Genomic DNA, 57,671 nt, shown 5'->3' with positions numbered 1-57,671 from the left:
TAATTCTACAGCAAAGAATAAGAGTCTACCCCCATCCAGTGCAGGTATCGGCAAAAGATTCATAATTCCTAGATTGATGCTTAAGAGGGCCGTCCATTTCATTAAATTGTAAATGCCAGCATTTGCTACTTCCTCTGTACTCTTATAAATTCCTACAGGTCCTGACAGCATTTCTATTGAAAAGTTTCCGGTCACCATTTTTCCTAAAATATAAATGATTTGCTTTGTCCAAAAATACGTTTCAGTGACACCATATTCGGCAACTGCCAAAGGATTTTTTTCAAATGGGCGATAAACGCCAATCTGACCATATTCCTGATTATTTTCTTCAAAAACATGAGGAACCACAGGCAGTTCAATTAGTTCTCCGTCACGGACAATCGAAAAGGTCACTTCCTCACCAGGGTGATCCCTGACAATTTCAATAATATCGGTCCAATTGGTTACTTCAGCACCGTTAATCGATTGGACAACGTCCCCTTCTCTCAAACCTGCCTCTTTGGCTGCTCCATCATTGGTGATTTCGCCCAAAACCGGATCCTCAATCGGAACCCCCTGAAGGAAACCGATTATAATAAAGATAAGGAAGGCCAAAATAAAGTTCATTAAAGGGCCTGCAAAAATCGTCATCGCCCGCTGGCCGAGTGATTTAGAAGCAAACTGGCGGTTATATGGAGCGATAATGGTTTCCTGATCATCCTCCACAATAGTTGCACTTGGATGAATCGGATATCTTACTCTGACATCTTCTTCCCCATCCTCCACATACCCTGCAATAAAGAGGTCATGTTCAAGATCTACATTTTCTACTTCCATTAACCGGATATTTTCGTATTGATCTTTTTTATTCAGAATAATTTTGATAACTTCTTCTTTTTCATTCAATTGCAATCCAACGCGATAGCCAGCTTTTATTTCGACAACCTCCGGGTCTTCTCCAGCCATTCTTACATAACCGCCAATCGGTAATAAACGGATTGTATAGAGGGTTTCTCCTTTTCTGAAGGATAAAATTTTCGGACCAAATCCGATTGCGAATTCTCTACATAAGATTCCGGCTCGTTTGGCAAATACAAAATGCCCTAATTCATGGAAAAATACGAGTGAACCAAATATAAGAATAAAGGCTATCACAGTATCCAATAAAAAAACCACCTTTTTTTAAGTGTCGAATCTATTAGCGGGGTAATAAAGACCTGACCCATTCTCTTGTTTCTTTGTCAATCTGCAGAATTGTATCTAAATCCGGATGAGAGACAGGAGTATGATTCAATAACGCTCTTTCAACTAGCTCATCAATTTCTAAGAATGTAATTTGCTTATCTAAAAAGGCCTGCACCGCAATTTCATTGGCTGCATTTAAAACTGTCGTCATCGATCCTCCCATCTTCCCAGCCTCAAAAGCAAATTTTAAAGCTTTAAATCTCTCTAGATCCATAGGCTGAAAATGGAGTTTGCCTATTTCTGAGAGATTTAATCTCTTTGCTTTTGTTAACGGAAGGCGATCCGGATACGATAAAGCATACTGAATCGGAACTCTCATGTCTGGTGTCCCTAACTGAGCCATAACACTGGAGTCATGGAACTCAATCATCGAGTGAATAATACTTTCCTTATGTAACAGTACTTCAATTTTCTCGTAAGGAATCCCAAAGAGCCAATGTGCCTCAATAACCTCTAAGCCTTTATTCATCATGGTTGCCGAATCAATGGTTACTTTTGCCCCCATCGACCAGTTCGGATGGTTTAGGGCTTGTTCCACCGAAACCCCTTTTAATTCATTTCGCGAACGGTCGCGGAAGCTTCCTCCCGAGGCAGTGATAATAAGTTTGTCTATATTTTTCTTATGTTCTCCCTGGAGACACTGGAAAATAGCAGAATGTTCACTGTCCACCGGAAGAAGCATAACCCCATATTTTTTTGCCTCTTCTATCACGATATGTCCAGCTGTAACAAGAGTTTCCTTATTGGCGATTGCAATTGTCTTTCCTAATTTAATCGCTTCTAGAGTCGGCTTTAGCCCTAAGCTTCCTGTTACAGCATTTAAAACAAGATCTCCGCCTGGGTAAGTCGCTATCTCAATTAACCCTTCGTCCCCATATGTACATTTTATGCTTGGATATTCCCATTTTAACTGCTCTGCATCATTTTTTTTCGAAACAGACACCGCTTTTGGGTGAAATTCCTGAATAATCTGATGGGCTGCCTCAATATTTTGCCCGACAGCAAAAGCATTTAAAGTAAATTCGGATGGATGCTCCCGAATGACATCTAATGTTTGTGTTCCTATGGAACCGCTGGCACCTAACAAGTTAATGGATTTCAAAACAAACGGTCAACTCCCTGCTTGAAAATTACATTCCCTAGATCAGGAAAAAATAAAGTAAAGGCCATACAAATAATAAGCTGTCAAACCGATCTAATATTCCGCCATGGCCTGGAAGAATATCACCTGAATCTTTTACATTGTAATAGCGTTTAAAGGCAGACTCTACTAAATCGCCAATTTGGCCAAATACTGACAATACAATCGTTCCAATTATAAAAACTAAAAGATTATCTGTAATTTCCGGGTATACAAAATAAAAGACGACAGCGGTGACGACGGCACAGATCACCCCGCCGATAGATCCTTCGACCGTTTTATTTGGACTGATTTCTGGCCATAATTTTCTTTTTCCAAATGCTTTTCCAATAAAATAAGCCCCTGAATCCGTGGTCCAAATAATAAACAGTGAATACAAAATAAAGTCAAGTCCTGCTTCTCTGGTCTGAATTAAATAAAAAAACCCGATTCCTACGTATAATGTAGACAATATGCAAAAGGAAACATCATCAAATGTCACTTTATTTTTGGTTAAAACCGTATAAGTTAAAAATAGAAGAACAATGAGAAACATTAGTTCTATTTTTGAAAATAACGTATCCTCAAGCCACCTTGTTTGTTCGTCCGGCAATAAAAAAACCCATAACATCAAGACTGAGAGCAGCCCCTGAACAGATAGCAGAGACTGCTTTCTCATTTTTAATAATTCATGCAAACCAATCGTTGCGAGTATGTATGTAGCAATGGTTAATAGTTCATTCCCATAAAAAACAATGGCTAAAAAGATAGCTCCTGCAATGACTGCTGTTATAATTCTTTGCTTCATGAAATCTTCCTCACATTATACTCCCCCGAAACGGCGGGAGCGTTTCTGATAAGCTTCAACAGCCTCCATGAAATGATCTTCGGAAAAATCTGGCCACAATACATCCGTAAACCAAAATTCTGTATAGGCCAGCTGCCAAAGCATGAAATTACTTAATCGAATTTCTCCACTTGTCCGGATTAATAGGTCAGGGTCATCCAGTGTTCCTGTCATTAAATATTTTGAAAACGTTTCTTCAGTTAAATCATCTTCCCTCAGTATACCACTTTTCGTATCATTTAAGACTTGCTTTACTGCATCGAGGATTTCGGCTCTTCCTCCATAGTTTAAAGCAAAGTTTAAAATCATTCCTGTGTTTCCTTTTGTATCTTCGATTGCTTTTTGGACAGCACGTTTTGTATGCTCAGGAATTGAATCTATATATCCTATCATCCGCACTTGGACATTTTCTTCAACCAGCTCAGGCAGATAAGTATCTAAAAATTCCTCTGGAAGCTTCATCAAATAATCAACTTCACTTTTGGGACGTTTCCAGTTTTCTGTGGAGAAGGCATATACTGTAAGGGCTTGAACACCTAGTCGATTGGCCAGTCTCGTTATTTTTTTAACTACTTTCATTCCTTCGTGATGTCCGGCCACTCTAGGCAATGCTCGTTTTTTCGCCCATCTCCCGTTTCCGTCCATGATAATCGCTACATGTTTGGGAATAGGATGTTTCATTGCCTCTTGTTCTCTTTCTTCTTTCGCATCCATTTTTTTGGATTGCTTCTTAAAGCCTAGCTTGTGAAGCATAAAAAGTCCTCCTTTGTCCCCCTGTAAGAGTCCCCCCATATCCAACTGGATCAAGGAATCAAATTGATTTCTTGCATGATTATATCAAAAATTGACATATTTTTCTTCACATTTATGATTTGTATAAAAATAAACTTTCGTTCCCATCATATCATTGGTCTTATATAAAGAAAACTCGCCGAGTGGCAAGCCGTTAGGCGAAGACAGAGGCGTAGTTGCACTTATACTTTATTCCCAAAAATTGTAACTACGTCGAATATACTTCTTCGCTAAAATTTTATACATTCTTAAATGTATAAAGAAAACTCGCCCGAAATGGCGAGCTTTGCAACGGAATAACACTGAAACTGATTGAAAGAAAAAAGAGAGGACAAACCTCCCTTTTTACACTTCCATAATTTGTTTTTCTTTATCCTTCGCGAGGGAGTCAATTTTGGCAATTTGCTCATCAGTGAGTTTTTGCACATCATCACTGTAGCCGCGAAGTTCATCTTCCGTTAATTCCCCATTTTTTTGAAGCTTTTTCAACTCATCATTGGCATCACGACGGATATTTCGTACTGCTACTTTGGCTTCTTCCGCCTCTTTCTTTACCACTTTGACCAATTCTTTTCTGCGTTCCTCTGTTAGAGGAGGTACAGTGAGGCGAATAATGCTTCCGTCATTGGAAGGTGTTAATCCGATATCGGACTTAAGGATTGCTTTTTCAATATCGCCTAATATGGATTTGTCATAAGGCTGAATCACTAATAAACGGGCTTCTGGTACACTGACCGATGCCAATTGGTTGACAGGCGTTGGAGCTCCATAATAGTCAACTGTCACTCTGTCAAGCAGAGATGCACTCGCACGGCCAGCCCTGATACTGGCTAATTCCTTTGAAAAAGCCTGGATTGCTTTACTCATCCGATCTTTCGTTGAATCGATTACTTGTTTTGCCATGTTATTTCCCCCTTACAATTGTTCCAATAGATTCACCCATAACGGCACGTTTAATATTTCCACTTTCCATGATGGAGAAGACAATGAGTGGGATATCATTATCCATACAGAGCGATGATGCTGTGGAATCCATAACTGCTAATCCTTCTTTAAGCACATCTAAATAGGATAATTCATCATACTTTTTCGCATCTTTGTTCACTTTTGGGTCTGCGGAATAAACACCATCGACGTTGTTCTTTGCCATTAAAATAACATCAGCTTCAATTTCAGCCGCTCGCAAGGCTGCTGTAGTATCTGTTGAAAAATAAGGGTTACCAGTACCTGCTGCAAAAATCACTACCCTTTTCTTTTCTAAATGGCGGATTGCACGTCTTCTAATATATGGTTCTGCTACTTGTCTCATATCAATAGAGGTTTGAACTCTTGTTTCGACTCCAATTTGTTCAAGGCTATCTTGGAGAGCAAGCGAATTCATAACAGTGGCAAGCATCCCCATGTAGTCAGCGGTTGCACGGTCCATTCCCATTTCACTGCCGACTTTGCCTCGCCAGATATTGCCGCCGCCCACCACTACTGCTACCTCTACACCAAGAATAGCTATTTCTTTGACTTGATCTGCAATAGATTTAATGACAGTCGGGTTAATACCGAATCCTTGTTCACCTGCAAGAGCTTCCCCGCTTAACTTTAAGACGATGCGCTTATATTTTGGATTGCTCATAAGAACCTCCGATTATGTAGTTAATAGAAATGCACACTGGGTTCACGCATTTCGTAACCTGGTAAAGAATACTTGGCTAGCGACAAGCCGGTCGGCTTATCTTCATTGCTGCCAATTAATCTTTCTTAAAGTGTAAAAAATAGGGGCAATCCCATAATGGCCTTTTCCCCTCTCTTAAAAATAGAATCATATTCATTCTATTCTTAAGAGAGAGGGGCAGACACTTTTGCAGGTTTGCCCCTTTAGGATTATAGGATTGTTTATTTTTTAACTTGGCTCATTACTTCTTCAGCAAAGTTATCTTGGCGTTTTTCAATGCCTTCCCCAACTTCATAACGAACGAAGCTTTCAAGTGTAGCCCCTTTAGACTCTAAGAATTGACGTACTTTTTGGTCTGGGTTTTTAACGAAAGCTTGATCTAGTGCACAAATGTCTTCGAAGAATTTGCTAAGACGTCCTTCAACCATTTTCTCAACAATGTTTTCTGGTTTGCCTTCGTTAAGGGCTTGTTGCTTTAATACTTCACGCTCACGTTCCACTTCTTCCGCCGAAACTTGATCACGTGATACATATTTTGGATTTAGGGCAGCAATGTGCATAGCTACATCTTTAGCAGCCTCTTCATCTGTAGATCCTGTTACTACAGTTAACACACCAATACGTCCACCCATGTGTAGGTATGCTCCAAACGCATCGTTATCGCTCTTAGTTTTGATTTCAAAGCGGCGTAGAGTTAATTTCTCCCCAATTTTTGCAATCGCAGAATTGATATACTCTTCTACTTTTGTTTCATTTGCCATTTCTTGTGCGAGGGCCTCTTCAACAGTAGCAGGCTTCTTTTGCAGAAGAAATTCAGCTAAATCTTTAACTAGGGCTTGGAATGCTTCATTTTTAGCAACGAAGTCTGTTTCAGAGTTTACTTCTAAAATAACAGCTTCGTTTCCTTGTGCTAAAATGTAAGTTGTACCTTCAGCAGCAATACGGTCTGCTTTTTTAGCAGCTTTTGCAATTCCTTTTTCACGAAGATAATCAATTGCTTTGTCCATGTCCCCATCAGTTTCTTGAAGTGCCTTTTTGCAATCCATCATGCCGGCACCAGTTTTTTCACGTAATTCCTTAACCATTTGCGCAGTAATTGCCATTACGAGTTGTCCTCCTTATACAAAATATGTACTTTGCAGTTTTTCTTAAAGTATTTGTACTTTTTAGGAAATGATTCTTAAAAAAAGGTGATAAGGAATGTTATCTTATCACCTTTCATATTTATTGGTCTCAAGCGCTATTACTCAGTAGCAGCGACTGTTGCGGCTGTTGTTTCTTCGCCTTGCTTTGCTTCTAAAATAGCATCTGCAATTTTAGCAGTAAGAAGCTTTACAGCACGAATTGCGTCATCATTTGCTGGAATAACAACATCAATTTCATCCGGATCACAGTTTGTGTCAACAATACCGATAATCGGAATATTTAATTTATGTGCTTCAGCCACAGCGATTCTTTCTTTACGAGGATCAATTACGAAAAGAGCATCTGGCAATGTTTTCATTTCTTTAATACCGCCTAAGAACTTTTCAAGACGTTCTTGTTCTTTTCTTAATTGAACCACTTCTTTTTTAGGAAGAACATCAAAAGTTCCATCCTCAGCCATTTTTTCAATAGCTTTTAGACGCGCAATACGCTTTTGAATGGTTTCAAAGTTTGTTAGAGTACCACCTAACCAGCGTTGGTTCACATAGTACATGCCAGAACGTTCTGCTTCTTCCTTAACAGATTCCTGGGCTTGTTTTTTAGTCCCTACGAAAAGAATGTTACCGCCGTTAGCAGCTAATTCCTTAACATAGTTATATGCATCTTCAACCTTTTTGACAGTTTTTTGAAGGTCGATGATGTAAATGCCGTTGCGCTCAGTGAAGATGTATTTCTTCATTTTTGGATTCCAACGGCGAGTTTGGTGTCCGAAATGTACACCAGCTTCTAGAAGTTGCTTCATAGAAATAACAGACATGTGTTTTTCCTCCTAATTTGGTTTTTTTCCTCCGCTCCTATCATTTTTAAGAAAAACTATTTTACAAAAGTGAAAATAGCACCATTTCTTAAATCAAAGAGCGTGTGTAATCACACCAAAAGATACTATAGCACAATAAAAGATTACATTCAAGCTTGATTCAGAGAATCCCATAAAATTTTAACGTAAGTTCAACCTCTGTCTTACCTTTATTTATTTTCTTGGCAATTGCTTCAATTGTATGCCCCTCGTTCCAAAGGGAAATGATCTGATCTTTAGGAGCAGCAGTTTCACTTTGATCCAGCTCATCCTCGAGCTTTAGCCACGGAGGAAGCTCTTCATACTTTTCCCAGGAGACTTCCTGTTCATTATAGGCTTTCCGGACTTGTCCAAGCTGAATACTATTCTTAGATAAAGTTGGTCCAGGAACGTCAACTCCTGCTTGTTCCTTCACAATAACTGGTGCAGTTGGCTTCGGGCTTGAAACCTCCTCATTTCGCTTCAAGGGCTGCTGATTATTTTCAAGCAATACTTGCAGCTGTTCATTTTCTTCCTTTATTTCATAGAGAAAAGAGGTCAGTATATCCTCCATTTCCTGTAAGGCGTGCTGCTGTTTCATTTCAAGGTCTTGCAATCTGTGTTGCTTTTGAAACAAAATGACGATAGCAAGCAGGCATAATATATTTAAGAAGATGCTAATTGTTAAAAAGAAAGCAATCATTTTTTACATTCCTTTTTACGAGCTATAATCGATGATCTTTCCCTTAAAGGGATGCTTCATCTCAGCTTTTTGGGATGGATTCTTCTGTTTTTGTTGGTTTGACTGATGCTGTTGATGATGTGTAGATGATTCCTTTTGGTTATTTTGAACGCTTCCCTTTTGTTCTTGCTTTACGACAGACTGTTGTTTTTGTCTCTCTTCCTTAAGAATAAGTTCATTATTCACATCATGCTGTACCAGATTGCGCTGCATCGTTTCACTTTGCAGCTTCCCTAAATCTTGTGTTCTTGGAATCGCAATTTGTAAATCAATGGACTTCATATCCACAAAGAATCACATCCACATCTTTAAGTATTCTTTCAATTTATACAGTGCTTTTGCATGTATTTGTGAAATTCTCGATGTAGAAAGCTTCATGACTTGACCTATTTCGGTTAACGTTAATTCCTCTTGGTAAAAGAGAGATAAAACCAGTTGTTCTTTTTCTGACAATTCCTTAATTCCTTTTGCCAGCTCACTGATTTTTTCTTCAAATGTGACAGATTCTTCTGGAGTCGGCGTGTGTTCATCTTTTACAAACAATGGGTGATCAGATTGTTCGCTATCATAGGAATGATCATCAATTGAAAGTACAGATGCATAAAAATATTCAGTCATTGTTTTATATACGTCTTCTTCTGTTGTTTCCAATTCTTGCGCAATTTCAGCCGCTGTTGCCTGTCTAAAGTATTTTTGCATCAGCTTTTCTGATGCCGCTTCTACTTTCTTGGCCCGGTCTCTTGTACTTCTCGGGAGCCAATCTTCTTTTCTCAGTCCATCTATAATAGCACCTCTTATACGAAAGGATGCATATGTATCAAATTTTAAATCACGGTTAGGATCAAACCGTTCTACCGCGTCAAACAACCCCATCATACCCAAACTTATGAGATCGTCCTTTCCGACATTTTTAGGCAGACCAGCTGAAATTCGCTGAACATGGAAATGGACAAGTGGCATATATCTATGAATTAAAGTATTGCCCGCTTCCTGGTCACGGGCCTCCGACCATTTTTGCCATAACAACTTTTCATCATCTGTTAATGCGTGTACCATGTTGAACCTCCTTGTCCTTTAAATCTTAAAAGCTTGTTTATCCATTGCGATCCTTTTGAATTTGATTTCGTATATATGAAACTACTTTTGCGATATCTTCTTTTTCTAATTGCTTCGTTAATGTCAATAATTCATTTTCACTGTCTATTTGTTTTTCTTCATTTAGTTCTTCTTGTGTTTGGATGCCGATTGATACCAAATATCTGATCAAATACATAACAAAAAATAAAAGTATAAAGACCAAAAACGAATGAATGATTAGTTCAGCCGGTTCTTTTTTTTCAATTGATAGCAAGAAGTATAGAAGAAAACCTAACAAACCAAATGAAAAATTCCAAAACCAATGACCACTCACTATATTTCATGAACTCCTTTATTGACGGTTTTCACAAGTAAAACCCCTGTCTCAATTACAAAATCGATTGTTCTCCCATTTGTACCGCCAGTATCCTCAGCCACAATCGGCAATTTGAGTGAATTTAGCTGATTTTTAACTGCTTCAATATTCCTTGCACCAATTCTCATAAGCTCATTTGCCCCTGCATACTCGAACATCTGCGCTCCGCCAGCAAGCTTTGCTTTGATAGAAAGCTGTCTTGCTCCCTTTTCCAATAGTCCCGCTAAAAGGCTCGGAACTGCTGTATCGGCGTATTTGGCAATATGGCTTGTTCCAGCTTTGGCTAATGAAGAATCTGGAAGCATGACATGTGCCATACCTGCTATTTTTAATCTTTCGTCATATAAAACAAGCCCGACACAGGATCCTAAGCCTGTTGTCCTTAATATTTGCGGAGCCTGTCCGAGTTTCATATCCGCGATCCCTACTTTAACAAGCAATTCTGCATTATTCATCGTCCTGTTCAACTCCGAGAGAGCGAAATAGGACCGGGATCGATTCAGGATCCGGAAGTAAAAGGAAATAGCCGTTGACTTTTTCTTCTTTCCAATTTTCTGAATGTAAATAGGTTTCAATTACAATCACAGAATCAGTGTATGTACACATTTCTAGCATTCCATGGGTTATGATTGCACCAAACATATCAATACTCACTGCGGGAACTGATGGCTGCAGCTTTAAGCCTGAAAAATCTGAGAGCGCTGAAAGATATGAACCCGAAACAATGTTCCCAATTTCCTCTAACACTGATATAGATAGACTTGAAAATGGCGGTTTAAGGAAGGAAACCGGTTCATTCAATAAAACTTCTACAAAACGTTCTCCATGTTTTACTGGTAAAACAAAAAACATTTGCCCATTTATATCTCCATGAATCGTTAAATAAGCAGCGGTTACGGTTGTCTCGCTTCCCCCAGAGAGCTCCACCATTTCATCATAGGAAGCTAGGCGGACAGAAGGCACTTCCATGTCAACCTTTTCCCCCAGCAAAGCGGATAAAGCAGTCGCAGCATGGCCAGCGCCAATATTTCCGACTTCTTTCAAAATATCTAAATGAAAATGAGTTATGGAATACAGATCCATCCTTACCAAGACCCCTTACTAAACATCAGCTGTTTGAGCTCCTAATACTTTTCTGAGATTTAATAGAATCATAATCCGTTTGTTATAGTGGAGTACACCATCAATACATTCTGTATCGCTATCGGCAGTAACCGTTTTGGGTGACTCGATCATTCGAGTGTCAATATCAATTACATCATGTGCGCCGTCTACAATTAAGCCCACTTCGGATTCGTCATTTGAAATAATGATAATTCTGGTTTTTTCGGTATAAGCTTCTTCCTTCAAACCCAGCCTTAATTTAAGATCAACAACTGGAATCACGACTCCCCTTAAATTTATTACTCCTTTAATGAAATGTTCTGTTAATGGAACCCGAGTAATCGGAAGCAGTTTTTCAATCGATATAACTTGTTCCACTGGGATTACATACTCTTTTTCCTTTAATTGAAATACGATCAGTTTTTGTTCCAGTATTTCTGACATATAACATCCCTCTCTTCACTTTTATAGAAAGAAAGCATTTGAATCGATAATTAGAGCAACTTGTCCATCCCCTAAAATCGTAGCTCCAGAGATTGCCTGTATATCTCCTAAATAACGGCTTAATGGTTTTAATACGACCTCTTGCTGTCCGATAAAAGAATCAACCACTAATCCTATTTGCTTCTCGCCTTTTTTAACAACGACTACCGGATATAAGGCCTCTTCCTCCGATTTTTCTTGGAGAGGTACTTTAAACAATTCCTTTAAGAATACGAGAGGAACAACCTTCCCTCGGTATTCCATTACCTTTTGATGATGGGCTTCTAAAATATCCGTTTCATTGATAATCAGTGTTTCAATAATAGAAGAGAGTGGAATTGCATATTTTTCATTTTCAAGCTCTACCAATAATACAGTCATAATCGATAAGGTCATTGGCAATTGGATTGAAAATAAAGATCCTTTGTCAGGCTCGGATTCAATTGTAATCACTCCTCCCAGTGATTCAATTGTGTGTTTAACAACATCTAACCCAACACCGCGCCCTGATATATCTGAAATTTGATCGGCTGTAGAAAAACCGCTCGAAAAGATAAGCTGATAAACCTGAGAATCTGTTAAACTATTTCCGTCCTCTTCTGACAAAATTCCTTTGGAGATTGCCTTTTGTAAAACCTTTTCCCGATTAATTCCCGCTCCATCATCCTTAATTTCAATAAATACATGGTTTCCACTTGTGTAGGCTTTCAATTCTAATGTTCCTGCCGGATTTTTTCCTTTCGCAATCCGTACTTCTGGCGATTCGATGCCATGATCAAGCCCATTGCGTATTAGATGAACAAGAGGATCTCCTATTTCATCGATAACCGTTCTGTCCAGTTCTGTCTCGGCCCCTTCAATCTTAAAATCTATCTCTTTCCGTAAATCTTTTGCGAGTTGTCTGACCATCCGCGGAAAGCGATTAAAGACTGTGTCGATTGGGACCATCCGCATTTTTAAAATTATGTCTTGCAGATCTCCGGATAAGCGGGACATATGCTCAACGGTTTGTGTTAGAGGAGCATGTTTTAATTCCTTCGCTATTTGTTCCAAACGTCCCTTATCAATGATTAGCTCCTCAAATAGATTCATGAGCCGGTCAAGCCGGTCAATATTCACGCGGATTGATTTGGATACTTTCTTTTCTTTTAGGCTGACTTGCTCAGATTCTGCAGTTCCTTTTGCTTCTTCTGCTACAGCTGCAGCTGTTTCAGCCTGAGCACTTCGTAAATTGCCTAAGTCAATCAGTTTGGTTTCAACCTTTTCAATCTCAGATACCTTCATAATTTTTGCAGCCACTGCTTCAGCTGATTCAGTCGTAATAACCGTTACGGTGAAAGTCTGATCAAACGCTTCCTGTTCCAGAATCTCAGTAGTTGGATTACTTTTTATAACCTCACCTGATTTTTCCAGAACATCAAAAACCATAAACACTCTCGCGGCCTTTAATAAACAATCGGAACGAAGTGATATCTTACATTCGATACATGAATATCCTTGCTCCAATGATTGCGCAATAATGTTTTGCTCATAATCATTAAATGATTGCGTCCGTTCATTTTGGCCAGTATGTGCGGACGGATCAGACGTAGTCGTCTTTTCTTGGGAAACAGGCTGTCCCGTTTCAATTTGCTTTAATAGCCGCACCACTTCTGAAACGTTTTTTTTCCCGTCTCCTCCATCTGCGATTGAATACACCATTGCTTCCAGATCATCTACAGCCATAAAAACAACATCTAACACATTACTTGTCACTGTAACCTTTTGATTTCGGATTGCATCTAACACATTTTCCATTTGGTGGGTAAGATTTGCCAAATCTTCAAATCCCATTGTAGCTGACATCCCTTTAAGCGTATGGGCTGAGCGGAAAATTTCATTGATAAATTCCAGGTTTCCAGGATTCTTTTCCAGTTCCAGCAAATAATCGTTACAAGCTTGAAGATGCTCTTTACTCTCTTCAATAAACATTTCTAAATATTGATTCATTTCCATCTGTTCCACTCCTTTTATAGTAGAGAAAGAATGGTGCCAGGAATGTCTTCCACATTTGCAATGATGTCAACTACACCTGCTGTCACAGCTGATTTTGGCATTCCATATACCATACATGTTTGTTCAGACTCTGCGATTGCAATTGTTTGTCCGTTTTGTTTGAGACGCTCAAGACCTTTGGTACCGTCTGATCCCATCCCTGTCATAATCACAGCAATTTTTTCATACTCTGTAAGCTCAGCAGCCGACTCAAATAATAAATCAACCGAAGGACGTACTCCGTGGACCGGATCCTTATCATTCATTTCAAAAATGAGAGTCGAACCGCTCTTTTTAATTTCCAGATGAACGCCTCCCGGTGCAATATAAACAACTCCATTTTCCAATACTTCAAAACACTCTGCTTCTTTTACACGGAGAGAACAAAGTGCATCCAACCGTAAACTTAAGCTTTCTGTAAATTTAGGAGGCATATGCTGAACCACCACTATTGGTGCATCAATCGTATCGGGCAGCTGTGTCAGCACCGTTTGCAATGCTTTGGGCCCTCCGGTTGAAGTACCGATTAAAACAAGCTTTGGTGTTCCGTTTAATGACTGATTCGCAGTCTTTAGCGAATGAATCTTGGTGCTGGCCTTTTTTGTATTTTTGGAGGAAGTCTTTTTGCTTCCAATAAACCGACGGATATTGACTGTACTGGCATGCAGTACTTTTTCAACCAATTCATCCTTAATCTTGTGCAGGTCTAGTGAAATGGGTCCAGACGGCTTGGCAACAAAATCTACAGCCCCTAGCTGGAGAGCCTGCAATGTGCTGGATGCTCCTGTTTTTGTACTGCTGGATAACATCACAACAGGAATGGGATGCTGCTCCATGATCATTTGTAATGCATCAAGTCCGTTTAAAACAGGCATTTCTATATCTAAAGTCAGGCAATCGGGCATTACCTCCTGAATTTTCTTAATGGCATCTTCTCCATTTCTGGCTGTACCGACAACCTCGATTTGAGGATGATTACTAAGAAAATCTGTAATAAGCTTTCTCATAAATGCTGAATCGTCTACAATTAGTACCCGAACTTTCTTCATGTATGACCTTTCCTTTCGGAGAAAAAGCTCCTCAGTTTATGTAAAAATCCCGGCTGTTTTTGGAGATATTCTGCACCGATGTTAGAATACTGTGCGCTTACGTACCTTTCCGAAATTTGACCAATGGCAATCGAGCTTTTGGCAGCCGGACGGTAAAGAATGAAAGGAGTTTGGGAAATGACAGCATTTTGAACACTTTCATCTTCTGGAATAATCCCAAGCAATTGAACTTGTTTATGCAGAAACTTCTCTATTGTTCTTTGCAGTTTTAGAAGTGTACCCTGTCCAACTTGACTGCTCTTAGCCCGATTGCATAATAAATAAAGTGAAGCAGGTGCCTGATTTATAATTAAATGTTTAGTCATACTGTAGGCATCGGTGATGGCCGTGGGTTCTGGCGTTGTGATGACAAAACAGTCATCAACCGAGAATAAAAAGGAAATGCTTTCTTCCGTTGCGCCAGCTCCCATATCAAAGATCAGATAGTCATAATAAGCGGAAAGCTGCTCCATTGTACGGATAAACTGCCCTAATTTTTCCCCTTCTAATTTTTTGATAGATTGAAAGGCACTTCCTGCTGCCAAATAGGATATATTGGCCGGTCCTTTGAAGATGAGCTCATGAATCTCTGCTTTAGAATTAAGAAAATCATAAAGGGTGATGTTGGGGGAATCCCCCATCAGAATGTCAATATTCCCCATCCCTAAGTCCATATCTACGAGTAAAACCCGATAGCCTTTTTGCGAGAGTGATATTGAGAAATTTAGAGAAAAATTCGATTTTCCCACTCCTCCCTTTCCGCTCACCACCGCTACAGCCTTTGCCTCTTTTCGTTTTTCTTGGTCTTTGTAACTAGAGGAACGTGACTGAAACCTTTGTCTAAGACTCGCTGCTTGGTCCATGAGGTACCACATCTCCTAATAAATAGGATAAAATCTGATCTTTTCCCGCTGTTTTCAAGTCATCGGGTACATTTTGTCCATCCGTTAAATAGCCCACTCCGATCCCCGTATCCCAGAGAAGATTCAAAATCATTCCTGTCTGTCCTGTTTCATCTAGCTTTGTAAAAATGAAACGGTCAATATGGAGACCGGAAAATTGTTCAATAATCTGCTTGATATCTGTTTCTTTTGCGGTGAGAGCGATAGTCAGGAATGTTTGAACATCCTCTTTAAAATCAATCACATCTTTTAAATCATCAACATATTGGCCATTTCTGAAATTTCTCCCGGCTGTATCGATAAAAATCGTATCATAATTAGAGAAGCGAATTTTGGCCCGTTTAAAATCTTCGAGATTGTAACAGACTTCGACCGGCGCCCCCACAATATTGGCGTACGTTTTTAATTGTTCAATTGCCGCAATTCTATATGTATCGGTCGTGATAAAAGCCACTTTTTTCTTATCTTTCAATATCGTTTTTGCTGCAAGTTTTGCTAAGGTTGTTGTTTTCCCTACTCCAGTAGGTCCGACCAAAGCAATAAATTTTTTTTGAAGCAGCCCTTCCTGATCCAGCAAAGAATCTTTCCCGGCAAAAATCGTTTGCTTTAGCAAACTCTTTAAAAGGTCACTGTTATCCGGTCTGTTCTCCTTATAATAGAGTTCTGTTAGAACCTGTGCCCACTCGCGCAGCAGAAAAGGAGCAACCCCCTGATCCGCTAATTTCATCATCATCGGTTTGAATGGTTCAGGGACGACATAATCAACTGGGGTGAGGTTCATACTTTCTTTTAAATTCTGAATTTCTTTTAAAAGCATGCTTATGTCCTGATTATTCTCTTTTCCCTTTGAATAAGGTACTGCTGAAGTTATTTCAGATGCGGGTTTCTCACTCTGCTGGCTGAGCCGTTTAATAGGTTCAACAGCTGCCGGATCAATCGCTGCCACGACTTCAATCAGCTTTTTTCTAAACAGCCCCATAACACCGCCTTTGTAAACGGTCTTTGAATTAATAATGACGGCATTTTGCCCCAGTTCTGCCCTAACCTTTTTCATAACCTCCGGTAAACTCGGACCGATATATTTTTTAAATTTCATCTAATTTCACGACCCCTACACTCTGAATTTCAATATTCGTTTCCAGCTCATTGTAAGAAAGAATCGGAACAGCCGGAAAATACCTTTCCGCAAGCTGTCGGACATACATCCTGACCGCAGGAGAACAAAGCACGATAGGCGTCTGTTCTGTTAAGGATAGCTTCTCTACTTCCTTTGCCAGCATTTCTACTATTTTCTGCGCAATCCCCGGATCAATCGATAAATAATTTCCATGTTCTGTTTGTTGAATACTGTCTGCAATTATTTTTTCTACCTGTCCGGAAATCGTTATAACCTTTAATAAATCACCATTGACATATTGGGCAGAAATTTGTCTGGCTAAAGCTTGTCGGACGTATTCAGTTAATAAATCCGTATTGGAAGTCATTTTTCCATAATCCGCTAATGTCTCAAAGATTACAGGCAGGTTGCGGATGGACACACCTTCTTTGAGAAGCTTGGCCAGTACCTTTTGAACTTCTCCAATCGAAAGCGGGTTTGGGGTTACTTCTTCTACTAAAATCGGATAGCTTTCCTTCAAATGATCAATCAATTGCTTGGTTTCCTGTCTGCCTAATAGTTCATGAGCATGCTTCTTTAGAACTTCAGTTATATGAGTCGAAACAACTGAAGGGGGATCGACAACGGTATAGCCCATCAATTCTGCTTGATCTTTTACTTCTTCACTGATCCACTTCGCAGGCAAACCAAATGAAGGTTCGACCGTTTTTATACCATCAATGAGATCCTCCTCATCGGAAGGACTCATTGCTAAGTAGTGATCCATATAGATTTCGCCTCTTGCCAGTTCATTGCCTTTAATCTTCAAGGAATACTCATTAGGCTTTAATTGAATATTATCGCGAATCCTAACAACAGGGATTACCATGCCCATTTCGATTGCCAGCTGTCTGCGAATCATTACGATCCGATCTAATAAATCTCCCCCTTGCTGTGTATCAGCTAGCGGTATGAGTCCATAGCCGAATTCAAATTCAATCGGATCGACACTCAATAAGCTCACAACCGCTTCTGGCCGTTTCATTTCATCGGTTTCTATCACTTCTTCCAGTTCCATTAAATCCTCTTTGCCGATATTCTGCGGGCGATTTATCATATAGCCGCCAGCCAGGAGCATGCCGGCGATTGGAATCGTATATATATCCGAAATGGGCGTCAGTAAGCCAAGTACCAAAATAGCTCCGCCTGCAATGTATAACATCAAAGGATACCTGAACAGCTGAGAGGTAATGTCACTTCCGAGATTTCCTTCTGATGTCGCTCTTGTAACGACGATTCCAGTTGCTGTAGAAATGAGGAGTGCCGGAATTTGGCTGACAATCCCATCCCCTACAGTTAATAGAGAAAAGGTTCTGGCAGCTTCACCGAATGGCAGCCCCATTTGAACAATCCCAATAATGATCCCGAAAATTAAATTGATTAAAACGATAATAATTCCAGCAATCGCGTCTCCTTTTACAAATTTACTGGCCCCATCCATTGCTCCGTAAAAGTCCGCTTCCCGCGAAATTTTATCTCTTCGCTCTCTAGCTTCTTTCTCCGAGATAATTCCTGCATTAAGGTCGGCGTCAATACTCATTTGCTTGCCCGGCATTGCATCTAATGTAAATCTGGCGGCAACTTCTGATACACGTTCAGAACCTTTGGTGATGACTACAAACTGGATAATAATCAATATTAAAAATACGACAAGACCAACTAACACATTGCTGCCAACAACGAAAGTTCCGAATGTTTCAACAACCTGCCCCGCATCGCCATGGGCTAAAATCGAACGAGTAGTTGAAACGTTTAACGCTAATCTATAAAGAGTCAGAATTAATAAAAGCGATGGAAAAATGGCTAATTCCAATGGCTCTTTGTTATTCATCGCCGTTAAAAGTACAACCAAAGCAAGCGTTATATTGAGGATGATGAGGATGCTTAACAGCCACCCTGGCAGGGGAATGATCAGCATAGCAACTATGAGTATGACACCGATGAATACAGAAATATCTTTAGCTCGCATGACAAATCTCCTTACATTTACAAATCAATCAAGTTCCAAGGGAATCAGAATTACTTGTAGGAAACAGGTATGCTTCCTTTCGTTTGATAAACAACGGCCAAAATTTCAGCTACTGCCTGAAAAAACTCTTCTGGTATCGCCTGGCCAATATCAGTCTGATCATAGAGGGCACGGGCCAATGGCCGATTTTCAACCAGGCTTACGTCATTTTCTTTCGCGATAAACTTAATTTTTTGTGCGACAAAATCTACACCTTTGGCAATTACATAGGGGGCGTCTGCCTTTGTTTCATCATATTTTAGAGCGATCGCATAATGCGTTGGGTTCGTAATCACAACATCTGCATGCGGTACCTCCTGCATCATTCTACGCATTGCCATTTCACGTTGTCTTTGTTTAATTTTTGATTTAATAAGCGGATCTCCCTCGATATTTTTATACTCATCTTTGATATCTTGTTTGGACATCCGAATATTTTTCTCGTAATCATATTTTTGGTATAAATAGTCAAGACCGGAAAGGGCAAGCAGAGCAAAAGATGCATAAAGCCCCATTTGAACCGTCAAATCTCCTACTACGGCCATGGATTGGCCGACACTATATTGTGCCAGCATCATAATATCCTCAAGATGAATCCATAACACGGCGAAAGTAATGATGCCTATTAACGTAATCTTTAAAATCGATTTCAAGAGCTCTACAATCGCTCTCATCGAAAATATCCGTTTAAATCCTTTGATCGGGTCGATTTTTTCTAGCTTAAAAGCAATCGTTTCCGTCGTAAATAAAAATCCGATTTGAATATAGTTCGAAAAAAACGCCGCGACGATAGCCGCTATCATAACAGGAGCGAGAAATTGGACCATAATCATAAACACATCGACCATTATTCTTTCTATATTAGAAGGGGTCACTTCTACCAGCATAAAGTCAGTAAATGATTGTTTATATAAATCCAGACATAAATCCAGAAAATATGAACCTAGCATTAACATTCCGAAAAACACAGCCAGCATGATTAGGGATGTTCCTACATCCTGACTTTTCGCTACCTGTCCCTTTTTTCTCGTATCCTGCCGTTTTTTCGGAGTTGCTTTTTCTGTTTTTTCCCCTGCGAAATATTGCAGGTCCAACTTTACATAAGCCACTGACTCACACCCTTTATCTCGTTAACAGCTCCATTAATCCCCTCATTGTATAAAACATGTGATCAAACAAAGAGCTGACTACTGTCATGAGACCGCCAAAGGTAATGACGATAAATATAAAGCTGACTGCAATTTTTAATGGAAGCCCCACCACAAAAACATTCAATTGCGGGACTGTTCTGGCTGTCACTCCGAGAGCTACATCGATTAAAAACAGACAGGCAACGACCGGCAGGGACATTTGAAATGCAATCAGAAACATCGCAGCGAAGGCTTTTGTCACAAATAGCGCCAAATCCTGACTTCCTAAAGGGAGCCAAAGCTGATCGATGGGTACAAACTCATAACTGTAAAAAATGGCATCTAATAATAAATGGTGACCATCCACTGCTAATAAAAATAAAAGAGCAATGATATAAAAATATTGACCCATAAGCGGACTTTGCGCACCTGTCTGCGGATCGATGACATTAGCTATCGCAAAACCCATCTGAAAATCAATAAAGCCCCCTGCCACCTGAACAGCGGATAGCATAATAAAGGCAATCAAACCCAGCAGCAAACCAAAAAGCACTTCTTTGATGAGCAGCAGAAAAAAATGCTCAGTAATGACGTCTGCAGGCTTATCGATGGTATAATACATAATCCAAGCTAAAAAAAGTGAAAACCCCACTTTATGTGGACTTGGTATGGTCCGATAAGAATAAAGAGGAACAACTAGAAAAAACGTTGTGACTCTGACAAATATAAGTAAAAAAGCCGGAAAACCAGGAATAAATTCTATCATCCTCTTATCCTACAAATCTCAATAAATTGGACCAAACACTTTGTGCATACGTCAGCATTTGCCCGAGCATCCAGGGACCAAAAAAAACGATTCCTAAAAGCACGGCAACAATCTTTGGGATAAAGGCTAAGGTTTGCTCTTGAATTTGTGTGGTTGCCTGAAAGATACTGACAACTAACCCCACCACGAGGGCCAACACAAGTAAAGGTCCTGAAACTAAAAGAACGGCCCAGATCCCTTGTTCGGCGATGTATATGACTTGTTCTTGGGACATATCTGTTCACCTTCTTTAAAAACTTTGAAGTAAAGACTCAACCACCAAATACCAGCCATCTACCAATACAAACAGCAATATTTTAAATGGCAAGGAAATCATAACGGGCGGAAGCATCATCATCCCCATCGACATCAGTACACTTGCCACAATCATATCGATGACTAAAAACGGAATAAATATCATAAATCCAATCTGAAAAGCTGTTTTTATTTCACTAATGGCAAAGGCTGGGACTAAAGCTGTTAATGGTATATCCGCAATTGATTCAGGAGTTGGATACCCGCCATAGTCCATAAACAGCGCTAAATCTTTTTGTCTTGTATGAGCACTCATAAATTCCTTCAGCGGAAGCGAGGCACGTTCATAAGCCTCCTCCAAATTTATTTCTTCATTAAATAAAGGTATTAAGGCCTCCTTGTTTACCTCTTGAAAGGTAGGCGCCATAATGAAAAAAGTTAAGAATAATGCGAGCCCAATAATGACTTGAGTTGGCGGCATCTGCTGTGTAGCAAGTCCAGTCCGAACAAACCCCAGAACAATCACAATTCTAGTAAAGCAAGTCATTAAAATTAATATACTGGGAGCCAAAGATAAAACAGTCAGCAGCAGCAAGAGCTTTACTGATGTAGAAACGTTTGCGGGATCACTTGCATTAAAAAATTCGATAAATTCATTCATGTTGGTCCTGACCCCTTTTTCCTTTCCACTCATCGATTATTTTTTTTCGATCCTGTTTTACTTTTAAAAGCTCATTTTTTAAAGAATCCATAAAGCCGCTTTCTTGTTTTTCTTCCTTTTTCCATAAAAACAGCCCGTTAAATCCCTTAACAGATTCGTTCAACTTGTTATGTCGGAATTCCAACAGATGCTTTATTTCTTCTTCATTATCAATTTCTTTTAATAGAGTAACTGACTCTCCAACCCCAACTATGTACACTCTGTTTCCGATTTTTACGAGCTGAATGCTCTTTTGATTCCCTATGGTTGTTCCCCCAATATTCTCGATGACCCCATCGTTTGCAAAGTTTCTTCCTTTTTTTTGCACCCATTTGAGGACAAACAAGAGAAGGCCAATAACGAAAATAGTAGAAACAATCATCTTTACAACATCCCAAATCGAAATGCCTACCTGACTGGAGGGAGGAGTCTTCTCTTCTGCTGACGTTTGGGAAGTTGAATCGCCTTGGTCCGGATTCTCAAGCCACTCTTTTACACTTGTTGTTTCAGCGTGAACGGATGAAACTGTTTGGAAAGGAAGGCCACCCAAAAAGAATAATATAAAAAATAAGAAAATGACCTGTCTCCGTTTTTTCATTGCTGCGCACCTTCCTTTCATTACCTTTAAACCTTAAAGACATTTATTATCCCAGGGTTTTTTTGATCGCTTCAATGACACGGTCAGCTTGGAACGGTTTAACAATAAAGTCTTTAGCCCCTGCCTGAATTGCGTCAATGACCATGGCTTGCTGACCCATCGCTGAACACATAATGACTTTTGCATCACTATTCAGCTTTTTAATTTCTTTTAAAGCAGATATTCCATCCATTTCAGGCATTGTAATATCCATTGTCACTAAATCCGGATGAAGTTCTTTATATTTTTCAACTGCTTGTGCGCCATTTTCAGCCTCTGCTATTACCTCGAAGCCGTTTTTCGTTAAAATATCTTTAATCATCATTCGCATAAACGCTGCATCATCCACAACTAAAATTTTTTGTCCCATATTCGTAACCTCCTAGGCTTTAGTGGAATAGTATTATCGTAATTTCTTTAATCGGTCGCTTTGACTAAGGATATCTGTTACGCGAACTCCAAAATTTTCATCAATGACAACAACTTCTCCCTGTGCAATTAAGCGGTTATTAATTAGAATATCGATTGGTTCTCCTGCAAGCTTGTCCAATTCTAAAATTGAACCTGAAGACAGCTCCAATATTTCCTTAACAGATCTTTTCGTCCGGCCCAATTCAACCGTAACTTGTAAAGGGATATCGAGCAGCATATTTAAATTTTTCGTTTCAGCTTGTGCGGGCTTAAACTCTTCAAAACTAGAAAATAGAGCTGGCTGAACATTTTTCTCAAGCGCGCCTTGATGACTATTCTGATTTCCTTGATTTCTAGATAAGGAGTCCTGATTAGGTAGAGATTGCGGTTCCACCGGCTGGACCACCTCCTGCAATAATTCGTCACTTTGCTCTTGTGCCGGTTCAGGCTGCGCCCCCATACCCGCAGCTGGACTCAAAAGCTCCTCCACCATTGATTGAGCAAACTCAATAGGAAGTAACTGCATAATATTGGAATCAATTAAAGTACCGACAGTTAAACGGAAGGAGACCTTTATAATATAGTTATCAATTGGAATTTTCTCTGTTCCTTCTCCTTGCGGAACATCTAACAATTCAACAACAGGAGGAGAAATATCAATTCGTTTGCTAAAAACAGTTGACATCGATGTTGCAGCGGATCCCATCATTTGATTCATCGCTTCCTGGACGGCACTAATCTGAATTTCACCTAAATCAGTATTTTCCGGTTTGCCCTCTCCCCCAAGCATAAGGTCAGCAATTACAGCCGCATCTTGTTGCTTAATCACAAGCAGGTTCGATCCTGTAAAACCATCTGTGTATTGCACTTCAATCGCCACATAGGGATGAGGAAACTCTTCAGATAACCTCCTTTTCTCTACTAAACTGACAGACGGAGTTGTAATTTCTACCTTCTGATTTAAGAGAGTCGATAGCGCAGTAGCAGAGCTTCCAAAGGATATATTTCCTATTTCTCCTAAGGCATCTAGTTCCATCTCGCTAAAATAATCCTTTACATCAAGAACTGGATCTGTTGTGTCATCATTTGTGTCATTTATGCTCGATCCCCTGAGCAGAGCATCGATTTCGTCTTGAGAGAGCATGCCATCACTCATCATCTTCATCTCCCCCTTTGTAGGTGTCTAAAATTTGAACTGCAATTTTTTGATGATAATTACCAGGCTGTGCGATAAATTTCGGAATTCCTTCTACTTTTACAAGCAAAGGTTCATCGATCTTCTGATTTAGTTGAATGACATCGCCTTTATCAAGAGAAAGAAAATCCTCAATCGATATTTCAGCAGAACCTAATATCGCTGAAATCGGGACTTCTGTTTTTTTAATGTTCTTTTCCAGCGATTCCATATCCTCAGGCAATATTGCTTTTTTGGCCGTTTGCATCCAGTAGTGCACGGAAAGCTTTGGGATAATTGGCTCCAGCACTACATGCGGTATACAAATATTGATCATGCCGCTTGATTCTCCAATCACCGTGTTAAGCGAAATCACAACAACAGTCTCATTCGGAGAAACCATCTGTAAAAACTGTGGGTTTACCTCAAAGTCTGTCAGAATCGGATCAATCTCAGTAATCGTTGACCAAGCTTCTGCCAGGTTTTCAATCGCTCTTTCAAACAAATTTTTCATAATTCTTGTTTCAATTTCAGTTAAGGTGTCAACCTTGTTTAAACTTACTCCTTTTCCGCCAAGCACACGATCTACCATGGCATACGCTACATTTGGATTGATTTCCATAATGATTCGCCCTTCAAGAGGCGGAACTTCGTACACATTCAGAATCGTCATTTTGGGGATGGATCGTATAAATTCCTCATAGGGAATTTGGTCCGCAGAAGCCACCGAAATTTGGACGTAGGTTCTAAGTTGTGCCGAAAAAAAGGTTGTTAGCAGGCGTGCAAAGTTTTCATGGACTCGCGTGAGACTTCTGATTTGGTCTTTTGAAAATCGTAACGCTCTTTTAAAGTCATAAACCCTTACCTTTTTCTCGGCTTGCTCCTTTTTCAGCTCATCTGCATCCATTTCACCTGTAGATAATGCTGAGAGGAGGGCGTCTATTTCACTTTGGGAAAGTATTTCACTTGACATCTTTTCACCCCCATACGGCCTTGCCACTTCTATTGGAGAACACTAGAGGTTATATACACCTGCACAATTTCACCATTTGTTAGAAGGTCATTGATTTCTGATTTAAGAGAATTTTCTAAGTCTGTTTTTCCTTGGCTTCCTTGAAAGTCGGAAGCCTCCATATTGGATAGCTTTTTAATGATTAAGTTATTAACCTGGAAAGATCGTTTTTCCAATTCTTCTCTAGTGTCGGTACTGTCTGTTTGAATTTTAAAAGCAATTCGGATGAAATCCCCGCTTAACAAATTCGTAGTAATTTCAGGGATATCAACAGATGCCTCCAAAACCTCATCAATCGTGGCAGGGGTAGAGGCCTCTCCTTCCCGATCAAACTTCAAAAGGACTAATAAAGCGCCAGCCCCTACCAAAACAATTGCTAATAAGAGCGCAAACAATGTGGTTAATAATTTATTATTCATGAACTTCCCCTCCCTGTCCCATGCCACGGAATAAACCGATCCGTCTATAAAAGGCCTCCACCCGCTTCACCACTTCCTCGACAGACTCTTTCACTACAAATTTATTTCCATTCGTAAGAGTAATGGTGCAATCCGGAAAGGCTTCAATCGTCTCAATATACACAGCATGCAGAGAAAATTCTTTTCCATTTAATTTTGTCAGTGTAATCACGAAATAGCGGAGGCCGGTTTAAAAAGGTGCCGACCTCCTCCCCCTTTCACTACCGTTTTAAGTTTACGAGTTCTTGGAGGATCTCATCAGATGTGGTAATAATTCTTGTATTGGCTTGGAATCCGCGTTGCGCCACAATCATTTCCGTAAACTCTTCTGAAAGATCAACGTTGGACATTTCTAAATTGCTTGAAGCAATCGTTCCGAAACCTTCACCAGGCACCCCATTATTAGGACGGCCTGAGTTTACACTTTCACGGAAGAGATTGTTTCCAGCCTTCTCAAGACCTGATGGATTACTAAATTTTGCTAAAGCTAATTGACCAAGGTTTACAACAAGTCCATTGGAGTAAACTCCATTGATTTCACCGTAACCGCCGATGTTAAAGCTCTCCAGAGACCCAGCTGAGTTACCATCTGCCGTTGCCATTGCAGTGATCGCGCCTGGGTCGTTGGTAAGATTACCTAAATCAAGGGTGGAACCACTAATTGTAATTCCAATCGCATTAAATGCTTGATCTAAACTAGCAACACCACCTTCGAGATAGGAAGCAGATGCTGTTCCATTTGCAGCAAAATTTATTTGGATAGCTGTGGAATCAGCCGGAGTGGCATTATTATTAACAAGTGTGACCTTCCAGCTATCTGAATCAATTGGTGAGATTTCTACATCTAGTGTATGTGCAACACCATTTTGATCGACGACTTTAATTTGTTGAGTAATACTTTGCGTTCCTACAGCATCATTTGGCAAGTTACCAGTTAATACCACCTCAGTTGTTTCTCTAGCCGGAACCGCTGCATTGACGTTGATCATAATGTCATTAAGCACACCGTTTTGATACGATTGCACTTTATATCCATCAGCCGTCACAAGGGTTCCTTCATCATCCAGATAGAAATTACCGGCACGGGTGTAGAATAACGATTCTCCTTGAGCGACGACAAAGTACCCGTCTCCGTTTATTGCTAAATCGAGTGATCTGCCTGTTGTTTGTAAGCTTCCTTGTGTATCAATCGTATCGATTGAGCTTAAGGTTGCACCTAAACCAACCTGCATTGGGTTTTTTCCGCCCATATTTCCTTGGGCAGCTGTGGCACCTGCCATCGTTTGGTTCATTGTGTCTTTAAAGGTAACTCTTCCTTTTTTGAAGCCGTATGTGTTTACGTTAGCAATGTTATTTCCGATTACATCTAGCTTGGTTTGAAAATTCTTTAATCCGCTAATTCCTGAATACATCGAACGAAGCATGCTTCATTCTCCTCTCTTTTATTAATAGCTGCGTCTGTCAGTCAGCAGCATCAAGCCCTCCGCTAATCGGTCCAGGCTTATTCCAAGACAATAGTTCCTGTGATATTGGTAAAGATTTGTTCATTGGCTTCTTTTCGTGACATCGCTGTTATAATCGTTTGGTTATTGGCACTCACTATAAAAGCTGAATCTTTCATCAAAACGAGAGACTCTCTTAACCCAAGTTGTTTTGCCTCTAGCACTTTGCTTTGTAGTTTAGACCAGCTTGATTCATCGAGCCTGATTCCTCTTTCATTCATTCGATCCATCGCATGTTTACTCATCTTTAAGCATGATTTCTGTTGGATTGCATCCTGTAAATGACTTGAAAAGGAGCTTCCTTGGGCTTGGCTTGGCTGTATTTTTGTTTGATTTGGTTGAACGATTGGCAGCTTATGCAAATTGGAGATATAGAATGGTTTCATTGATCCTTATTCTCCTTGCTGTACTTTGACAATTTGTTCTTGTTTGATACTATTCTCGTCAGCCGTCAAAAACAAAACTTCACCATTTTTATAGGAAACTGCTTCAATCAATGATGTCTTTTCAGTACCCGCTTCATCTTGCCAAGTTACAGTTAAACCAATCATATGACTTGCATCAACAATGGATTGTGTACTTGTAAATTGGTTAATCTCGATTAAATCACCTGGTGTAATAGTCGTTCCATCTTCCAAGTTCAAAAAAATTTGTCCTTCAAGAAATTCGATGCCTTTTACCTTTCCCGTTCCCTCTACAACTTGGGGGCCTTCATCACCTTCTACGATTTGCACATAAGAAACATCCTTTCCAATCAACTGCTGATAGTTTAATAGAGATGAAGACAGTTCTTGCTGCACAAATTTGTCAAATGAATTGGAAAGGTTCATCATTTGTTCAAGACTTGAAAAGGTTGCCATTTGAGCGATGAAGTCCTTGTCTTCCATCGGGTTCGTAGGATCTTGGTTTTGCAGTTGTGTGATTAGTATCTGTAAAAATTCGTCTTTGCCAAGACTGCCTCCATCTTTTACTTCTCTTTCTGACTGCACCGAAGATAAAAGCAATGAGGGATGGATTGTGTTTGTCATCTTGTCACCTGCCTATACTATTAATTCAAATAACACATCGTGAAACTGTATCTGTTCAGTTTCTGACTGACTGTTATTTTTTTGTTGGTTCTGTTGGTGTTGGGATTGCTGGTGTTGTTGTTCCTTGTTATAGAAAGAACGTTCCTGTTGTTGTGTATAGTTTTCTATTACCTCGATCTTATCGATTTGTACGGATGTTCCGAGAGCATTTCTAAATCCATGAAGCTGAGATTCTATCAGTTCCTTCGCAGCTTGAGTTGAGGTTAAAAGCTTAGCGGTTAAAACTCCATCCTGTCTGATCAGTTCAATTCTGAGAGAGCCGAGATGTTCCGGATGTAATTTCACTAATAGCTTTTGCGTTCCGTTTAGATCAGAGAAACTGCCTTTTTGCATCAGCTTTGAGAGTATTTCTGTAAATTGCTCAAAAGTAACTGGCTTTGCATTAATTTGACTATTAGTAACAATTGGTTGTTTAATTTGCGTCATAAAAGACAAGTTGCCTTCGAATGTTTTAGTAGAAGTTTCATTCATTCCCGAAATTACAGCTTGTTTTTCAGTCAGGGATAGTGAAAGTTTTTCACTCATTTGCTCATTGCCCGTTTTATTTATGGTCCGGAAAGTTTCTAGAATTCGATCATAAAATGGTTGCTTTTGGGACTGATTCAAAAAATGATTTAGATTTACCCTGATTTTGCCTAATGATTGCTGCAATTGTTCTAGCGCAGCAGCTTCATTTGCTGGGAGAGATAAACGGCTTCCGGCTAGTTCAACAGCTTTCAGTATTTCTAGTAATTTTAAAGTAGCCTGATTTGGTACTTCACTCTTTGATAGACTTGTTTCTATTAAACCTGCAATATTTGCCCAATTTTCAAAGGATGTTACTTGTTCCATGTCCATTTGTCTGGTTTGTGCGGATAAAAAGCTTAATAAATCATCACGGCTCATGGATGTCACATTCTGCAAAAAAGCAAACAACTCAAATGGAATATCTTCTTCCTTTGCAAACAGGAAGGATTCTAGCTGTAATGCTGCATCCTGACTGCCATTCAACCAGTCTAAGATGCTTTTATTGTCTGTACCGGGCTCAAGTGATAACAAGACAAGTAAATCCTTTATGTCTTGTTGTGAGATTGGCTCGTCATTTGCAGTTTCGCTATGTAGGTTCGTGCTTTCTTTTGTCGCTGCTTGCAGGAACGCCGCGAATTCCTTTGTTTTTCCCGGCTTACTTGGATGAGATGCAGGTTGGGACAGCTGAACCGATGTTTGGATACTCGCTACATTCAACTATTTTTCACCTCCTTTCAAAGAGTATTACTTTTATTCATTTGGAATAAATACCGTTAAGCTTTGCGCAAAACGTGCTGCATCTGCTGGCGGCATATTTTCCAGGATAGAAGCGAGTGTTTCTTCATCGACCCGCGCTAAAATTTGCAGGGCTACAAACTCATCCATTTCGATTAAAATAGGAGCCGCATTTTTCGATGACATCGATTCAAAGGTTGCTACTACTTCATTAAATTCGCGTTTATTGTCTGCTTGAACTTCCCTAAGTTCCTCGATTATAAGGGACTGCTGGTCAATTTCTTGCTGTAGCTCGGCGATTGATTGATCTTTTTCAATAATGGTGTTTTCGAGTTGTTCAATTTGCGATTCCCGATCCTTTATTTGACCCTGCAAGGCGACAAGCTCGCTTGAATCAATCCTATTTTCGGTTTCTTCCGTTTGTCCTGATATAAATGGAATCTTAAGACCAAATTCTTCTGCCTTTTCAAAAACATTAATACCTGAAAAACTTAAGACTGCCAGTACAATAATCAGAACGAGCAACAGTGGCAGGGCAACCCATAATACGAATCGTTTTCCTATGGAGCTAGTTTTTTCATTATGATTTTTTTCAATTGCTTTTTCCATTAGCCTCACCTAAATTTTAGATTCGTATATTGTCTGATGGCTGCCTCATCCATTCCCTTTGCTTCTTCTTGCTTTGCAAGAAGCTGAAACTGTAAAAAATCCCGTTCTCTTAATTTAGAGAATTTTTTTACTTCAATATCACTTTTTTGTAATTCGAATTGCTTAATTTGCATCGTTTGCCTTGCTTGAGACACCTTTTTCTGCACCATTGAAATGGTTTCTTCAAGGTTCTTTCGATACTGCTGCAGCTGCTTGATCTCGAGTACACTTAACCCGGTTGTGGATAAGGCAAGCTCTTGATTTGCTTCAAGTTCTTCTTTTTTCTTTAATAATTCATAAAGCTGGTTTGCAACTTGTTCAAACTGGGTAATAGAAGCTTGATAGTCGTTTATTGCCTGATCTTTTTCTTTTTCCTTAATCGAGAGCAGGGACTCATAACGAAATGTGTAATTCATTTTACATGCCCTCCTCCATTACTAGTTTGAGAAGCTGAATACTTTCTTCAAAGCTGCTTCTTTCGTTTGTTTTTTGTTTCAAAAAATCTTTTATTTTAGGATAAAGCCGAATCGCTTCATCAATTTCTCGGGAAGCTCCTTTTTTATAGGCACCGATTTGAATTAAATCTTCCGATTGAAGATATTTGCTATACATTTCGCGAAGTCTCTCAGCTGCTTTGAGATGCTCCTGACTTACGAGCTGATTCATTAAGCGGCTCACACTGTTTAAAATGTTGATCGCTGGAAAATGACCTTGGTTGGCAAGTGAGCGATCTAACACAAAATGTCCGTCTAGTATTCCCCGGACCGTATCGGCAATTGGTTCATTCATATCATCGCCGTCAACAAGGACTGTATAGAATGCAGTAATCGAACCTTTTTCACTGGTTCCAGTCCGCTCAAGCAGTCGAGGCAATAAAGCGAAAACAGAGGGAGTGTACCCCTTTGTGGTGGGAGGCTCACCAATGGCTAAGCCAATTTCCCTTTGGGCCATTGCAACCCTTGTAACAGAATCCATCATGAGAAGGACACTTAGTCCTTGGTCGCGAAAATGCTCGGCTATAGCGGTTGCGGTTAAGGCACCCTTAATCCTCATTAATGCCGGCTGATCTGATGTGGCTGCAACGACAACTGATTTTTTCAGGCCATCTTCACCGAGGTCTCTTTCAATAAATTCTTTGACTTCCCGGCCACGTTCACCAATCAGACCAATCACATTAACATCTGCCTGTGTTTCTTTGGCCATCATTCCAAGCAGAGTGCTTTTTCCAACACCGCTTCCGGCAAAAATGCCTATTCTTTGCCCTTTGCCAACTGTCAGCAAAGAATCAATGGCTCTAACACCGACAGGCATTACTTCATTAATCGTTGGCCGTTTCAACGGATTCGGAGGCAGCTTTTCTGTTTGGACAGGAACTAAACCTTTTGGTAAAGGAGAACCATCCAAAGGGAACCCCAGTGCATCAACTGCTTGTCCAATCAGTCCATCGCCCGCTTTTATTTCAAGTGGCTTCCCCAATGCTTCAACTAAGCTTCCAGGGGAGACTTCTTGAATCGGACTATAGGGCATTAATACACAATATTCTTCGCGAAATCCAATTACCTCGGCGAGAATTTTCTTTTTTCCACTGCCTGTGTAAATGTAACAAACATCGCCGATTGAAGTTGCCGGTCCCTGTGATTCAAGCAAGAGGCCGATTACCCTTTTGATTTTCCCGTACCGCTTGTATGGATCTATTTGATCAATCAGCGGGATGAGATCATGCGCCTTCAATGCTCATCCCCCTCGAGCCACTCAAGCAAATGAGACTTGATTTGTGTCAGCTGTACTTCAACACTGGCATCAAGCTTGCCGCCCTCTGTTTCAATGTAGCAGCCTGAACTTGTCAGTTCTGGATTTGCATATATGTAAATATCGGCTTCGGCGGGAAGAATCAGCTTTAATTCTTGTTTGATTTGCATGAGAGTTTCATAATGATCCGGATGAACATATACATACACTGTTTTTTGGTTTTTCACTTGCTCAATCGCCTGTTTTATATAGCTAATATAGGCTTCATCGTCATTTAGTTGTTCACCGATTATTTTTTCAGCAATTTGCACCGCCAGCTCTACAATCGTTCTTTCTGAAGCGACCAAATGTGTGTGATAGTCTTGCTTTGCTTGATTTACAATCGAATTAGCCTGTTGAATAAGAGTTTGAACTTGCTCATATCCCTTATTTAACCCTTCCTGATATCCGGCTTCATAGCCTGCGGTTTTCGCCAGGGATTTAAGCTGTTCTCTTTCAACGGCCCAATCAGCTTTAGCCTGCTCCAGTTCTTTTTGAGCTGTTTCTCGCTGTAGAATAGCATTTTGGATGATTTGGTCAGCCTCTAATTTTGCATCGGCTATCATTTTCTGTGCGATTTTTCTTGGATCTTCTTCGATTTTCTGTTCAATTTGCTGGGTATAGAAGGATTGGACTCCAATGATTTTTTGCTGCTGCAGATTGGACAGCGGAGTTGCCCTTTTTAAAATTTTAGACAATGATATCATCTCCTCCGCCTCTGGCTATAATAATCTCTCCTGCATCTTCAAGTCTTCTGATGATGGCAACAATTCTCGATTGAGCCTCCTCAACATCCCTTAAGCGGACTGGTCCCATCAGCTCCATTTCCTCCCTAAAGGTGTCTGCCATACGCTGAGACATATTTTTAAAGAGAATTTCTTTTACTTCCTCACTTGCGACTTTAAGAGCAAATAGAAGGTCATCATTTTCACAATCACGAATAACCCGTTGAATCGAACGGTTGTCTAGAGTAACGATATCCTCAAAGACAAACATCCGTTTCTTGATTTCTTCAGCAAGCTCAGGGTCCTGGATTTCTAACGCATCTAAAATAGTTTTTTCAGTTGCACGATCAACCCCGTTTAACACTTCCACTACGGCTTCAATTCCGCCCGTCTGCGTATAATCCTGGGTCACAGTCGCGGAAAGCTTCCTCTCTAAAATTTCCTCCACTTCATTTATTACTTCAGGGGATGTCCGATCCATTAATGCAATCCGCTTGGCTATATCTGCCTGCATTTCCTGCGGCAGTTCCGACAAAATTTGTCCAGCCTGGGCCGGATCTAAATAAGATAAAATAAGTGCAATGGTTTGCGGATGTTCATTTTGAATAAAATTTAAAATTTGACTTGGATCGGCTTTCCTCGCAAAATCAAACGGTTTTACCTGTAAGGAAGATGTTAAACGATTAATGATTAAATTAGCCTGTTCTTGTCCCAGTGCTTTTTCCAGAACCATTTTGGCATACCCGATTCCGCCTTGAGAAATATAGTCTTGCGCAAGGGCAAGGCTATGAAATTCATCTAGTACTTCTTCTTTTGCAATCGCATCAACTTTTCTGACCCCAGAGATTTCTAGAGTAAGCTGTTCGATTTCTTCTTCTGATAAATGCTTGTAAACGGACGCTGAAACTTCAGGGCCAAGGGAGATCAGCAATATGGCTGCTTTTTGTCTGCCACTTAATTCTTTCGTATCTTTTTTCATCGTATCCCCCCTAATCTTGTGTTAACCAAGAACGAAGAAGTTTTACAAATTCTTCTGGATGATTTTTAGCCAGTTGTTCTAATTGTTTCCTCTTCACCGTTCCTTCCGTTTCTTTCTCTTCATTTAAGTCAGGGACTTGAATCGGTGCTGCTTCTTCCTCATCGAATCCATAATCTTGCTGAGCTTGGCTTGATCTCGATCTGATAAATAGGATGAGCAAAATAATGATTAATAGAACGAGTACACCGCCCACCGCATAAATCCACCATGGCAAAGGACCATCAGAACTAGACGGCATTTCTGTCTTTCCATTAAAGCGCTGGACAGAAACAACTATTTTATCTTCAAGCACTTGATCTGAGATTTCTTCAGATTCTACATCTTTATGGATAGAAGTTCTTATAATCGTGCTTAGCATCTGAGTAATATCTTCGACTGTTCCTTCTGGAAGTGAGTTTGGATCATCAGGGTCTGGCGGCTCAACCATGACTTGTATGCCGACATCATTGATTTTATAAGGACTTTCTACAATTTCCTTTCGAATCCGATTGACTTCATTGTTGATCGTTTCTTCGATTCTTTCGTAATCCCCATTTGCTCCGCCAGCACCCATATATTGATTGAGCGGATCAGTAGGATCCTCTCCTTGAGGGACACCTGCTGCCTGATCGGCATTGCCTGTAAAGGTTTCTGTCAGGCGTTGTGCACTAATTGTGATGCCTTCCATGTTTTCTTCATCGACTGGCTCAACAAGGGTCTCTTCTCTGTTTTCTTGCGTAAAATCAATGTCTGTAGTAACTGAAACAACCACTTTGTCCTGCCCCATAATCGTGCCTAACATTCGCTGAACTTCGCGTTGAATATCTCGCTCGATTTGCTTTTGCATTTCATACTGAGCCTGGAAGATCGAACTTCCTTGTATATTGCCATTATTATTTAAGTCGTAATACTCAAAATTTTGATTCATAATGACGATATTATCAGTAGGAAGATTCGGGACACTTTTAGATACTAAATGGTATAAGGAAAAAATCTGTTCCTGGGTAAATGAATAACCCGGTTTAGTATGTAAAACAATGGATGCGGATGCCTCACCAGTTGCATCACTGACAAAGATTCCTTCCTCAGGCAAACTGAGCATCACTTGAGCATCCTGAACACCATCAATTCCTTTAATGAGGTTCGCGAGCTCTGTCTGCATCGCATCAAGTTTCATAACATTAAATTCCTGTTCAGTTGTTCCAATTCCAGCGTTATCACTAAAGAAGGAATAATCAATCTGACCGGAATCAGGGATCCCCTCTGCAGCTAATTCGACTTTAAGCGTATCAACAAATTGTTCCGGTACCGAAATGGTCGTTCCTCCATCTGAAATGACGGAATCAATTCCTCTGGCATCTAATGTTTCCTTAATGACACCTGTTTCGGAAGGCGATAAATTACTGTATAAAGGAACCATATTACTCTTTGAAGCTAGTAAAATAATAACAGTCAGACTTACAAAGGTGATTAATACGGCTGACACGAACGCTAGTTTTTGCTTTCTGGTCCGTTCTTTCCAAAATGTTTGTATTCCCTTTAGTTGTCTTAGAAGCGATTCATTCATTCTTATCCCCCGAGTACATTCACGCCATTCGTGCGTGGAGATCCTCTACAAATGAAAAAAACTTATAGTTGCATTCTCATAACTTCTTTATAAGCTTCAACTACTTTATTTCTTACTTCAATTGTAGCCTGTAAGGTAACACTTGCTTTTGAAGCTGCAATCATTACTTCATGTAATTCCACATCTTCTCCCTTTATTAATTTCTGGGTCATCTGATCAGATTCAATTTGTGTTTTATTAACCTGTTCAATTGAATCTTTCAACCAAGAAGAAAATGACTTTTGCGCTTCAAATGGACTTGTACGCTCAGTATTCCCAGCTGCTGACACTGGTAAGGAAAGGCTGTTGGATATTGGATTTATCAATGATTCCCCCTCCTTTATTTCCCGATTTCTAATGCTTTCATCATCATTGCTTTCGTTGCATTTAAAACCGTTACGTTGGCTTCATATGATCTTGTTGAACTGATCAAATCTACCATTTCCCTTAATGGGTCGACATTCGGCATTGCAACATATCCCTGTTCATTGGCATCAGGGTGGCTTGGATCATAGACCAGATTAAAAGGAGTCTGATCTTCCACTACATTTGTTGCAGCCACTCCACCGCTCGCCTTTTCATTATTCATTGCCCGATTTAAAAGACTTGAGAAACTGCCTTGAGATTCTAACACAACCATTTTTCTCCGGTATGGCTGCCATTCGCCATTAACGAACTGAGCGCGAGTTGTATCGGCGTTTGCCATATTGGATGAAATAACATCCATTCTCAGCCTTTGTGCGGACAGTGCTGATGAGGTGATATTAAAACTGTGAAATGCATTCATCCTACTGTCCTCCCTTTAAGACATTTTGCAAAGATGAAAACTTGCTGCTTAGCCGATCAATTAATGCATTGTAATAGATTTGGTTTTTTGCCAAATCAGCCATTTCCTTATCCATATCAACACTATTTCCATTGTTGTTATAAACAAGAGTGGATTTGGCTTCAATAATAGGGCGGTTAGTAGCACTTGCTGTGAAGGAATAATGTCTTTCGTCAGTTCTAAAGGCATTAATCTCTAATGTCGCTTTCTGAAGTGTATCTTGGAAGGTTACCGTCTTCGCTTTATAGTTAGGAGTGTCGACATTTGCAATATTGTCTGAAATAGCTTTTTGTTTCATTGTCGAATATTGTAGCCCTTGCTCTAGCGAAGTAAAGATATCAGAAAATAATTTCACAAAGATCACCTCACGTAATTGAAATGTAACAGTTGAAAAAATACTGGAAGATAAACCTAATATAATAACTATTCTAATGATAAACGCCCCATATGTCTATGAAGTATAACGACATTTTACTATGCCTATTTTCCTATTTTCACTTGAGGTAAAATGGATTATCCTTTAGTCGATTTTTGGCATTTTACCAGTATCAAGAAATTTCAAAAATAGAAGTTTGTCGAATAAAGTTTGTCGAAACCCCATGAATATTGGCTTTTTCTGCATTAGGGAAATTTTACTATTTCCAGTAATCCCCCTTTATTTTTGAATTTTCAGTAATATTTCATCTGTAACATAATCCTTCCTTTTTTACGTAAAAAACATTTTTTTAATATAAAATATACATTTTTAGTGATTATTTCTTGAAGAAAATAATTATACAAATTCAGGATCTCCACAGAAAAAGCACGTGCCATTTCAAGGAATTAGCACGTGCTTTTCATTATTTACCTTATTCCAAATAGAACTGGTGGTTCTATTCCATCAAGAAGTTTTCAGTTTTTCAAGCTCATCTAAAAATTTATCATTTAACACTTTGATATAGGTACCTTTCATTCCTAGCGAACGTGACTCAATGACACCAGCACTCTCTAGTTTTCTAAGGGCATTTACGATTACAGAACGGGTAATGCCAACTCTGTCTGCAATCTTAGAAGCAACTAAAAGCCCCTCTTTTCCATTTAATTCTTCAAATATATGCTCAATGGCTTCTAATTCGCTATAAGAAAGAGAACTGATTGCCATTTGAACAACGGCTTTGCTGCGGGCTTCTTCTTCAATTTCCTCAGATTTTTCACGAAGAATTTCCATTCCGACAACTGTAGCCCCATACTCAGCTAAGATTAAATCATCATCTGAGAATTCTGCGTTAACCCGAGCCAGGATCAGCGTACCTAATCTTTCTCCTCCGCCATTAATCGGTACAATTGTGGTTAACCCATTTTTAAATAGATCTCTATTTTCTACCGGAAATGCGGTATGCTCACTATATACGTCCAGATTCGGAGACGTTTCCTGGATACTGAATAAATTTTTCGTATACTCTTCAGGAAACTGGCGTTCTGCGAGCATTTGCTTCATTCTCTCATTTTCAATTTGCTGATTAATAGCAAAACCTAATAATTTCCCTCTGCGGCTTAACACATACACATTTGATTCAATGACTTCACTTAATGTGTTTGCCATATCCATGAAATTTACAGGCTTTCCTGCCGCCTTTTGAAGCATGGCATTGATTTTTCTTGTTTTTGATAATAAATCCATTATTCTTCCTCCTACTACATTGCTTACTGCATCCTATTTATTTTTTATTTTTTGCTTAGATTATTACTGCAAGTGTTGCTTTTTTTTAATTTTGAATCATTCACACCTTTTAAAGTATGAATTGACTTAAATCTTTGTCCTTTGATATTGCACTTAGCTTATCGTCTACATACTCTTTTGTAATTTTAACGGTTTCTAAGTTAATATCAGGTGCCTCAAAAGAAAGATCCTCCAGAAGCTTCTCTAAAATCGTATGTAATCTTCTTGCCCCGATATTATCCGTGTTTTGATTTACATCAAAAGCGATTTCGGCAATTCTACGAATAGCATCGTCAGAAAATTCAATTTGTATACCTTCTGTTTCTAATAATGCTTTATATTGTTTAATTAAAGCATTATCCGGTTCAACCAGTATTCTGACAAAGTCTTCAACTGATAGCTTTCCAAGCTCTACCCGGATCGGGAATCTTCCTTGCAGCTCCGGAATCAGATCAGACGGCTTTGCTATATGAAATGCACCAGCAGCCATAAATAAAATGTGATCAGTTTTTACAGAACCATATTTTGTTACGACTGTTGAACCTTCCACAATCGGGAGGATATCTCTTTGTACACCCTCTCTGGATACGTCTGCGTTTGATGACTGATTACCCCGGCTCGCAATTTTATCAATTTCATCGATAAAAATGATGCCCGTTTGTTCGGCCCTGAAGATTGCCTCGGATGTCACTTCATCCATATCAATCAGCTTATTGGCTTCTTCATTTGCAATAACTTTTCTCGCTTCACGCACTGTCAACTTGCGGCGCTTTTTCTTTTTCGGCATCAGGCTGCTCAGTGCATCCTGCATATTCATGCCCATTTGCTCCATTCCAGAACCCTGAAGCAGGTCAAACATAGATGGCTGCTGTTCTTCGACTTCGACCGTTACGATTTCGTTCTCAAGCTCACCTAAATCTAACTTTTCTTTGACAATCTTTCGCCGTTCAATCAGATTATAATCCTCATTGTTCGATGGCTGATCATCATTTTGATCGCCCCCGCCGAACAGCATTTCAAATGGGTTTTTCATGGTGTTTTGTTTCTTTTTGCTTGGTACGAGCAATTCAACTAATCGATTATTGGCATTTTTTTCAGCTTTTTCTCGAACACTGAGCAGCTTCTCTTCTTTTACAAGCCGTACAGACGTTTCGACCAGATCACGGACCATTGATTCAACATCCCGGCCCACATAACCTACCTCTGTGAACTTCGTTGCTTCCACTTTGACAAATGGAGCACCTACCAATTTCGCCATTCTCCGTGCAATTTCTGTTTTCCCGACTCCAGTTGGTCCAATCATCAAAATATTTTTTGGACTTATTTCATCCCTTAGCTTTTCCGGGAGCTGACTTCGGCGAAAACGATTCCTCAATGCAACGGCTACTGCCCTCTTGGCATCTTTTTGGCCAATAATATATTGGTCTAAACGTTCTACAATTTGTCTAGGTGTTAAATAAGTTGCGTTTCCTTTTGCTAGATTCACCATATTTACAGCTCCTCTATGATTATTTCATGATTCGTATAAACGCAAATTTCTGCTGCCGTTTCTAATGCCGCTTTGGCAATAGCGCGGGCATCTAAATACTCACCCGCATTTCGCTTTAAGGCTCTGCCGGCAGCAAGAGCATAATTTCCACCTGAACCAATTGCTAAAATTCCATCATCCGGCTCGATTACTTCACCTGTACCTGAAATTAATAGCATATGCGTCTCATTCATAACAATTAGCATGGCTTCAAGCCTTCTTAAGACTTTGTCACTCCGCCATTGTTTTGCTAGTTCAACTGCTGCTCTAGGTAAGTTTCCGTTAAATTCTTCAAGCTTTCCTTCAAACATCTCGAAGAGGGTAAATGCATCTGCAACAGAACCGGCAAAACCCGCCAATACCTTTCCTCCAAACAATCTTCTTACCTTGCGGGCAGTATGCTTCATCACCACTGCATTTCCGAAGGTAACCTGTCCATCGCCTGCCATTGCACATTTTCCATTGTGCTGAACGGCAAATATGGTTGTAGCATGAAAGTTTGACATTTGATTTCCTCCTTCTTCGAGAGAACACTATGCACGCGGATGAAATGTCTGATAGGTCTTACGCAAATGTTCTTTCGTTACATGTGTATAGACTTGGGTAGAAGAAAGGTTACTATGGCCCAGCAGCTCTTGGACCGAGCGTAAATCTGCCCCATTGTTCAGCAAATGCGTAGCAAACGTGTGCCGCAGCATATGGGGATGAATATTTGCGTGCATGGCAGCCTGATTCATAATTTTATTCAAGATGTCACGCATTCCGCGGGCAGTTAGAGGACCACCCCGAAAATTCACAAACAAAAAGGAGTGATTCTGCTTCCCTTTTTGAATAAGCTGTTGTCTCCCGTCATTTATGTATATACGAAGCAGGTCTCTTGCATAACTGCCAAATGGGATATATCGCTCTTTTTTGCCTTTTCCATATACAAGTATAGTGCCAACGGAAAAATCGATATTTTCAAGCTTCAAGCCTTCTGCTTCACTAACCCGGATTCCCGTCGAATATAGCAGTTCCAGCAGGAGCTGATCCCTTTGCCCAATCGGACCGTTATCAAATGGACTGTTTAACAGCTTTTCCATTTCCTCTTCATAAAAAAAGGAAGGCAGCCGCTTTTCCTTTTTTGGCAAAGATAGCATCTGGAAAGGATTTTGTTCGATTTTTCCTTCCCTCATCAAGAAGGCATAAAAGCTTCTGAGTGAAGAAATTTTTCTGGAAATACTCGATCTCTTGTAAGCCTCATCAAACAGCTTTGAAATAAAAAGCCGGGCATCAAAATACGAAACATCAGAGAGTTTTGTGATACCCTGTTGTTTCATGAATTGAAAAAAAGTATCAATATCCTTTGTATAATGCTGAATGGTCAGGGATGAGTAATTTTTTTCAATTTGCATATACTCTTTAAATTCAGATAGAGCTTGAACAGCATCCATAAAATCACCTCACAAGGGCTACTAAATAGTATCATATTCTACGCAGCCCTTGCAATTAATTTTACATTTTTTTCACAAAATTTTGAATTGTTTCCAATGCCCTGTTAGCTAATTGTTCATTTCGTTCTTGCTTATTTTTGATTGTTTGCTCTAGAGGCTTAAACAATCCAAAATTGACATTCATCGGCTGGAAGGTTTTTGCGTTTGTGCTCGTAATATAATGAGCCATACTGCCCATTGCTGTTTCCTCAGGGAATACGAGCGGCTCTTGGCCTTGGGCCAGTCTTGCTGCATTAATGCCAGCTACTAATCCGCTTGCCGCTGATTCCACATAGCCTTCAACACCCGTCATTTGTCCGGCAAAAAATAAGGTTTCTCGTTCTTTAAACTGATAGGTTGGCTTTAAAACCTTAGGTGAATTAATGAACGTATTGCGGTGCATCACGCCATAACGGACAATCTCAGCGTTTTCTAATCCAGGAATCATCCGGATTACTTCTTTTTGCGGACCCCATTTTAGATGGGTTTGGAATCCTACAATATTATATAACGTTCCTGCTGCATCATCTTGTCTAAGCTGAACAACTGCGTATGGACGTTTTCCAGTTTCAGGGTGCTCAAGTCCAACTGGTTTCATTGGGCCGAAAAGCAACGTTTTTTTACCTCGGGCTGCCATTACTTCTATCGGCATACAGCCCTCAAAGTAAATTTCTTTTTCAAATTCTTTTAATGGCACCACTTCTGCTGACACGAGGGCTTCATAAAAACGGTCAAATTCTTCTTCTGTCATCGGACAGTTTAAATAAGCTGCCTCTCCTTTATCATATCTGGATTTCAGATAAACCTTGTTTAAATCGATACTGTCTTTTTCAATAATTGGAGCGGCCGCATCATAAAAATACAAATACTCCTCGCCTGTCAGCTCTTTTAAACGTTGAGACAGACTTGGACTTGTTAATGGCCCTGTTGAAATAACCGTTATTCCTTCCGGGATATCTGTCACTTCTTCAGATATGACTTCGATATTCGGATGTTCCTTTAATGATGTTGTGACATGGTGAGCAAATTCATGCCGGTCTACAGCCAATGCTCCCCCTGCGGGAACGGAACAACGATCTGCAGCAGATACAATCAGTGAATTCAATATTCTCATTTCTTCTTTTATAACTCCAACTGCATTCGTAAGACTATTCGCACGCAATGAGTTACTGCAAACAAGCTCTGCAAATTTATCAGTATGGTGAGCTGGCGTTTGAACTTTGGGTCTCATCTCATATAATTTGACTTGAATGCCTCTATTAGCGAGCTGCCAGGCAGCTTCACTTCCAGCCAAACCTGCACCTACTACATTTACAACTGTCAAAAAACTTCCTCCTTTAGCGAAAAGCAGCACTTATGGTAGAAAAACTGCCAATGGTGGACTACCATCCTGCATTTTACAATACGTTTGAAAAATATAAAAGTTTCACGCATTCACAACTTTACTGCAAAAAGAAAACTCGCCGATTGGCGAGCCTTTGAAAAGGCGAAGACAGAGGCGTAGCTGCACTTATACTCTCTTCCGGAAATTTTCACTTCGCCGAATATGCAACCTTGCTAAAATTTCCAGACTGAAAGTGAAATAAGAGAGTGAGCCCCAAATGCTCACTCCATTACTGTTGCGGTTCCTCTTTATAATCACATTGGGTGCACTGAACCTGCATACCCTTTTTTAATTTCTTTTCTACTAGAAGACCTTCACATTTCGGACATGGCCGGCTAACAGGTTTATCCCAAGATACAAAATCACAATTTGGAAAGCTGTCGCAGCCGTAAAAAATTCTGCGCTTTTTACTCTTTCTTTCAACTATATTTCCTTCATGACACTTAGGACATTTAATTCCAATTTCTTTTACGATAGGTTTTGTATTGCGGCAATCCGGGAAGTTGCTGCATGCCATAAATTTTCCATATCGTCCCATTTTGAAAACCATCGGATGTCCGCATACTTCACAATCTTCACCAGCGGGCTCATCTTTGATTTCGACTTCTTCCATTTCTTTCTCAGCCTTTTGCAAGTCCTTCTCGAAGTCCTTGTAAAAATCATCAATAATTTGAACCCAGTTGACTTTGCCCTCTTCAATCGCATCTAAACTGTTTTCCATGTTAGCTGTAAATTCAACATTTATAATATCAGGAAAGAATTCAGTAATCAAATCAGATACGATTTCCCCAAGCTCGGTCGGGACAAATCTTTTATTTTCTAGAGTTACATAACCCCGTTTTTGAATTGTATCCAGCGTGGGTGCATATGTCGATGGACGTCCGATTCCGAGCTCTTCCAAAGTTTTAACAAGCCGTGCCTCGGTATATCTTGGAGGAGGCTGAGTAAAATGCTGCTTCGGATCAATATCCTTGTACTGAACCACATCTCCTTCTTTTAAATCCGGAAGAAAGTTTTCTTTTTCTTCAACTCCGTCATCGGTTCCTTCTACATAGAGCTTCATGAAACCTGGAAACTTAATTTTGGAACCCGTTGCCCGGAATATTACATCACCGTTCTTTAAATCCACACTCATAGTATCCATAATCGCAGGAGCCATTTGGCTTGCTATAAAACGCTCCCAGATTAATTTATACAACCGTAATTGATCTCTTGATAAATAAGGCTTCAAATCATTAGGCGTTTTTCTCGCACTGGTTGGCCTAATCGCTTCATGTGCATCTTGTGCTTGGGCATTCTTTTTTGGCTCGTTTGTCCCTGGTGATGCATACTCTTTTCCAAAAGTTGAAACGATATAAGAATTTGCCTCACTCTTAGCAGTTTCAGAAATACGGGTCGAATCTGTTCTCATATAGGTAATTAAACCAACGATTCCTTCTTTGCCAAGTTCAATTCCCTCATACAATTGCTGAGCCAGCATCATTGTCTTTTTTGCTCTGAAATTAAGCTTTCTCGCAGCCTCTTGCTGAAGGGAAGATGTTGTAAATGGTGGAGCCGGATTTCTCTTTCTCTCTTTCTTGGTCACACTTTCAACTGTAAAGCTATTTCCCTTTAATTGGTTCAGAATCTCTTCTACTTCTTCCTTCGAACCGAGATTCTTTTTTTCATTCGCAAGTCCATAAAAGCTTGCCTGAAATAAGTCCTTTTCCTTTTTAAACTCGGCATCAATTGTCCAATATTCTTCAGGCTCAAATTTCTGTATTTCCCTCTCACGGTCAAGTATTAAACGAACCGCTACAGATTGCACCCTGCCCGCGCTAAGGCCCTTTTTAACCTTTTTCCATAATAAGGGACTAATGTTATAGCCTACTAACCGATCCAATGCTCTGCGCGCTTGCTGAGCATCGACCAGGTCCATATTTATTGGTCTAGGATGCTTAAATGATTCCTTGATGGCATCCTTAGTGATTTCATTAAATACAACACGGCAGTCCGAGTCTATATCAACATCCAGGCTTTGGGCCAAATGCCAGGCAATGGCTTCCCCTTCACGGTCAGGGTCGGCTGCTAGGTATACTTTCTTAGCTTTTTTAGCTGCTGCCTTCAATTCTTTTAATACTGGCCCTTTTCCTCTAATGGTAATATATTTTAGTTCGTAATTATTTTTAGTGTCCACACCCATTTGACTTCTTGGGAAGTCACGGACATGGCCCATCGAAGCTTTTACTTTATATTTTTTTCCTAAATAACGTTCAATCGTTTTTGCCTTTGCAGGCGATTCTACGATGACGAGAAAATCTGACATGAACATCCTCCTTAAGGAGAGGTCTTCCCCTAAAACCTTTATACTTTCGTGTTTGTTAAATCTTCCATACATATTATAGACCGTTTTTTTATTTGTCAATGGGAAACCGATTTTGACTGATGCCAAATTTAATCGAAATCCTCGAAAATTGCAAGCTCCCCAGCTCGAATCTTGCGAATTTTTTATACAATTTCAAAAGGTTATTTTTTACTGGAATTCCTTTATTTATCGGCTTTTCATAATGAAGAATATTAATTTCTGTAGGCTATCATTTATACTAGACAAGTTGTTGAAATTTGCTAAAAAAATTTTTAAAACTTTGATATAAAATTTTAGCAAACAAGTAAATTGACTTCGTAAAAATTTTTAGTTATAAAATACGACTGGCAAGAGACACGAGCCAAGTATGGCCAGTGGAAGATGCGTTTCGAGCGAAAAGTCCAGCTAGATATTGCCTGCGTCAAGCTGAAAAATTGCTGGCCAAGTTTTCTTATAAAAAGGGGGTTAATTCTTCTAATACATCGTCAGGATGAGCAACCAGTTTTGCTCCTTCTTTAATTAAACGATGTGGACCTTCTGAATTAGGGTGGAGAATCTGACCGGGGACTGCAAATACTTCTCTTCCTTGCTCTAGAGCACTATACGCAGTTATGAGAGAGCCGCTTTTGTATTTCCCTTCTATTATAAGTGTACCCACAGATAATCCGCTTATGATTCGATTTCGGGCGGGAAAATGCCATTTTTGCGGTGATTCTGGCGGCGTGTATTCGGAAACCAGCAAATGGTGCATGCTGATATACTCAGATAATTTTTTATTCTCTGCCGGATATGTGTGATCAAACCCATTCCCTAATACTGCAATCGTCTGCCCGCCAGATTGAATCGCTGTTTCATGGGCAAATCGGTCTATGCCTTTAGCAAGGCCGCTCACAATTATAAACCCTGCCTCAATGAGCGGCGGAAGCAAGTAATGAAGGACTTTTACCCCATACTCAGTTGGGGTTCGGGAACCTACTACTGCGAGTCTTTTAGAGGATGATTTTAATAGAGAAGGGGTGCCTCTAATATATAAAACAGGAGGAGAGTCTGATAGTTCTTTCAAGGCTTCTGGGTACTCTTCATCAAAAAGAGTAATGGCTTTTATGTTTTGCTGACTATAGCTTTGTCTTATCTTTTTTTCAAAATAAAGATGGTAATCTTTTTCAATTTCCTTGGTAATAAAAGGAGATGGTTTAATTTTTGGAACGATAGATAGGAGATCATGGTTTGGAAAATATCTCTGATGCAGGAGGATTACTTTGTGCAGGTCGCTAGAGGTCATATGCCTGGAGTGGTGAAGGGCAATTAATTGTTCTTTCATTGAATTCAAAACAAGTATCACCTCAAATTTTATTTAAATAGGGGCGACAGACTTATTGCCCCCCCTATTTTGACAAATCAAAGATTTTTACACTTTTCGTATAAGCCTTTTTCTTTTAACACTTTAATCAGTGTTTCACCCATCACAGATGGCGTGTCAGCTACTTCGATTCCGCACTCATTCATGACTTTAATTTTTTCGTCAGCTGTACCTTTACCTCCCGAAATAATGGCTCCAGCGTGTCCCATACGCTTTCCTGGAGGTGCTGTACGACCGCCGATAAAGCCAACAACAGGCTTCTTCATATTAGCTTTTACCCAACGAGCTGCTTCTTCTTCGGCATTTCCGCCAATTTCACCAATCATGATGACAGCTTCTGTTTCAGGATCTTCATTAAATGCTTTTAAAACATCAATAAAGTTTGTCCCATTCACAGGGTCTCCACCAATCCCAACAGCTGTAGATTGACCAATTCCTGCTTGAGTTAATTGGTGAACCGCTTCATACGTTAATGTACCAGAACGGGAAACAACACCTACATGGCCTTTTCTGTGAATATATCCTGGCATGATACCAATTTTACATTCTTCAGGTGTGATGACTCCCGGACAGTTTGGCCCGACTAAACGGGTTTTCTTCCCTTCCATGTAACGCTTAACTTTCACCATATCCAGAACTGGAATATGCTCTGTAATACAAATGGTAAGATCTAATTCAGCATCGACTGCTTCCATGATTGCATCAGCAGCAAATGGGGCTGGAACATAAATAACGGAAGCAGTTGCACCTGTTGCTTTAACAGCTTCTTCAACTGTATTAAATACAGGAACACCTTCTACTTCAGTACCGCCTTTGCCAGGTGTAACTCCACCAACGATTTTCGTGCCATATTCAAGCATTTGCTTTGTATGGAAAAGGGCTGTTGATCCCGTAATCCCTTGAACGATTACTTTCGTGTCTTTATTTATAAATACGCTCACTTTACTCCCGCCTTTCTTAGCTTCGTGTGAAATCTCAAAGAATTTTCAGTTCCCACTTATGCTGGATAAAAACTCAAGATTTAGGTTTCATCTATCGCATAAGTGCAACCGCGTCTCTGTCTTCGCCTCTCGGCTTGCCACTCGACGGGTTTTCTTTATTGCACCTGTGCCACGATTTTTTGTGCGCCGTCTGCCATTGATTCAGCAGCGATAATGTTTAAACCGCTTTCGTTTAAGATCTTTTTGCCTTCATTTACATTGGTACCTTCTAAACGAACAACAAGCGGTACCTGCAACCCAACTTGCTTAGCTGCTTCCACTACACCTGTAGCAATAACGTCACACTTCATGATGCCTCCAAAAATGTTAACGAAAATTCCTTTTACATTTTTATCGGAAAGGATAATTTTGAAAGCTTCTGTAACTTTCTCAGCTGTCGCACCGCCTCCCACATCAAGGAAGTTAGCAGGATCGCCGCCATAGTGCTTAATGATATCCATAGTTGCCATTGCTAGTCCGGCTCCGTTTACCATACAGCCAATATTTCCGTTTAAAGAAATGTAGCTTAGGTCATATTTAGATGCTTCGATTTCTTTTGGATCTTCTTCATCAAGATCACGATATTCTACGATATCCTTATGACGGTATAAGGCATTAGAATCAAAGTTTAACTTTGCATCCAGCGCCATTACTTTTCCGTCACCTGTTGTGACTAACGGATTAATTTCAGCAATTGAGCAATCCTTTTCAACAAATACTTGATATAGTCCAAGCATAAATTTAACTGCCTGGTTCACTAGCTCTTTAGGAATGTTAATGTTAAAGGCAATTCGACGTGCTTGGAAAGGTGTAAGCCCGACCACGGGATCGATGTACTCTTTAAAGATTTTTTCTGGCGTTTTTTCAGCAACTTCTTCAATTTCGGTTCCGCCTTCTTCAGATGCCATTAATACGACTCTTGAAGAATCACGGTCCAATACCAATCCTACATAAAATTCTTTTTGAATATCGCAGCCTTCTTCAATAAGCAAGCGTTTAACTTCCTTACCTTCTGGCCCGGTTTGATGAGTTACTAATGTTTTACCTAGGAGCTCCTCAGCATATGTACGGACCTCATCAAGACTTTTAGCGATTTTTACGCCGCCTGCTTTACCACGGCCGCCTGCATGGATTTGAGCCTTGACAACGGTTATATTGGTACCTAATTCTTTTGCAGCTTCAACAGCTTCCTCAGCTGTAAACGCTACACGGCCATTTGGTACAGATACCCCATATTTTCTAAGGATTTCCTTACCTTGGTATTCATGGATATTCATATCCAGTCCTCCTAACGTCTTACGTGTAATGACTGCCGTTTTCATTTTATAAAATGATAGAATGGATGTCTACCTATAAAGTTTGAAATGGAACTTTTATTCCGGATCCCAAACAATTTTTTAGGTGTGACATCCCTTTTATTCCTTCTTTTTTTGCTGCTGGTCGACCCGATATATGAATGCAAAAACCTCGGCCACCGCTTCATATAATTCCTCTGGAATCGCCGTATTAATATCTAATTGTCCTAATAAACTGAGCAAGATTGGATCTTCTTGTACAGGTACTTGGTGCTCTTTGGCGGCTGCCAAGATATTTTCTGCGATCTTCCCCTTCCCTTTTGCCACTACGATTGGTGATGCATGCCGGTTCTGGTCATATTTTAGTGCCACAGCCTCTACTCTTTTTTCCTTCGTCATATCCGGATATCCACTTTCGATTTTGGCTGCAGCAATTGATAGAGAGGAGTTAACTTATTTTTCTCCTCCTCAGACACATTTTGAAACTGAATCGATGATACATGAAACCCAAGCTGCTTCATCCCAAGCTTAAATGCATCTATGATCTCACCGCTTGGTGCCTCAAAGTTTTCGATTGTATGAAAAACATGAAGAGACGATATTCGATTTTGCACCTGCAAATCCAGAATTGTTTCGCCAAGCTTTTCTAAATGAAGATGAAAAAGAATCCGGCAGTGAGACGAATCTATTTTGCCATTCTTCGTTTTATTCCCGCTCCAGCTAATCTCTGCATCTTTTAATTGATGCAATAGAGGGAGCGGCAGTTTGATTAGTAAATGAATCATATTTCCGATATCGGAACTAATAAGCTTCTGCCCATGCAAATGCGAAATTAATTCTTGCACCGATTGCTTTTGCGCGGATTTCCCCTGCTCTTGGAACTGTAATAGAATTGATTTAAGAGATTCCAACCCTTCAGACCTTTGCCCCGCTAATTCAGCCTCAAAATTGATGCCTAAAGCTTTGATTCCTTTTTTTATTTCAGAAGCTATTTCTGTTCTGATTAATTGGAGAAAATCCTCCTCAATGGTTTGAAACTGATGAATCTGTTGTTCTCTGCTATTGCTGATGACTGACAAAGCATATTTTCCAAGTCCCGAAAGAATAGGAGTATCAGATTGCAGTTTCATTTCGTGTTTCAGCATGTTCTCGATTTTTTCCAGTGTTAAAGGTATATTAGATCCTGTTTGCAGGAGCCTTGCTTCCGTTGCGTTGATTTCAACAAGAAGTTTTCCTGACTGAGGGTCAGACCCCATTAACAATTGCTGGAATTGATTCAACAGCTGCTTTGCCATTTCGTGATATTTCGTCAGAGATGAAAAAGCCAGCTCAGCTATCCTGTAACCAATCTTAGTCTCTAGAGGTCTCATTAAATTTTGAATCGTTTCATGTTGCGGGCTTATGGATAAAGTCTGAAGCAAAGTGGATACATCTTTACCGGAATATAAAGCAGAAAGACTTTGAAAAATTGTTTTTGAAAAGGGAAGGTTGGCCCGGGACATAAATTCAATAATCTGAAAATCCTGTTTTTTCATAGAAGACTGCCCTAACCACTCTAGAGCTGTTCTAAGCTTGTTACTGCCGAGCTCTAGCCATTCATCATGAACTGCCAGGTTTATGAGTCTATGCTCCCAGCTGTCCTTTTGAATGCCAAATTGCCTGGTTAACTGGCTAATCAATGTAGCTTTTATTGTTTCTTCATTTCCTGTAGTTGTCTGAACATGTTTTAAGAGAATCTCACTATTTGCTAATTGAATTTGAAATAGATAAGATTTCCCTGCTTCTAATGGAGAGAGGAGTTTAGCTTCCATTTTTTCGCCATTTATGACAATCACTGCTCTTCCATTATTTTCGATCTGTAAAAGCTTCGCATGAATCAAATCTCCTGCTTTGAGAGGTAACTGATTTGAAATTAAAGCTGTACCTAGTCTCGAAATAGCGCTCACTATTTTCACCTCCACTAGAAACTTTAAGAACGTACGTTAGAGAATTGATGCTGTTTTGTATCTTTCGATTTACAGAAACTCCTTTACAGGCGCAAAGCTTCTCCGGTGCTCTGAAATAACACCGTGCCGCCGAATTGCCTCGATATGTTCTGCAGTTCCATAGCCTTTATGTTTATCAAAACCATAGCCTGGAAATTTTTGCTCCATTTCAGTCATATACCGATCTCTCGTTACCTTTGCCACAATCGAAGCGGCGGCAATTGAAATACTTTTCGCATCCCCTTTAATAATAGACTCAGATGGATACGGTGTCGTTAAAGGCATCGCATCTATTAATAAAAAATCTGGCTGCAGCCCCAGACTGCGAACGGCTTCTAGCATCGCTTTCTGAGAAGCCCGATAAATATTAATCTGATCAATTTCATAGGAATGGATTATCCCTACTCCAATCGCGATTGAGGATTTGTAAATCAAATCAAACAGCTCTTCTCTTTTTGCCTCCGTTAACTGCTTAGAATCATTTAATCCTGGTATGTACACTTTTTCTTTTAAGATAACAGCAGCTGCAACCACTGGACCTGCAATAGGTCCGCGGCCAGCTTCGTCAATTCCGGCAATCATGTGATACCCTTGCTTTCTATAATACCTTTCATAGGATGATAGCTTTTTAAAATGAGCCTTCTCCTGTTTTTCTTTTTCAATTCGTTTTATAAACCCTTCTAAAAGGTTTTGAACTCCTTTTCTAGAATCGTTTTGAAGTTCTTTTATGAATGGATCATCGAGACTTGAAGTTTGGTCTAACTGTCTTTTTATCTCCTTTATGGTACGTTGCATATTTAGCACCTACTATCCTTTTATACTGCCTATATCGACCTTCAGATAAAAAAGTAAAGACCCGTGCGAAGGGCCTTAAGTCCTAATCTATTCAGGTATCTCAAATGATAAGGGTCCTAGTTTTCCATTTCTTATTTCTTGAAGAACAATTTCAGCTACGCGATCCCAATCAACATCGCCGCCAGAAACAATACAGCCCCGCTTTCTGCCAATCTGATCAAACAGTTCGGCCATATCCTCTGAAATCGCAGGAAGCTTATATCTCTCCTTAAGTCGATCAGGATAATGTTCCCCTAAATATTTTAAGGCATACGCCGCTATGTCTTGCAGCGGCAGAATCGTATCTTTAATCGCTCCAGTTACAGCCAGGCGGTATCCTACCAGTTGGTCCTCGAATTTTGGCCAAAGAATCCCTGGCGTATCTAGCAATTCAAAATCTTTTCCAGATTTAATCCAGCTTTGAGCTTTCGTAACCCCTGGGGTGTTTCCTGTTTTCGCGATATTTTTCCCGGCAAGCTGATTAATGAATGACGATTTCCCTACGTTCGGGATGCCTATAATCAGTGCACGGATGGCTCGGGGCGTGACCCCCTTTTCACGAAGAGCCTCGTGTTTATCCTTCATCAAATGTTTTGCCTGCTGAATCACTTTTTTCACATCCGCGGATTTATGAGCGTTGATAGCAAGCACACTTATATCCTTTTCTTCAAAATACTCAATCCATTCTTTCGTTACAGCTGAATCCGCTAAATCACTCTTATTTAAAAGAATGAGTCGCCGCTTTTGATGAGCAATTTCATTTACCATCGGATTTCGTGATGATAATGGGATTCTTGCATCCACAATTTCAATCACAATATCCACTAGTTTTATTTTTTCTAAAATTTGTCTTTTTGCCTTAGCCATATGGCCCGGATACCATTGAATGGTCATTTTCTATGTACACTCACTCTCGTCTTACTTCAAAGTTTGCCTTTATTATTTGACAAATCCTATATCTTCAAACGGCCAAAATACGAAACTCGTTTTTCCAAGAATTTTATCAAAAGGAACTGCTCCAATATGACGGCTATCCTTACTGAATCTTCGATTATCCCCCATGACAAACACATGTCCTTCTGGAACAGTTTCGCGGCCAATCACATCCTCTAACGTAAAGGAGAACGTTAAAGGGCCCGATAATTCGGCTTTTTTAAACTCCTCTAAATAGGGTTCATCGTACGGTTTTCCATTAATATATAGAACATCATTTTTATACTCAATCCTGTCCCCTGGCAGACCAATTACACGTTTTATGTAATCTCTTCCTTCCGGTGCCTGAAACACGATAATATCGAAGCGTTCAGGACTGCCGAATTTATAACTGAACTTATTCACTATCATCCGATCATGATCTTCTAGTGTAGGCTTCATAGAAAAACCATCCACAATGATTGGAGCAAAGAAAAATTGACGGATAATGATAGCTAGACCAATAGCTATTAAAAATGCCTTTATCCATTCCCATATTTCATTTTTTTTCCTTTTTGATTGTTCCATCCCGATACCTCGCCCTATTCCAGCTTCCTTTTTTATTGTACTAAACAATTCCACATATCTCTACAATAGAAGATGGAAAGTAGGGAAAAATCAACTACTTGGGACATCTGCTTAAAAAGCAACAGGCGAGGAATGCAAAACATTCCTCGCCTGTTAAAGCTTTTATTATCTAATCTCTTTAATTCTTGCAGCTTTACCGCGAAGGTTACGCAGATAGTAAAGTTTTGCACGACGAACTTTACCGCGACGAACCACTTCAAGCTTCGCAATTTTTGGTGTGTGTACTGGGAAAGTACGTTCAACACCAACACCATAAGAAACTTTACGTACTGTAAAAGTTTCACTAATTCCGCCACCGCGGCGTTTAATGACGACGCCTTCAAACACCTGAATACGTTCACGTGTTCCCTCGATAACTTTTACGTGTACACGTACAGTATCACCAGGACGGAAATCTGGAAGATCGGTACGAAGCTGATCCTTCGTAATTTCGTGAATAATTGGATGCATGATCTTCAACTCCTTCTACAGATGCTCTTACAATTCTCATTGATCGCAGCGGAACATCGTATTCGCTGACCCAACAGACGATTTCTGTCTAAGTCACAACTGCTATCTTACCATATTCAACTATCGATTTCAATACAATCTATTGTCTTTTCAATTCTTCTAACCACTTTTTCTGTTTTTCTGAAAGGCTTGCTTTCTCAAGTAACTCAGGACGGCGCTTATAGGTTCGAAGCAGAGACTCCTTTTCCCGCCATTCCTCTATTTTTTCATGATGGCCAGACGTTAGTACTTCTGGAACCTTCATACCTCTAAAATCCGCCGGCCGTGTATAATGGGGATGCTCAAGCAAACCACATTTTGAAAAAGAATCCTCTAACGGAGATTGCTCATTGCCTAGGACACCGGGCAGAAGTCTGACTACACTATCAATAATCACCATCGCAGCCAGCTCTCCGCCCGTCAGAACATAGTCTCCAATCGAAATTTCATCAGTAACCAAGTGTTCTCGAATTCTTTCATCATACCCTTCATAATGCCCGCAAATAAAAAGAAGATGCTTCTCTTTTGCTAATTCCTCTGCTTTGCTTTGGGTATAGACCTCTCCCTGAGGACATAGCAAAATGATGCGGGGCTTGGTCTCTCTCGTCAATGCTTCTACCGCATCAAAAATAGGCTGCGGCTTCAATACCATTCCTGCCCCCCCGCCATAGGGATAATCATCGACCGTTTTATGCTTGTTGTCCGCAAATTCTCTAAAATTCGTAACATGGTAGGATACGGCCTTTTGTTCGCTCGCTTTTTTTAAGATAGAAGACTCAAATACGCCTGTAAACATTTCAGGGAAGAGAGAAAGAACATCAATTCTCATTAATCTAGCAGCCCTTCCATTGGAGTTATGGTAATTTTCTTTTCTTTTATATCAATTGATTGAACGACATCCTCAATATATGGAATATAATATTCCTTTCGATTTCCTTTGACAACCCAAACATCGTTGGCACCAGGTGTTAGGATCTCTTTAATTTTTCCAATTTTTTCGCCGCTATCCGTAAATACTTCACACCCTATGATTTCATGGAAGTAAAATTCACCCTCATCCAAGCTTAAAAGCTGCTCCTCCTTGATTTTTAGAAGACCGCCTTTCAACGGTTCTGCAGCTTCGATTGAATCGTATCCCTCAAACGTTAATAAATCGAAGCCCTTATGAGATCGATGGCTTTTTACTGTAAGAGGAATTGGTCGATTTGCTTCCTTTTCAGAGAAAAAATATAAAGTATTACCTGATCGGTATCTTTCATCTGCAAAGTCGGTGCGGGACATAACCCTCACTTCTCCGCGCAAACCATGAGTATTTACGATTTTTCCAACATTAAACCATCTATCCATAAATCGGTCACCCTTTACGTATTTCTTTTACGATTCCATTTTCCACAATAATTTCCTTAACGACCTCATCCCAGTGATCGCCTTCATTAATTTCGAGAACCGCTTCAACCTCCGACTCTTTAATCTCCGTCCCCAGCGGTACGATTTCGAGCTGCTCCAATTGAAACTCGATGGTTTTTAGTTTAGCTTCTCTTCGTTCAATTTCCTTTTGAAAACTGGTGCGTAAAGCATTCGTTTGTGATTTTGCCGAACGTTCTGCTTTTTTCAGTTCAAATAAAAGCTGCTCGCACTCCTTTTTCAGCTGAGCACCTTCCATTTGTAGTTTGTGCGATATGTTCTTTTTACTTTCTTCCGTCAGCACTTGCTTTACAGATATCTTTCTAATAATTTTCATTTAAATGACTCCTCTTCATTTTGAAATTGGACAAGGAGCTTTTTATTCCAAAAAGAAAGCAGCAAGGTGCAATAACTCTATTATGTACAAAAAAGGAGGGTAGTGTCCCCTCCCTCCTTTTAATCGACGATATCAACATAGACTTTTTTGGATTCGTCTTGCTTCGCTGCAGCGGCAGCATAAACAACCGTACGAATCGCTTTAGCTACGCGCCCTTGCTTTCCTATTACTTTCCCGATGTCATTCTTGTTGACAGAAAGCTTGTAGGTAACGCTATTCTTTTCTTCCACAACATCAACACGAACATCTTCCGGAAATTCGACAAGGGGCTTGACAATCGTTTCAATGAGCTCTTTCATAGGCCCTCTTATTTACCGTATTTCAGGTTGTGGAATTTTTCCAAGATACCTTGTTGTGAGAATAGATTACGAACTGTATCAGATGGCTTCGCACCTGTTTGCAGCCATTTAAGAGCAAGCTCTTCGTTAATTTTTACTTCTGCAGGCTGGCTGACAGGATTGTAAGTTCCAATTGTTTCAATAGAACGTCCATCACGAGGAGAACGAGAATCTGCTACAACAATACGATAGAAAGGAGATTTTTTAGCTCCCATACGCTTTAAACGAATTTTAACTGCCATAATTAATAGCACCTCCGAATAGTTTCACACAAGATAGTATAATATCAAATAGATTTTAGGTTGTAAAGTGTTTTTTCTTTACATCGTATTTTTGGCGGAAATTCCCTTTGTTTTTTACATAAACGGAAATTTAAATCCGCCTTTTTTCTTGCCTTTGGTCATGCTTGTCATTTGTTTCATCATTTTTTTCATTTCATCGAATTGTTTCAGAAGACGGTTTACCTCAGGGACGGTTGTACCGCTTCCTGCCGCAATCCGTTTACGGCGGCTCGCGTTAATGATAGAAGGATCTTCTTTTTCCTTTTTTGTCATAGACCGGATAATCGCTTCTACCTTACCAATCTGCTTTTCATCGACTTGAAGGTTTTTCATGCCCTTCATTTTATTGGCACCTGGAATCATATTGAGAAGATCATCCAACGGTCCCATTTTTCGAACTTGTCCAAGCTGCTCAAGAAAATCATCAAGCGTAATCGATTGGGTTTTAATTTTTTCTTGCAGTTCCTTTGCCTTTTCGGCGTCGACTGTTTCCTGAGCTTTTTCAATTAAGGAAAGAACGTCTCCCATCCCTAGGATTCTTGACGCCATCCGCTCTGGATGGAACGGTTCTAGGGCGTCTAATTTTTCTCCCAATCCGGCAAACTTAATCGGTTTTTCCGTCACGGCTCGAATCGATAATGCAGCACCGCCGCGTGTGTCTCCGTCAAGCTTGGTTAGTACCACTCCTGTAATGCCGAGCTGCTCATTAAAGCTTTGCGCAACGTTAACGGCATCCTGCCCTGTCATCGCATCGACAACCAGCAGAATTTCGTCAGGCTTCGCCACTTCCTTAATTTGCTTCAGCTCATCCATTAGCGTTTCATCAATGTGCAAGCGTCCTGCTGTATCTATTAAGACATAGTCATGGTGCTCTTCTTTAGCCTTCTCAATCGCTTGCTTCGCGATTTCAACAGGACTTACTTGGTCACCTAATGAAAAAACAGGCATTGATAGCTGCTTTCCGAGCGTCTCTAGCTGTTTAATGGCAGCCGGACGGTAAATATCAGCAGCGGCCATAAGCGGTTTACGGTTATATTTTTTTCTTAAAAGGTTGGCTAGCTTACCTGTTGTCGTTGTTTTACCGGCACCCTGGAGACCTACCATCATAATGACAGTTGGAGGTCTTGAGCTCACCGCGATTTTACTCTGCTCTCCACCCATTAAGCTGGTTAATTCTTCTTTAACCACTTTAATAACCTGCTGACCAGGCGACAGACTTTTCATAACTTCTTGTCCAACCGCCCGTTCACTGACACGCTTGACAAAGTCTTTTACAACTTTAAAATTAACGTCTGCTTCTAGTAAAGCAAGACGGACATCCCTCATCATTTCTTTAACGTCCGCTTCTGATACCTTACCCTTTCCTCTAATCTTCTGGATGGTGTTCTGCAGACGTTCCGATAGTCCTTCAAAGGCCATACAAAGTGCCCCCTTACTCTAAATTTTCAAGAGCTTGTATTGGCTTTAACAATGCTTCCTTGTTGCCTTCACCTGCTTCAATCAGCTCCCTTAACTCTTTCAGAAGCTTCGAACGCTCTTGAAATTTCTGCAGCAGCAACAATTTTTCTTCATACTCCTCAAGCATCGCCTCAGTCCTCTTTATATTATCATAAACAGCCTGACGACTGATTTGATACTCCTCTGCGATTTCACCAAGAGAAAAATCATCTAGGTAGTAAAGAGACATATAGTTTCGTTGCTTTGGGGTTAATAGCGCCTGATAAAAATCATATAAATAATTCATTCTAGTTGTCTTTTCAAGCATATAAGCGCCCCCTTGTTAAGTGAAAAGACTTTACATTAAGAATACTGGAGGAATAGGGGATTGTCAAGGTTGACGGGGGGCGGGGGGGTACGGGGTGTGCTGCCGAGAGTTTCTGGTGCGCTACCGAGAGTAAATCACCCGCTACCGTGAGTAAATCACCCGCTACCGTGAGTAAATCACCCGCTACCGAGACTAAATTCTGCGCTACCGAGAGTAAATCACCCGCTACCGAGAGTAAATCCCGCACTACCGAGAGTAAATCACCCGCTACCGTGAGTAAATCCCGCACTACCGAGAGTAAATCACCCGCTACCGAGAGTAAATTCCGTTACCGAGAGTAAATCACCCGCTACCGAGAGTAAATCACCCGCTACCGTGAGTAAATCACCCGCTACCGAGAGTAAATCCCCGTTACCGAGAGTAAATCACCCGCTACCGAGAGTAAATCCCGCACTACCGAGAGTAAATCACCCGCTACCGAGAGTAAATCCATTTCTACCGAGAGTAAATCCATTTCTACCGGTAGTAAATCCTTCTCTACTGGAAATAACCCCCTCGCTACGGGTAACAATCTCCTTCCTACTGGTCATAACGTCCTCCCTACCGGCTAAAACCCCCTCCCTTCTTTTTAAAAGCCTCCCTCGAACGCATTTATCAACCGATATTTACCTTTCATCAACGAATTTCACGCAAATATCAACGATTCATGTGATTTATCAACGGATTTGCTCCACTTATCAATAAATTCTGGCTTTTATCAACGAATTCATTATAAATCAACAATTCACACGCTTTTATCAATGAATTCGGGTTGGCCCCCTAATTTTGGACACGAGCTTTCGTTTTCTCGAGTTTTCTTAGTTTCTTGTTTTAAGTCAACCTTCTTCACCTCTTGGCATTATAAGTGATGTCACTACAGCGTCAAGCCCAC

General features: G+C 40.1%; 65 protein-coding genes (1 of these 65 running past the window's edge). All 65 read right to left on the bottom strand.

What is annotated here, in order from left to right:
• Positions 1-1,143, bottom strand: the 5' portion of a protein-coding gene (gene rseP, locus MLE14_RS01275; protein ID WP_243296431.1) for an RIP metalloprotease RseP. Its footprint begins 120 nt before the window's first position; the window shows 1,143 of its 1,263 coding nt (coding positions 1-1,143); it begins with the start codon at positions 1,141-1,143; its stop codon lies beyond the left edge, outside the window.
• A gap of 34 nt (positions 1,144-1,177) precedes the next feature.
• A complete protein-coding gene (locus MLE14_RS01270) occupies positions 1,178-2,326 on the bottom strand; it encodes a 1-deoxy-D-xylulose-5-phosphate reductoisomerase (RefSeq protein WP_243296430.1) in 1,149 nt (382 codons plus the stop codon).
• Between the two features lie 37 nt (positions 2,327-2,363).
• Positions 2,364-3,152 carry a phosphatidate cytidylyltransferase gene (locus MLE14_RS01265; RefSeq protein WP_243296429.1) on the bottom strand — a complete coding sequence of 263 codons (789 nt, stop codon included), beginning with the start codon at positions 3,150-3,152 and terminating at the stop codon, positions 2,364-2,366.
• A gap of 15 nt (positions 3,153-3,167) precedes the next feature.
• Entirely contained in the window at positions 3,168-3,905 is a 738-nt protein-coding gene (locus tag MLE14_RS01260; protein WP_243296569.1) for an isoprenyl transferase, read from the bottom strand.
• Between the two features lie 423 nt (positions 3,906-4,328).
• On the bottom strand, positions 4,329-4,886 hold the full coding sequence (gene frr, locus MLE14_RS01255; RefSeq protein ID WP_243296428.1) for a ribosome recycling factor: 558 nt from the start codon (positions 4,884-4,886) through the stop codon (positions 4,329-4,331).
• A gap of 1 nt (position 4,887) precedes the next feature.
• Entirely contained in the window at positions 4,888-5,610 is a 723-nt protein-coding gene (gene pyrH, locus MLE14_RS01250) for a UMP kinase (protein ID WP_243296427.1), read from the bottom strand.
• Positions 5,611-5,870: 260 nt separating this feature from the next.
• On the bottom strand, positions 5,871-6,752 hold the full coding sequence (tsf, locus tag MLE14_RS01245) for a translation elongation factor Ts (RefSeq protein ID WP_243296426.1): 882 nt from the start codon (positions 6,750-6,752) through the stop codon (positions 5,871-5,873).
• 140 nt (positions 6,753-6,892) lie between these two features.
• A complete protein-coding gene (rpsB, locus tag MLE14_RS01240; protein ID WP_243296425.1) occupies positions 6,893-7,612 on the bottom strand; it encodes a 30S ribosomal protein S2 in 720 nt (239 codons plus the stop codon).
• A gap of 160 nt (positions 7,613-7,772) precedes the next feature.
• Positions 7,773-8,333, bottom strand: a complete 561-nt coding sequence (locus tag MLE14_RS01235; RefSeq protein WP_243296424.1) for a hypothetical protein — start codon at positions 8,331-8,333, stop codon at positions 7,773-7,775.
• Between the two features lie 15 nt (positions 8,334-8,348).
• On the bottom strand, positions 8,349-8,660 hold the full coding sequence (locus MLE14_RS01230; RefSeq protein WP_243296423.1) for a hypothetical protein: 312 nt from the start codon (positions 8,658-8,660) through the stop codon (positions 8,349-8,351).
• A gap of 6 nt (positions 8,661-8,666) precedes the next feature.
• Entirely contained in the window at positions 8,667-9,428 is a 762-nt protein-coding gene (locus MLE14_RS01225) for a FliA/WhiG family RNA polymerase sigma factor (RefSeq protein ID WP_243296422.1), read from the bottom strand.
• A gap of 37 nt (positions 9,429-9,465) precedes the next feature.
• Positions 9,466-9,783: a hypothetical protein gene (locus tag MLE14_RS01220; RefSeq protein WP_243296421.1), complete on the bottom strand. Its 318-nt coding sequence runs from the start codon at positions 9,781-9,783 to the stop codon at positions 9,466-9,468.
• The gene (locus tag MLE14_RS01215) at positions 9,783-10,280 is read right to left on the bottom strand and encodes a chemotaxis protein CheD (RefSeq protein WP_243296420.1); all 498 of its coding nucleotides are present in this window, start codon (positions 10,278-10,280) and stop codon (positions 9,783-9,785) included. Before MLE14_RS01215 ends, MLE14_RS01220 begins: the two co-directional genes overlap by 1 nt.
• Positions 10,273-10,908, bottom strand: a complete 636-nt coding sequence (locus MLE14_RS01210) for a chemotaxis protein CheC (protein WP_243296419.1) — start codon at positions 10,906-10,908, stop codon at positions 10,273-10,275. Before MLE14_RS01210 ends, MLE14_RS01215 begins: the two co-directional genes overlap by 8 nt.
• Positions 10,909-10,926: 18 nt before the next feature.
• Positions 10,927-11,373 carry a chemotaxis protein CheW gene (locus MLE14_RS01205; protein ID WP_243296418.1) on the bottom strand — a complete coding sequence of 149 codons (447 nt, stop codon included), beginning with the start codon at positions 11,371-11,373 and terminating at the stop codon, positions 10,927-10,929.
• Between the two features lie 21 nt (positions 11,374-11,394).
• Entirely contained in the window at positions 11,395-13,407 is a 2,013-nt protein-coding gene (locus tag MLE14_RS01200) for a chemotaxis protein CheA (RefSeq protein WP_243296417.1), read from the bottom strand.
• A gap of 14 nt (positions 13,408-13,421) precedes the next feature.
• Complete coding sequence (locus tag MLE14_RS01195) at positions 13,422-14,495, bottom strand: protein-glutamate methylesterase/protein-glutamine glutaminase (RefSeq protein ID WP_243296416.1); 1,074 nt, start codon at positions 14,493-14,495, stop codon at positions 13,422-13,424.
• Positions 14,492-15,397 carry a MinD/ParA family protein gene (locus tag MLE14_RS01190; RefSeq protein ID WP_243296415.1) on the bottom strand — a complete coding sequence of 302 codons (906 nt, stop codon included), beginning with the start codon at positions 15,395-15,397 and terminating at the stop codon, positions 14,492-14,494. The genes MLE14_RS01195 and MLE14_RS01190 overlap by 4 nt, the downstream gene beginning before the upstream one ends.
• On the bottom strand, positions 15,375-16,532 hold the full coding sequence (gene flhF / locus MLE14_RS01185; RefSeq protein WP_243296414.1) for a flagellar biosynthesis protein FlhF: 1,158 nt from the start codon (positions 16,530-16,532) through the stop codon (positions 15,375-15,377). Before flhF ends, MLE14_RS01190 begins: the two co-directional genes overlap by 23 nt.
• Positions 16,522-18,561, bottom strand: coding sequence for a flagellar biosynthesis protein FlhA (flhA, locus tag MLE14_RS01180; protein WP_243296413.1), 2,040 nt, complete (start codon positions 18,559-18,561; stop codon positions 16,522-16,524). Before flhA ends, flhF begins: the two co-directional genes overlap by 11 nt.
• Before the next feature lie 50 nt (positions 18,562-18,611).
• Positions 18,612-19,709, bottom strand: coding sequence for a flagellar biosynthesis protein FlhB (gene flhB, locus MLE14_RS01175; protein WP_243296412.1), 1,098 nt, complete (start codon positions 19,707-19,709; stop codon positions 18,612-18,614).
• Between the two features lie 13 nt (positions 19,710-19,722).
• A complete protein-coding gene (fliR, locus tag MLE14_RS01170; protein ID WP_243296411.1) occupies positions 19,723-20,496 on the bottom strand; it encodes a flagellar biosynthetic protein FliR in 774 nt (257 codons plus the stop codon).
• A gap of 4 nt (positions 20,497-20,500) precedes the next feature.
• Positions 20,501-20,770 carry a flagellar biosynthesis protein FliQ gene (gene fliQ, locus MLE14_RS01165; protein WP_243296410.1) on the bottom strand — a complete coding sequence of 90 codons (270 nt, stop codon included), beginning with the start codon at positions 20,768-20,770 and terminating at the stop codon, positions 20,501-20,503.
• Positions 20,771-20,785: 15 nt separating this feature from the next.
• On the bottom strand, positions 20,786-21,451 hold the full coding sequence (fliP, locus tag MLE14_RS01160; RefSeq protein WP_243296409.1) for a flagellar type III secretion system pore protein FliP: 666 nt from the start codon (positions 21,449-21,451) through the stop codon (positions 20,786-20,788).
• Entirely contained in the window at positions 21,444-22,088 is a 645-nt protein-coding gene (locus MLE14_RS01155) for a flagellar biosynthetic protein FliO (protein WP_243296408.1), read from the bottom strand. The genes fliP and MLE14_RS01155 overlap by 8 nt, the downstream gene beginning before the upstream one ends.
• A 46-nt stretch (positions 22,089-22,134) precedes the next feature.
• Positions 22,135-22,497, bottom strand: a complete 363-nt coding sequence (locus MLE14_RS01150; RefSeq protein ID WP_243296407.1) for a response regulator — start codon at positions 22,495-22,497, stop codon at positions 22,135-22,137.
• 33 nt (positions 22,498-22,530) lie between these two features.
• On the bottom strand, positions 22,531-23,697 hold the full coding sequence (gene fliY / locus MLE14_RS01145) for a flagellar motor switch phosphatase FliY (protein ID WP_243296406.1): 1,167 nt from the start codon (positions 23,695-23,697) through the stop codon (positions 22,531-22,533).
• Complete coding sequence (fliM, locus tag MLE14_RS01140; protein WP_243296405.1) at positions 23,687-24,685, bottom strand: flagellar motor switch protein FliM; 999 nt, start codon at positions 24,683-24,685, stop codon at positions 23,687-23,689. The genes fliY and fliM overlap by 11 nt, the downstream gene beginning before the upstream one ends.
• A gap of 29 nt (positions 24,686-24,714) precedes the next feature.
• Positions 24,715-25,143: a flagellar basal body-associated protein FliL gene (gene fliL / locus MLE14_RS01135; protein ID WP_243296404.1), complete on the bottom strand. Its 429-nt coding sequence runs from the start codon at positions 25,141-25,143 to the stop codon at positions 24,715-24,717.
• On the bottom strand, positions 25,136-25,354 hold the full coding sequence (locus MLE14_RS01130; RefSeq protein ID WP_243296403.1) for a flagellar FlbD family protein: 219 nt from the start codon (positions 25,352-25,354) through the stop codon (positions 25,136-25,138). Before MLE14_RS01130 ends, fliL begins: the two co-directional genes overlap by 8 nt.
• A 49-nt stretch (positions 25,355-25,403) precedes the next feature.
• The gene (flgF, locus tag MLE14_RS01125) at positions 25,404-26,606 is read right to left on the bottom strand and encodes a flagellar basal-body rod protein FlgF (RefSeq protein WP_243296402.1); all 1,203 of its coding nucleotides are present in this window, start codon (positions 26,604-26,606) and stop codon (positions 25,404-25,406) included.
• Positions 26,607-26,683: 77 nt separating this feature from the next.
• Positions 26,684-27,070, bottom strand: coding sequence for a TIGR02530 family flagellar biosynthesis protein (locus MLE14_RS01120; protein WP_243296401.1), 387 nt, complete (start codon positions 27,068-27,070; stop codon positions 26,684-26,686).
• 6 nt (positions 27,071-27,076) lie between these two features.
• Entirely contained in the window at positions 27,077-27,712 is a 636-nt protein-coding gene (flgD, locus tag MLE14_RS01115; protein ID WP_243296400.1) for a flagellar hook assembly protein FlgD, read from the bottom strand.
• A gap of 12 nt (positions 27,713-27,724) precedes the next feature.
• Positions 27,725-28,996, bottom strand: coding sequence for a flagellar hook-length control protein FliK (locus MLE14_RS01110; protein ID WP_243296399.1), 1,272 nt, complete (start codon positions 28,994-28,996; stop codon positions 27,725-27,727).
• Positions 28,997-29,029: 33 nt separating this feature from the next.
• On the bottom strand, positions 29,030-29,623 hold the full coding sequence (locus tag MLE14_RS01105) for a MotE family protein (RefSeq protein WP_243296398.1): 594 nt from the start codon (positions 29,621-29,623) through the stop codon (positions 29,030-29,032).
• A gap of 5 nt (positions 29,624-29,628) precedes the next feature.
• Positions 29,629-30,078 (bottom strand): flagellar export protein FliJ, encoded by a 450-nt coding sequence (gene fliJ / locus MLE14_RS01100; protein WP_243296397.1) that lies wholly within the window; start codon positions 30,076-30,078, stop codon positions 29,629-29,631.
• Between the two features lies 1 nt (position 30,079).
• Positions 30,080-31,393 (bottom strand): flagellar protein export ATPase FliI, encoded by a 1,314-nt coding sequence (gene fliI / locus MLE14_RS01095; RefSeq protein ID WP_243296396.1) that lies wholly within the window; start codon positions 31,391-31,393, stop codon positions 30,080-30,082.
• On the bottom strand, positions 31,390-32,148 hold the full coding sequence (gene fliH / locus MLE14_RS01090) for a flagellar assembly protein FliH (RefSeq protein WP_243296395.1): 759 nt from the start codon (positions 32,146-32,148) through the stop codon (positions 31,390-31,392). The genes fliI and fliH overlap by 4 nt, the downstream gene beginning before the upstream one ends.
• Positions 32,141-33,154 carry a flagellar motor switch protein FliG gene (gene fliG, locus MLE14_RS01085; RefSeq protein WP_243296394.1) on the bottom strand — a complete coding sequence of 338 codons (1,014 nt, stop codon included), beginning with the start codon at positions 33,152-33,154 and terminating at the stop codon, positions 32,141-32,143. The genes fliH and fliG overlap by 8 nt, the downstream gene beginning before the upstream one ends.
• Positions 33,155-33,164: 10 nt before the next feature.
• Positions 33,165-34,760: a flagellar basal-body MS-ring/collar protein FliF gene (gene fliF, locus MLE14_RS01080; RefSeq protein ID WP_243296393.1), complete on the bottom strand. Its 1,596-nt coding sequence runs from the start codon at positions 34,758-34,760 to the stop codon at positions 33,165-33,167.
• Positions 34,761-34,822: 62 nt separating this feature from the next.
• Positions 34,823-35,125 (bottom strand): flagellar hook-basal body complex protein FliE, encoded by a 303-nt coding sequence (gene fliE, locus MLE14_RS01075; RefSeq protein WP_279326158.1) that lies wholly within the window; start codon positions 35,123-35,125, stop codon positions 34,823-34,825.
• A 14-nt stretch (positions 35,126-35,139) separates the two neighbouring features.
• Positions 35,140-35,586 (bottom strand): flagellar basal body rod protein FlgC, encoded by a 447-nt coding sequence (gene flgC / locus MLE14_RS01070; RefSeq protein WP_243296392.1) that lies wholly within the window; start codon positions 35,584-35,586, stop codon positions 35,140-35,142.
• A gap of 1 nt (position 35,587) precedes the next feature.
• The gene (flgB, locus tag MLE14_RS01065; RefSeq protein WP_243296391.1) at positions 35,588-35,980 is read right to left on the bottom strand and encodes a flagellar basal body rod protein FlgB; all 393 of its coding nucleotides are present in this window, start codon (positions 35,978-35,980) and stop codon (positions 35,588-35,590) included.
• Positions 35,981-36,505: 525 nt separating this feature from the next.
• A complete protein-coding gene (gene codY, locus MLE14_RS01060) occupies positions 36,506-37,285 on the bottom strand; it encodes a GTP-sensing pleiotropic transcriptional regulator CodY (RefSeq protein ID WP_243296390.1) in 780 nt (259 codons plus the stop codon).
• A gap of 109 nt (positions 37,286-37,394) precedes the next feature.
• Positions 37,395-38,813, bottom strand: coding sequence for an HslU--HslV peptidase ATPase subunit (hslU, locus tag MLE14_RS01055; protein ID WP_243296389.1), 1,419 nt, complete (start codon positions 38,811-38,813; stop codon positions 37,395-37,397).
• Positions 38,814-38,815: 2 nt separating this feature from the next.
• A complete protein-coding gene (gene hslV, locus MLE14_RS01050) occupies positions 38,816-39,358 on the bottom strand; it encodes an ATP-dependent protease subunit HslV (protein ID WP_243296388.1) in 543 nt (180 codons plus the stop codon).
• A gap of 27 nt (positions 39,359-39,385) precedes the next feature.
• On the bottom strand, positions 39,386-40,285 hold the full coding sequence (gene xerC / locus MLE14_RS01045; RefSeq protein WP_243296387.1) for a tyrosine recombinase XerC: 900 nt from the start codon (positions 40,283-40,285) through the stop codon (positions 39,386-39,388).
• Positions 40,286-40,346: 61 nt separating this feature from the next.
• A complete protein-coding gene (gene trmFO / locus MLE14_RS01040; protein ID WP_243296386.1) occupies positions 40,347-41,648 on the bottom strand; it encodes an FADH(2)-oxidizing methylenetetrahydrofolate--tRNA-(uracil(54)-C(5))-methyltransferase TrmFO in 1,302 nt (433 codons plus the stop codon).
• Positions 41,649-41,937: 289 nt separating this feature from the next.
• The gene (gene topA, locus MLE14_RS01035; RefSeq protein WP_243296385.1) at positions 41,938-44,013 is read right to left on the bottom strand and encodes a type I DNA topoisomerase; all 2,076 of its coding nucleotides are present in this window, start codon (positions 44,011-44,013) and stop codon (positions 41,938-41,940) included.
• Between the two features lie 490 nt (positions 44,014-44,503).
• On the bottom strand, positions 44,504-45,373 hold the full coding sequence (gene dprA / locus MLE14_RS01030; RefSeq protein ID WP_243296567.1) for a DNA-processing protein DprA: 870 nt from the start codon (positions 45,371-45,373) through the stop codon (positions 44,504-44,506).
• Positions 45,374-45,450: 77 nt separating this feature from the next.
• Positions 45,451-46,353 (bottom strand): succinate--CoA ligase subunit alpha, encoded by a 903-nt coding sequence (gene sucD, locus MLE14_RS01025; RefSeq protein WP_243296384.1) that lies wholly within the window; start codon positions 46,351-46,353, stop codon positions 45,451-45,453.
• Positions 46,354-46,508: 155 nt separating this feature from the next.
• On the bottom strand, positions 46,509-47,669 hold the full coding sequence (gene sucC, locus MLE14_RS01020) for an ADP-forming succinate--CoA ligase subunit beta (protein WP_243296383.1): 1,161 nt from the start codon (positions 47,667-47,669) through the stop codon (positions 46,509-46,511).
• Positions 47,670-47,807: 138 nt separating this feature from the next.
• Positions 47,808-48,086: an EscU/YscU/HrcU family type III secretion system export apparatus switch protein gene (locus MLE14_RS01015; protein ID WP_243296382.1), complete on the bottom strand. Its 279-nt coding sequence runs from the start codon at positions 48,084-48,086 to the stop codon at positions 47,808-47,810.
• The gene (locus MLE14_RS01010; protein ID WP_243296381.1) at positions 48,083-49,633 is read right to left on the bottom strand and encodes a hypothetical protein; all 1,551 of its coding nucleotides are present in this window, start codon (positions 49,631-49,633) and stop codon (positions 48,083-48,085) included. The genes MLE14_RS01015 and MLE14_RS01010 overlap by 4 nt, the downstream gene beginning before the upstream one ends.
• Before the next feature lie 69 nt (positions 49,634-49,702).
• Complete coding sequence (locus MLE14_RS01005; protein WP_243296380.1) at positions 49,703-50,467, bottom strand: ribonuclease HII; 765 nt, start codon at positions 50,465-50,467, stop codon at positions 49,703-49,705.
• An 87-nt stretch (positions 50,468-50,554) separates the two neighbouring features.
• Positions 50,555-51,400: a ribosome biogenesis GTPase YlqF gene (gene ylqF, locus MLE14_RS01000; RefSeq protein WP_243296379.1), complete on the bottom strand. Its 846-nt coding sequence runs from the start codon at positions 51,398-51,400 to the stop codon at positions 50,555-50,557.
• Between the two features lie 45 nt (positions 51,401-51,445).
• Positions 51,446-52,006 carry a signal peptidase I gene (gene lepB / locus MLE14_RS00995; protein ID WP_243296378.1) on the bottom strand — a complete coding sequence of 187 codons (561 nt, stop codon included), beginning with the start codon at positions 52,004-52,006 and terminating at the stop codon, positions 51,446-51,448.
• Positions 52,007-52,171: 165 nt separating this feature from the next.
• Positions 52,172-52,516, bottom strand: a complete 345-nt coding sequence (gene rplS / locus MLE14_RS00990) for a 50S ribosomal protein L19 (RefSeq protein ID WP_243296377.1) — start codon at positions 52,514-52,516, stop codon at positions 52,172-52,174.
• Between the two features lie 139 nt (positions 52,517-52,655).
• A complete protein-coding gene (gene trmD / locus MLE14_RS00985) occupies positions 52,656-53,384 on the bottom strand; it encodes a tRNA (guanosine(37)-N1)-methyltransferase TrmD (RefSeq protein WP_243296376.1) in 729 nt (242 codons plus the stop codon).
• Positions 53,384-53,902, bottom strand: a complete 519-nt coding sequence (rimM, locus tag MLE14_RS00980; RefSeq protein WP_243296375.1) for a ribosome maturation factor RimM — start codon at positions 53,900-53,902, stop codon at positions 53,384-53,386. Before rimM ends, trmD begins: the two co-directional genes overlap by 1 nt.
• A 7-nt stretch (positions 53,903-53,909) precedes the next feature.
• The gene (locus MLE14_RS00975; RefSeq protein WP_243296374.1) at positions 53,910-54,296 is read right to left on the bottom strand and encodes a YlqD family protein; all 387 of its coding nucleotides are present in this window, start codon (positions 54,294-54,296) and stop codon (positions 53,910-53,912) included.
• A gap of 119 nt (positions 54,297-54,415) precedes the next feature.
• Positions 54,416-54,655, bottom strand: coding sequence for a KH domain-containing protein (locus MLE14_RS00970; protein ID WP_243296373.1), 240 nt, complete (start codon positions 54,653-54,655; stop codon positions 54,416-54,418).
• A gap of 8 nt (positions 54,656-54,663) precedes the next feature.
• On the bottom strand, positions 54,664-54,936 hold the full coding sequence (rpsP, locus tag MLE14_RS00965) for a 30S ribosomal protein S16 (protein WP_243296372.1): 273 nt from the start codon (positions 54,934-54,936) through the stop codon (positions 54,664-54,666).
• A gap of 114 nt (positions 54,937-55,050) precedes the next feature.
• Positions 55,051-56,394 carry a signal recognition particle protein gene (ffh, locus tag MLE14_RS00960; RefSeq protein ID WP_243296371.1) on the bottom strand — a complete coding sequence of 448 codons (1,344 nt, stop codon included), beginning with the start codon at positions 56,392-56,394 and terminating at the stop codon, positions 55,051-55,053.
• A 13-nt stretch (positions 56,395-56,407) separates the two neighbouring features.
• Positions 56,408-56,740: a putative DNA-binding protein gene (locus MLE14_RS00955; protein WP_243296370.1), complete on the bottom strand. Its 333-nt coding sequence runs from the start codon at positions 56,738-56,740 to the stop codon at positions 56,408-56,410.
• Between the last annotated feature and the right edge of the window lie 931 nt (positions 56,741-57,671).

The organism is Bacillus litorisediminis (genome assembly GCF_022808645.1).
Lineage (GTDB): Bacteria > Bacillota > Bacilli > Bacillales > JC228 > Bacillus_BF > Bacillus_BF litorisediminis.
This window is presented reverse-complemented; position numbering and strand designations above follow the sequence as displayed.

Coding starts and splice junctions, on each gene's coding strand:
- MLE14_RS01265 (WP_243296429.1), bottom strand. CDS start 3,152: ATGAAGCAAAGAATTATAACAGCAGTCATTGCAGGAGCTATCTTTTTA.
- MLE14_RS01260 (WP_243296569.1), bottom strand. CDS start 3,905: ATGGATGCGAAAGAAGAAAGAGAACAAGAGGCAATGAAACATCCTATT.
- frr (WP_243296428.1), bottom strand. CDS start 4,886: ATGGCAAAACAAGTAATCGATTCAACGAAAGATCGGATGAGTAAAGCA.
- pyrH (WP_243296427.1), bottom strand. CDS start 5,610: ATGAGCAATCCAAAATATAAGCGCATCGTCTTAAAGTTAAGCGGGGAA.
- tsf (WP_243296426.1), bottom strand. CDS start 6,752: ATGGCAATTACTGCGCAAATGGTTAAGGAATTACGTGAAAAAACTGGT.
- rpsB (WP_243296425.1), bottom strand. CDS start 7,612: ATGTCTGTTATTTCTATGAAGCAACTTCTAGAAGCTGGTGTACATTTC.
- MLE14_RS01235 (WP_243296424.1), bottom strand. CDS start 8,333: ATGATTGCTTTCTTTTTAACAATTAGCATCTTCTTAAATATATTATGC.
- MLE14_RS01225 (WP_243296422.1), bottom strand. CDS start 9,428: ATGGTACACGCATTAACAGATGATGAAAAGTTGTTATGGCAAAAATGG.
- MLE14_RS01215 (WP_243296420.1), bottom strand. CDS start 10,280: ATGAATAATGCAGAATTGCTTGTTAAAGTAGGGATCGCGGATATGAAA.
- MLE14_RS01210 (WP_243296419.1), bottom strand. CDS start 10,908: ATGGATCTGTATTCCATAACTCATTTTCATTTAGATATTTTGAAAGAA.
- MLE14_RS01205 (WP_243296418.1), bottom strand. CDS start 11,373: ATGTCAGAAATACTGGAACAAAAACTGATCGTATTTCAATTAAAGGAA.
- MLE14_RS01200 (WP_243296417.1), bottom strand. CDS start 13,407: ATGGAAATGAATCAATATTTAGAAATGTTTATTGAAGAGAGTAAAGAG.
- MLE14_RS01195 (WP_243296416.1), bottom strand. CDS start 14,495: ATGAAGAAAGTTCGGGTACTAATTGTAGACGATTCAGCATTTATGAGA.
- MLE14_RS01190 (WP_243296415.1), bottom strand. CDS start 15,397: ATGGACCAAGCAGCGAGTCTTAGACAAAGGTTTCAGTCACGTTCCTCT.
- flhF (WP_243296414.1), bottom strand. CDS start 16,532: ATGAAATTTAAAAAATATATCGGTCCGAGTTTACCGGAGGTTATGAAA.
- flhA (WP_243296413.1), bottom strand. CDS start 18,561: ATGCGAGCTAAAGATATTTCTGTATTCATCGGTGTCATACTCATAGTT.
- fliR (WP_243296411.1), bottom strand. CDS start 20,496: ATGATAGAATTTATTCCTGGTTTTCCGGCTTTTTTACTTATATTTGTC.
- fliQ (WP_243296410.1), bottom strand. CDS start 20,770: ATGTCCCAAGAACAAGTCATATACATCGCCGAACAAGGGATCTGGGCC.
- fliP (WP_243296409.1), bottom strand. CDS start 21,451: ATGAATGAATTTATCGAATTTTTTAATGCAAGTGATCCCGCAAACGTT.
- MLE14_RS01155 (WP_243296408.1), bottom strand. CDS start 22,088: ATGAAAAAACGGAGACAGGTCATTTTCTTATTTTTTATATTATTCTTT.
- MLE14_RS01150 (WP_243296407.1), bottom strand. CDS start 22,497: ATGGGACAAAAAATTTTAGTTGTGGATGATGCAGCGTTTATGCGAATG.
- fliY (WP_243296406.1), bottom strand. CDS start 23,697: ATGATGAGTGATGGCATGCTCTCTCAAGACGAAATCGATGCTCTGCTC.
- fliM (WP_243296405.1), bottom strand. CDS start 24,685: ATGTCAAGTGAAATACTTTCCCAAAGTGAAATAGACGCCCTCCTCTCA.
- fliL (WP_243296404.1), bottom strand. CDS start 25,143: ATGAATAATAAATTATTAACCACATTGTTTGCGCTCTTATTAGCAATT.
- flgF (WP_243296402.1), bottom strand. CDS start 26,606: ATGCTTCGTTCGATGTATTCAGGAATTAGCGGATTAAAGAATTTTCAA.
- MLE14_RS01120 (WP_243296401.1), bottom strand. CDS start 27,070: ATGAAACCATTCTATATCTCCAATTTGCATAAGCTGCCAATCGTTCAA.
- flgD (WP_243296400.1), bottom strand. CDS start 27,712: ATGACAAACACAATCCATCCCTCATTGCTTTTATCTTCGGTGCAGTCA.
- MLE14_RS01105 (WP_243296398.1), bottom strand. CDS start 29,623: ATGGAAAAAGCAATTGAAAAAAATCATAATGAAAAAACTAGCTCCATA.
- fliJ (WP_243296397.1), bottom strand. CDS start 30,078: ATGAATTACACATTTCGTTATGAGTCCCTGCTCTCGATTAAGGAAAAA.
- fliG (WP_243296394.1), bottom strand. CDS start 33,154: ATGAAAAAAGATACGAAAGAATTAAGTGGCAGACAAAAAGCAGCCATA.
- fliF (WP_243296393.1), bottom strand. CDS start 34,760: ATGAATGAATCGCTTCTAAGACAACTAAAGGGAATACAAACATTTTGG.
- flgC (WP_243296392.1), bottom strand. CDS start 35,586: ATGAATGCATTTCACAGTTTTAATATCACCTCATCAGCACTGTCCGCA.
- codY (WP_243296390.1), bottom strand. CDS start 37,285: ATGGATTTATTATCAAAAACAAGAAAAATCAATGCCATGCTTCAAAAG.
- hslU (WP_243296389.1), bottom strand. CDS start 38,813: ATGGTGAATCTAGCAAAAGGAAACGCAACTTATTTAACACCTAGACAA.
- hslV (WP_243296388.1), bottom strand. CDS start 39,358: ATGTCAAACTTTCATGCTACAACCATATTTGCCGTTCAGCACAATGGA.
- xerC (WP_243296387.1), bottom strand. CDS start 40,285: ATGGATGCTGTTCAAGCTCTATCTGAATTTAAAGAGTATATGCAAATT.
- topA (WP_243296385.1), bottom strand. CDS start 44,013: ATGTCAGATTTTCTCGTCATCGTAGAATCGCCTGCAAAGGCAAAAACG.
- dprA (WP_243296567.1), bottom strand. CDS start 45,373: ATGAAAGAACAATTAATTGCCCTTCACCACTCCAGGCATATGACCTCT.
- sucC (WP_243296383.1), bottom strand. CDS start 47,669: ATGAATATCCATGAATACCAAGGTAAGGAAATCCTTAGAAAATATGGG.
- MLE14_RS01015 (WP_243296382.1), bottom strand. CDS start 48,086: ATGACGAAGGAAAAAAGAGTAGAGGCTGTGGCACTAAAATATGACCAG.
- MLE14_RS01005 (WP_243296380.1), bottom strand. CDS start 50,467: ATGCAACGTACCATAAAGGAGATAAAAAGACAGTTAGACCAAACTTCA.
- ylqF (WP_243296379.1), bottom strand. CDS start 51,400: ATGACCATTCAATGGTATCCGGGCCATATGGCTAAGGCAAAAAGACAA.
- lepB (WP_243296378.1), bottom strand. CDS start 52,006: ATGGAACAATCAAAAAGGAAAAAAAATGAAATATGGGAATGGATAAAG.
- rplS (WP_243296377.1), bottom strand. CDS start 52,516: ATGCATCCAATTATTCACGAAATTACGAAGGATCAGCTTCGTACCGAT.
- trmD (WP_243296376.1), bottom strand. CDS start 53,384: ATGAGAATTGATGTTCTTTCTCTCTTCCCTGAAATGTTTACAGGCGTA.
- rimM (WP_243296375.1), bottom strand. CDS start 53,902: ATGGATAGATGGTTTAATGTTGGAAAAATCGTAAATACTCATGGTTTG.
- MLE14_RS00975 (WP_243296374.1), bottom strand. CDS start 54,296: ATGAAAATTATTAGAAAGATATCTGTAAAGCAAGTGCTGACGGAAGAA.
- MLE14_RS00970 (WP_243296373.1), bottom strand. CDS start 54,655: ATGAAAGAGCTCATTGAAACGATTGTCAAGCCCCTTGTCGAATTTCCG.
- rpsP (WP_243296372.1), bottom strand. CDS start 54,936: ATGGCAGTTAAAATTCGTTTAAAGCGTATGGGAGCTAAAAAATCTCCT.
- ffh (WP_243296371.1), bottom strand. CDS start 56,394: ATGGCCTTTGAAGGACTATCGGAACGTCTGCAGAACACCATCCAGAAG.
- MLE14_RS00955 (WP_243296370.1), bottom strand. CDS start 56,740: ATGCTTGAAAAGACAACTAGAATGAATTATTTATATGATTTTTATCAG.